This window comes from Chitinophaga sp. YR573 (assembly GCF_900110995.1).
Lineage (GTDB): Bacteria > Bacteroidota > Bacteroidia > Chitinophagales > Chitinophagaceae > Chitinophaga.
Map to the genome: position 1 here is coordinate 692,057 of NZ_FOJF01000003.1, position 57,671 is coordinate 749,727.

At 43.1% G+C, this 57,671-nt stretch carries 49 protein-coding genes and 1 pseudogene (2 of these 50 running past the window's edge); 29 read left to right on the forward strand and 21 right to left on the reverse strand.

The window, feature by feature from the left end; all coding sequences use genetic code 11:
• From BMW86_RS29260 to BMW86_RS29280, 5 genes are all read left to right on the forward strand, one after another.
• Window positions 1–272: the final stretch of a class I SAM-dependent methyltransferase gene (locus tag BMW86_RS29260; protein WP_089786989.1), read on the forward strand. It extends 283 nt beyond the left edge of the window; 272 of the gene's 555 nt are visible here — the last part of the coding sequence; its start codon lies off the left edge, out of view; the stop codon is at window positions 270–272.
• Window positions 273–303: 31 nt separating this feature from the next.
• Window positions 304–645, forward strand: a complete 342-nt coding sequence (locus BMW86_RS29265; protein ID WP_089788238.1) for a DUF5655 domain-containing protein — start codon at window positions 304–306, stop codon at window positions 643–645.
• On the forward strand, window positions 629–1,246 hold the full coding sequence (locus BMW86_RS29270; RefSeq protein WP_089786992.1) for an HD domain-containing protein: 618 nt from the start codon (window positions 629–631) through the stop codon (window positions 1,244–1,246). Before BMW86_RS29265 ends, BMW86_RS29270 begins: the two co-directional genes overlap by 17 nt.
• A gap of 168 nt (window positions 1,247–1,414) precedes the next feature.
• Window positions 1,415–4,513: an Ig-like domain-containing protein gene (locus BMW86_RS29275; RefSeq protein ID WP_089786995.1), complete on the forward strand. Its 3,099-nt coding sequence runs from the start codon at window positions 1,415–1,417 to the stop codon at window positions 4,511–4,513.
• Window positions 4,514–4,727: 214 nt separating this feature from the next.
• Window positions 4,728–7,844, forward strand: coding sequence for a PQQ-dependent sugar dehydrogenase (locus BMW86_RS29280; RefSeq protein ID WP_089786997.1), 3,117 nt, complete (start codon window positions 4,728–4,730; stop codon window positions 7,842–7,844).
• Window positions 7,845–7,914: 70 nt separating this feature from the next.
• Here the strand turns inward: BMW86_RS29280 and BMW86_RS29285 are convergent, their stop codons facing one another.
• The 11 genes and pseudogenes from BMW86_RS29285 to BMW86_RS33095 form a co-directional block, all read right to left on the reverse strand.
• Window positions 7,915–10,365, reverse strand: a complete 2,451-nt coding sequence (locus BMW86_RS29285; RefSeq protein ID WP_089787000.1) for a glycoside hydrolase family protein — start codon at window positions 10,363–10,365, stop codon at window positions 7,915–7,917.
• Window positions 10,366–10,427: 62 nt separating this feature from the next.
• Window positions 10,428–12,038: a M15 family metallopeptidase gene (locus tag BMW86_RS29290; RefSeq protein ID WP_177189433.1), complete on the reverse strand. Its 1,611-nt coding sequence runs from the start codon at window positions 12,036–12,038 to the stop codon at window positions 10,428–10,430.
• 12 nt (window positions 12,039–12,050) lie between these two features.
• Window positions 12,051–12,788 carry a hypothetical protein gene (locus BMW86_RS29295; protein WP_089787004.1) on the reverse strand — a complete coding sequence of 246 codons (738 nt, stop codon included), beginning with the start codon at window positions 12,786–12,788 and terminating at the stop codon, window positions 12,051–12,053.
• Window positions 12,778–13,056 (reverse strand): hypothetical protein, encoded by a 279-nt coding sequence (locus BMW86_RS29300; protein WP_089787006.1) that lies wholly within the window; start codon window positions 13,054–13,056, stop codon window positions 12,778–12,780. The genes BMW86_RS29295 and BMW86_RS29300 overlap by 11 nt, the downstream gene beginning before the upstream one ends.
• Window positions 13,057–13,169: 113 nt before the next feature.
• Complete coding sequence (locus BMW86_RS29305) at window positions 13,170–15,260, reverse strand: hypothetical protein (RefSeq protein WP_089787007.1); 2,091 nt, start codon at window positions 15,258–15,260, stop codon at window positions 13,170–13,172.
• Window positions 15,261–15,272: 12 nt separating this feature from the next.
• Window positions 15,273–16,301 (reverse strand): hypothetical protein, encoded by a 1,029-nt coding sequence (locus BMW86_RS29310; RefSeq protein ID WP_089787009.1) that lies wholly within the window; start codon window positions 16,299–16,301, stop codon window positions 15,273–15,275.
• A gap of 36 nt (window positions 16,302–16,337) precedes the next feature.
• Window positions 16,338–18,257 (reverse strand): hypothetical protein, encoded by a 1,920-nt coding sequence (locus tag BMW86_RS29315; RefSeq protein ID WP_089787011.1) that lies wholly within the window; start codon window positions 18,255–18,257, stop codon window positions 16,338–16,340.
• A 20-nt stretch (window positions 18,258–18,277) separates the two neighbouring features.
• On the reverse strand, window positions 18,278–19,582 hold the full coding sequence (locus BMW86_RS29320) for a S8 family peptidase (RefSeq protein ID WP_089787013.1): 1,305 nt from the start codon (window positions 19,580–19,582) through the stop codon (window positions 18,278–18,280).
• 378 nt (window positions 19,583–19,960) lie between these two features.
• Window positions 19,961–20,356 carry a hypothetical protein gene (locus BMW86_RS29325; RefSeq protein WP_089787016.1) on the reverse strand — a complete coding sequence of 132 codons (396 nt, stop codon included), beginning with the start codon at window positions 20,354–20,356 and terminating at the stop codon, window positions 19,961–19,963.
• 81 nt (window positions 20,357–20,437) lie between these two features.
• A complete protein-coding gene (locus BMW86_RS33090) occupies window positions 20,438–21,070 on the reverse strand; it encodes a PDDEXK nuclease domain-containing protein (protein WP_218149254.1) in 633 nt (210 codons plus the stop codon).
• Window positions 21,059–21,574, reverse strand: a pseudogene (locus BMW86_RS33095) (DUF1016 N-terminal domain-containing protein); the annotation flags it as partial. The gene BMW86_RS33090 and the pseudogene BMW86_RS33095, both read right to left, overlap by 12 nt.
• Before the next feature lie 268 nt (window positions 21,575–21,842).
• On the opposite strand from BMW86_RS33095, the gene BMW86_RS29335 reads away from it, so the two are divergent.
• The 10 genes from BMW86_RS29335 to BMW86_RS29380 all read left to right on the forward strand — a co-directional run bounded on the left by BMW86_RS29335 (window position 21,843) and on the right by BMW86_RS29380 (window position 32,426).
• Complete coding sequence (locus BMW86_RS29335; protein WP_089787018.1) at window positions 21,843–22,418, forward strand: RNA polymerase sigma factor; 576 nt, start codon at window positions 21,843–21,845, stop codon at window positions 22,416–22,418.
• A 65-nt stretch (window positions 22,419–22,483) separates the two neighbouring features.
• Window positions 22,484–23,410, forward strand: a complete 927-nt coding sequence (locus BMW86_RS29340; RefSeq protein WP_089787021.1) for a FecR family protein — start codon at window positions 22,484–22,486, stop codon at window positions 23,408–23,410.
• Window positions 23,411–23,493: 83 nt separating this feature from the next.
• Window positions 23,494–26,838 carry a SusC/RagA family TonB-linked outer membrane protein gene (locus BMW86_RS29345; RefSeq protein ID WP_089787024.1) on the forward strand — a complete coding sequence of 1,115 codons (3,345 nt, stop codon included), beginning with the start codon at window positions 23,494–23,496 and terminating at the stop codon, window positions 26,836–26,838.
• Window positions 26,839–26,850: 12 nt separating this feature from the next.
• Complete coding sequence (locus tag BMW86_RS29350; protein WP_089787026.1) at window positions 26,851–28,431, forward strand: RagB/SusD family nutrient uptake outer membrane protein; 1,581 nt, start codon at window positions 26,851–26,853, stop codon at window positions 28,429–28,431.
• Window positions 28,432–28,625: 194 nt separating this feature from the next.
• The gene (locus BMW86_RS29355) at window positions 28,626–28,874 is read left to right on the forward strand and encodes an Ada metal-binding domain-containing protein (RefSeq protein WP_089787028.1); all 249 of its coding nucleotides are present in this window, start codon (window positions 28,626–28,628) and stop codon (window positions 28,872–28,874) included.
• Window positions 28,855–29,433, forward strand: coding sequence for an alpha-ketoglutarate-dependent dioxygenase AlkB family protein (locus BMW86_RS29360; protein ID WP_089787030.1), 579 nt, complete (start codon window positions 28,855–28,857; stop codon window positions 29,431–29,433). The genes BMW86_RS29355 and BMW86_RS29360 overlap by 20 nt, the downstream gene beginning before the upstream one ends.
• Window positions 29,434–29,485: 52 nt before the next feature.
• The gene (locus BMW86_RS29365) at window positions 29,486–30,034 is read left to right on the forward strand and encodes a methylated-DNA--[protein]-cysteine S-methyltransferase (RefSeq protein ID WP_089787032.1); all 549 of its coding nucleotides are present in this window, start codon (window positions 29,486–29,488) and stop codon (window positions 30,032–30,034) included.
• Window positions 30,009–30,692 (forward strand): 2OG-Fe(II) oxygenase, encoded by a 684-nt coding sequence (locus tag BMW86_RS29370; protein WP_089787034.1) that lies wholly within the window; start codon window positions 30,009–30,011, stop codon window positions 30,690–30,692. The genes BMW86_RS29365 and BMW86_RS29370 overlap by 26 nt, the downstream gene beginning before the upstream one ends.
• A gap of 15 nt (window positions 30,693–30,707) precedes the next feature.
• On the forward strand, window positions 30,708–31,553 hold the full coding sequence (locus BMW86_RS29375; RefSeq protein ID WP_089787036.1) for a methylated-DNA--[protein]-cysteine S-methyltransferase: 846 nt from the start codon (window positions 30,708–30,710) through the stop codon (window positions 31,551–31,553).
• A gap of 3 nt (window positions 31,554–31,556) precedes the next feature.
• Complete coding sequence (locus BMW86_RS29380) at window positions 31,557–32,426, forward strand: DNA-3-methyladenine glycosylase family protein (RefSeq protein ID WP_089787039.1); 870 nt, start codon at window positions 31,557–31,559, stop codon at window positions 32,424–32,426.
• On the opposite strand, the gene BMW86_RS29385 is transcribed toward BMW86_RS29380, so the two are convergent.
• Window positions 32,423–33,505 (reverse strand): MBL fold metallo-hydrolase, encoded by a 1,083-nt coding sequence (locus BMW86_RS29385; RefSeq protein WP_255373038.1) that lies wholly within the window; start codon window positions 33,503–33,505, stop codon window positions 32,423–32,425. The genes BMW86_RS29380 and BMW86_RS29385 overlap by 4 nt on opposite strands.
• Before the next feature lie 51 nt (window positions 33,506–33,556).
• Here BMW86_RS29385 and BMW86_RS29390 point away from each other — a divergent pair, with 51 nt between their 5' ends.
• The gene (locus BMW86_RS29390) at window positions 33,557–34,513 is read left to right on the forward strand and encodes a YeiH family protein (RefSeq protein WP_089787041.1); all 957 of its coding nucleotides are present in this window, start codon (window positions 33,557–33,559) and stop codon (window positions 34,511–34,513) included.
• A gap of 54 nt (window positions 34,514–34,567) precedes the next feature.
• Here the strand turns inward: BMW86_RS29390 and BMW86_RS29395 are convergent, their stop codons facing one another.
• The 3 genes from BMW86_RS29395 to BMW86_RS29405 form a co-directional block, all read right to left on the reverse strand.
• On the reverse strand, window positions 34,568–35,011 hold the full coding sequence (locus BMW86_RS29395; RefSeq protein ID WP_089787043.1) for a glycine zipper domain-containing protein: 444 nt from the start codon (window positions 35,009–35,011) through the stop codon (window positions 34,568–34,570).
• 145 nt (window positions 35,012–35,156) lie between these two features.
• Window positions 35,157–36,770 carry a Na+/H+ antiporter gene (locus tag BMW86_RS29400; RefSeq protein ID WP_089787045.1) on the reverse strand — a complete coding sequence of 538 codons (1,614 nt, stop codon included), beginning with the start codon at window positions 36,768–36,770 and terminating at the stop codon, window positions 35,157–35,159.
• Window positions 36,771–36,827: 57 nt separating this feature from the next.
• Window positions 36,828–37,766: a ring-cleaving dioxygenase gene (locus tag BMW86_RS29405; protein ID WP_089788242.1), complete on the reverse strand. Its 939-nt coding sequence runs from the start codon at window positions 37,764–37,766 to the stop codon at window positions 36,828–36,830.
• 196 nt (window positions 37,767–37,962) lie between these two features.
• On the opposite strand from BMW86_RS29405, the gene BMW86_RS29410 reads away from it, so the two are divergent.
• The 5 genes from BMW86_RS29410 to BMW86_RS29430 all read left to right on the forward strand — a co-directional run bounded on the left by BMW86_RS29410 (window position 37,963) and on the right by BMW86_RS29430 (window position 46,592).
• Window positions 37,963–38,511, forward strand: coding sequence for a DcrB-related protein (locus BMW86_RS29410; RefSeq protein WP_177189434.1), 549 nt, complete (start codon window positions 37,963–37,965; stop codon window positions 38,509–38,511).
• 78 nt (window positions 38,512–38,589) lie between these two features.
• Window positions 38,590–40,002 (forward strand): arylsulfatase, encoded by a 1,413-nt coding sequence (locus BMW86_RS29415; protein WP_089787050.1) that lies wholly within the window; start codon window positions 38,590–38,592, stop codon window positions 40,000–40,002.
• 15 nt (window positions 40,003–40,017) lie between these two features.
• Window positions 40,018–42,759: a glycosyl hydrolase gene (locus BMW86_RS29420; RefSeq protein WP_089787052.1), complete on the forward strand. Its 2,742-nt coding sequence runs from the start codon at window positions 40,018–40,020 to the stop codon at window positions 42,757–42,759.
• 331 nt (window positions 42,760–43,090) lie between these two features.
• Window positions 43,091–44,848: an ABC transporter ATP-binding protein gene (locus BMW86_RS29425; protein WP_089787054.1), complete on the forward strand. Its 1,758-nt coding sequence runs from the start codon at window positions 43,091–43,093 to the stop codon at window positions 44,846–44,848.
• A complete protein-coding gene (locus BMW86_RS29430; RefSeq protein WP_089787056.1) occupies window positions 44,829–46,592 on the forward strand; it encodes an ABC transporter ATP-binding protein in 1,764 nt (587 codons plus the stop codon). The genes BMW86_RS29425 and BMW86_RS29430 overlap by 20 nt, the downstream gene beginning before the upstream one ends.
• Before the next feature lie 5 nt (window positions 46,593–46,597).
• Here the strand turns inward: BMW86_RS29430 and BMW86_RS29435 are convergent, their stop codons facing one another.
• The 5 genes from BMW86_RS29435 to BMW86_RS29455 form a co-directional block, all read right to left on the reverse strand.
• Window positions 46,598–46,996, reverse strand: a complete 399-nt coding sequence (locus BMW86_RS29435) for a DUF1634 domain-containing protein (protein WP_089787058.1) — start codon at window positions 46,994–46,996, stop codon at window positions 46,598–46,600.
• The gene (locus BMW86_RS29440; RefSeq protein WP_089787060.1) at window positions 46,993–47,829 is read right to left on the reverse strand and encodes a sulfite exporter TauE/SafE family protein; all 837 of its coding nucleotides are present in this window, start codon (window positions 47,827–47,829) and stop codon (window positions 46,993–46,995) included. The genes BMW86_RS29435 and BMW86_RS29440 overlap by 4 nt, the downstream gene beginning before the upstream one ends.
• Before the next feature lie 10 nt (window positions 47,830–47,839).
• Entirely contained in the window at window positions 47,840–48,493 is a 654-nt protein-coding gene (locus tag BMW86_RS29445; protein WP_089787062.1) for a FadR/GntR family transcriptional regulator, read from the reverse strand.
• Window positions 48,494–48,616: 123 nt separating this feature from the next.
• Window positions 48,617–49,540: an acyl-CoA desaturase gene (locus BMW86_RS29450; RefSeq protein WP_255373039.1), complete on the reverse strand. Its 924-nt coding sequence runs from the start codon at window positions 49,538–49,540 to the stop codon at window positions 48,617–48,619.
• 41 nt (window positions 49,541–49,581) lie between these two features.
• Window positions 49,582–51,078, reverse strand: coding sequence for a TPM domain-containing protein (locus tag BMW86_RS29455; protein WP_089787065.1), 1,497 nt, complete (start codon window positions 51,076–51,078; stop codon window positions 49,582–49,584).
• A 152-nt stretch (window positions 51,079–51,230) separates the two neighbouring features.
• On the opposite strand from BMW86_RS29455, the gene BMW86_RS29460 reads away from it, so the two are divergent.
• The 6 genes from BMW86_RS29460 (at window position 51,231) to BMW86_RS29485 (ending at window position 55,583) form a co-directional block, all read left to right on the forward strand.
• Window positions 51,231–52,004 carry an MlaE family ABC transporter permease gene (locus BMW86_RS29460; RefSeq protein WP_089787067.1) on the forward strand — a complete coding sequence of 258 codons (774 nt, stop codon included), beginning with the start codon at window positions 51,231–51,233 and terminating at the stop codon, window positions 52,002–52,004.
• A 2-nt stretch (window positions 52,005–52,006) separates the two neighbouring features.
• Window positions 52,007–52,783 carry an ABC transporter ATP-binding protein gene (locus tag BMW86_RS29465; RefSeq protein WP_089787069.1) on the forward strand — a complete coding sequence of 259 codons (777 nt, stop codon included), beginning with the start codon at window positions 52,007–52,009 and terminating at the stop codon, window positions 52,781–52,783.
• A gap of 7 nt (window positions 52,784–52,790) precedes the next feature.
• On the forward strand, window positions 52,791–53,600 hold the full coding sequence (locus BMW86_RS29470) for an MlaD family protein (protein WP_089788246.1): 810 nt from the start codon (window positions 52,791–52,793) through the stop codon (window positions 53,598–53,600).
• 75 nt (window positions 53,601–53,675) lie between these two features.
• Window positions 53,676–54,692, forward strand: a complete 1,017-nt coding sequence (locus BMW86_RS29475) for a zinc-binding alcohol dehydrogenase family protein (protein WP_089787071.1) — start codon at window positions 53,676–53,678, stop codon at window positions 54,690–54,692.
• Between the two features lie 25 nt (window positions 54,693–54,717).
• The gene (locus BMW86_RS29480) at window positions 54,718–55,260 is read left to right on the forward strand and encodes a hypothetical protein (protein ID WP_089787073.1); all 543 of its coding nucleotides are present in this window, start codon (window positions 54,718–54,720) and stop codon (window positions 55,258–55,260) included.
• A 59-nt stretch (window positions 55,261–55,319) separates the two neighbouring features.
• Window positions 55,320–55,583 (forward strand): hypothetical protein, encoded by a 264-nt coding sequence (locus BMW86_RS29485; protein ID WP_089787074.1) that lies wholly within the window; start codon window positions 55,320–55,322, stop codon window positions 55,581–55,583.
• Here BMW86_RS29485 and BMW86_RS29490 read toward each other — a convergent pair.
• Entirely contained in the window at window positions 55,578–56,912 is a 1,335-nt protein-coding gene (locus BMW86_RS29490; RefSeq protein ID WP_089787076.1) for a sensor histidine kinase, read from the reverse strand. The genes BMW86_RS29485 and BMW86_RS29490 overlap by 6 nt on opposite strands.
• A gap of 217 nt (window positions 56,913–57,129) precedes the next feature.
• On the opposite strand from BMW86_RS29490, the gene BMW86_RS29495 reads away from it, so the two are divergent.
• Together BMW86_RS29495 and BMW86_RS33100 are read left to right on the forward strand one after the other, a co-directional pair.
• Window positions 57,130–57,393 carry a hypothetical protein gene (locus BMW86_RS29495; protein ID WP_089787078.1) on the forward strand — a complete coding sequence of 88 codons (264 nt, stop codon included), beginning with the start codon at window positions 57,130–57,132 and terminating at the stop codon, window positions 57,391–57,393.
• Window positions 57,394–57,425: 32 nt separating this feature from the next.
• Window positions 57,426–57,671, forward strand: the 5' portion of a protein-coding gene (locus BMW86_RS33100; RefSeq protein ID WP_218149256.1) for an acyl-CoA dehydrogenase family protein. The gene runs 564 nt beyond the window's last position; 246 of the gene's 810 nt are visible here — the first part of the coding sequence; its start codon is at window positions 57,426–57,428; its stop codon lies beyond the right edge, outside the window.

Below are 57,671 nucleotides of genomic sequence, written 5' to 3' on the forward strand. Positions count from 1 at the left end.
TTGAAGACTATGATCTGCCCGCTGAATCATTTGATCTGATCATTTTGTATTATCACTTCGACAGGGCCCTCTTCGCTAAAATATTCAATGCACTTAAACCCGGAGGATTGTTCATCTGTAAACAGGCTTTTAGTAATATCCCCAAAGAAAACGCTCCGCTTCAAAAAGAAGAGCTACTTACATTAGTATCGTACTTTGATATGATCAGTCATCATGAAAGACCTGTAAAGGATCGTGGTGTGGTTGAATATCTTGGAAGGAAAAAGCAATAAGATCTGGCTCCGCAAACTTAAAAAAAACAAAATGAATGATTTTCTTCAGGGTAAACCACAACCTGCGATAGAACTGTTCAATCACTTAGTAACATCATTTGATGAGATAGGGCCTGTGAGTTTACATCCGGCTAAAACAATGATAGGTATTGCTGCTGCTAAGAAGTTTGCCTACGTTATCCAGTTTGGTAAGAATTTTATAGATTTGGTGATTCCTTTTAAGCAGCGGTACGATGATAATTTATGCTTTCATAAAATTAAACCTGTACCAGGAAGTGATGACTTTAACCACCATGTAAGGATTTATAGCAAAGATGATATTAATGAGGAAGTGAGAGGATTTCTTAAAATAGCTTATGACAACAATGCTTAAACAAACATTCCTGGAACTGACAGGAAAATATACCAGCAATCACCAGTTACAGGAAGATTTCTGGAAAGAGATTGAAACAAATTATTCAGAAGAGGGCCGTTACTATCATAATCTTCATCACCTTGAATATCTGTTGATAAAATTAACAGCAATAAAGGAACAAGTCAATGACTGGGATACGCTGCTATTCTCTCTCTATTATCATGATATCATCTATAATGCTACCAGCGGGGATAATGAAGAGAAGAGCGCCGAATGTGCTGCAAAAACCCTTCAGCTATTGGGACTTGAAACGGATAAATGCGTAGCTCAGATTCTTGCTACAAAAGGACATACTGTAAGTCCTGATAATGATACCAATTTATTTACGGATGCAGATCTTTCTATATTAGGAGAAAGCTGGGAGTTATACCAGGAATATTTTCAGAAGATCAGAAAAGAGTATGCTATATATCCTGATACGGTTTATAACCCTGGCCGTACAAAAGTGTTACAACACTTTTTAAACATGGAGAGGTTATTTAAAACAACAGCATTTTTTGATAAGTTCGAAAGTAATGCAAAAGACAATCTTTCAAGAGAACTAAAAACACTTGGTTAATTAACCGGAATTATATTACACATCATATATTCATCCCCACGAAATATAAAAATTCCTGTACCTTTAAATTGATAAAAACGACACCCTCAAAGTAACAACTGTCTCCCAGTAAGGGGCTAGGACCGTGTTGCCCAATAATTACCTAGCCACATTCTTTAAACCATACATATGAAAGCACCTCTATTGATTGCACTATTTTTGTTCCCTGTACTGGCCCATGCCCAGCAAAAGCTAGTCTGGGAAGAAAACTTCGAAGGAACAACGTTAAACCCTCTGAACTGGACCTATGAAACCGGCGATGGCTGCGCCAAAAACAATTGCGGCTGGGGAAATGCCGAGTTGGAATACTACACAAACAGCACTAATAACGTAAGAGTAGAAAATGGTCACCTGATAATAGAAGCCAGACGTGAAAATGTTGGCGGACAACCATTTACATCCGGCCGTATCAAAACCAGCGGTCGTGTATCGTTCCGCTACGGTACTCTGGAAGCAAGGATAAAAGTGCCGCAGGTAGGCAATGGCTTATGGCCCGCTTTCTGGATGCTGGGAAGTACCGGTGGCGAATGGCCACACAACGGTGAGGTAGATATGCTGGAAATGGGATTTGCAGGCGCAATAGCGGCCGGAAAAGTAAATCAGACTGCTAGTGCCGCAACGCATTGGTGGACCGAAAATCCGGGCGGATATACGGGTCATGCGAGCTATGCCAGGGATACTGTTACCCAGACTGTCAACCTGAGTGATGATTATCACTTGTACAAGCTCACCTGGGACAAGTCATTCATCACTATTTATCTCGATAACAGCCCTTATTACAAAATTGCTATTGATGGTGGTAACGGTCTGGATGCTTTTCAACAGCCGTTTTACATTTTACTGAACCTGGCCGTTGGTGGTAATTATCCCGGTATCCATTCCGCTGCAGATGTAACAGCACCCTTACCCGGAGATATGCTGGTGGATTATATCCGCCTGTACCAGGATATTACCCAGGGAGATGAGCTGCTGTTGGGTACCGATAATGCACCGGAAGGTAATTACGGTATCTTCACAGATAACACACCTGTCAATGATAAAGTAGTATTTGGACAGGGAGCTAATTTATACTACTGGAATAATATCACAGATGTTGCTTCCCCGGTGCCTTTTGAAGGCAACAGCGTATGGGCATTTCATGCCAATGCTGCTAACTGGTTCGGATTAGGTGTTGCCAATGATGCAAAGAATATGAGCAACTATGCCAGCGGCAGCCTCAAATTCAATATGAAAACAGCGTCTGCTGCTACTTTTAAAGTAGGGATCTCTACAGAATCCGGCGAAGGCTGGGTAATGTTTAACGGCAGCAATGAACATGGTCTTGTAAGAGACGGACAATGGCATGAAGTCACCATCCCAGTAAGTGAATTCGGCGCGGTTGATTTGATGACTGTTAACCAGTTGTTCATGTTCGCCGGTGATGCTCCTGTTGCTGCTGCTGATTTCTATCTGGATAACGTATATTATACCGGTGGGGTATCTGCCAATCCCGCTCCGACAGTGGCTATCATTAATCCGGTGAAGGATACCCTGTTTACTACTCCGGCTGCTATCGCTATTAATACTAACGCAACAGATAGTAATGGATCTATCAGTAAGGTTGATTTCTTTAACGGAGATAATTATCTGGCTACAGTTACTACCGCTCCGTTTAATTATAACTGGCAAACATCTGTACAAGGCGTTGCTACATTGATTGCAAAAGCTACGGACAACCAGCAGAAAACAACCACATCTAAACCGGTGACTGTTTTCATCGCGGCTCCCGGTAATACAGCGCCACAGGTGAGTATCACTTCACCTACGCCTACTACTACTTTGCTGAAACCAGCTAAAGTGATTATCAGTGCCAATGTAACGGATGATGGCTCCATCTATAAAGTAGAGTTCTACAATGGTACTACCTTGCTCGGAACAGTGACAAAAGCGCCTTATACTTTCACATGGAGTAATGTGGATATGGGTACTTATACCATCACTGCCAAGGCATATGATAATGGTAAACTCAGTACGGTATCATCACCTGTTACTTTTACTGTACAGGATAATAAAATACTCTCTGACCTTTATGGTATCTACAGCAACAATGCTGCTATTACCACTAAACTCACCTATGGGCAGGATGCAAACCTGTACGTATGGAATAATCTTACCAGCATTGCCAATGCTGTACCTTATGAAGGCACGGAAGTAATGGCGTTTACAGCTGCTGCGGGTAACTGGTTTGGTCTTGGCGTGGCAAATGATGTACGCGATCTTACACATTTCAGTAGCGGTTATCTGAAATTCTGGTTTAAGACTACTTACCAGGGTTCATTTAAGTTCAGCATCATTGCGTCTAACGGTCAGGTAGATTTCTCTTATGCAGCAGGAGAACAGAAGTTAGGATTAGTAAGAGATGGTGCATGGCATGAAGTTACTTTCCCTGTGAATACATTTACAGGAATAGATCTGGGTGCTATTACACAGGCATTTACTTTCTCCGGTGATGCACCTTCAGCTGCCGCAGATTTCTACATCGATAATGTATATTATACTACAGGTGTTCCTACCGGTACTGGTCCAAACCTGGCATTAAATAAAACAGCTACTGTATCTACTACAGAAAATGCAGGTACTATTGCATCGTATGCTGTTGATGGTGATATCAATACACGTTGGTCCAGTGCATTCGCCGATCCGCAATGGATCAGTGTTGATCTTGGTGCAGATTATAATATCAATGAGGTGAAGATCACCTGGGAAACTGCTGCCGCTGCAGATTACCAGGTACAGGTATCTACAGATCAGAGCACCTGGACTACCCTCAAAACGATCACAGGCAATACGGCATTGGTGAATGATAATACTGGTCTTTCCGGTCATGGCCGTTACCTGCGGATCTATGGTACTGCAAGAGTGACCCCGTATGGTTATTCTATCTTCGAACTGGAAGCCTATGGTTCACTGCATGCCAGCACTTTAGCAGTAACTGGAACTAAAACAGGTAAATGGGTAGCCAGTTTATATCCGAATCCGGTAACCGGCAGTAAAGTGCAGTTATCATCCAGTGAAACATTGAAACAGGTTAAATTGGTGGATCTGAGTGGAAGGGTATGGTCTGATAAGACGGTATATTCATCCGGCGCTTATCCGGTGGATATAAGTTTGATCCCACAGGGGATGTATCTTTTGCAGATAGTAAATACAAAAAATGAAACGTTACTATTGAAGTTTATTAAACAATAATCTTAGTAAACGAGGCCATCCCAATAGGGGTGGCCTCGTTGTTTTAGAATTGCTTTTTATATCTTTCCGTTCATGTAAATCTATCCTCACGTAATATAATTTCCCCTATATTTGTTTACAGAATGCCATATTTAGAGAACCCAGGAAAACCCGACCTAAATAACCATTTACATTAACGGACACCTATATTTATAATTCACAACAATTTCTTAACATGAGGAAAAACCTACTCAAAATTTACCAACTTTTGTGTGCTGTCAGCATCTGCCTGGTCCTCGCTACGAACCCGGCTTATAGCCAGTTGCCGGCAGGATTTATCCAGAAAAAATTAACCGGAGATGTGATCAATGAAGCAACCGCCATGGTGCATGCACCCGATGGCAGAATCTTTATTGCAGAACGTTCCGGGAATGTAAAAGTTTTACAGAATGGCGTAGTGAGTACTGTGCATACAGTATCAACGACCACCGGATCCGAACAGGGATTATTAGGCATTGCCTTACATCCGCAGTTTGCGACTAACGGAAAATGTTACATTTTCTACACCAACGATTCAATGACAGTACATTACCTGGACATGATCGTGATCAGCACTGCTAACACCGTGACTTCCAGCACCAGGATCATGCAGTTTGATCCCATCATTAACGGATTCCACAATGGTGGCGCTATCCTGTTTAAAGATGGTTTACTGTACGTGGCTATCGGGGAAAGTAACTCCTCTGCAGAAGCTGTTAAACTGGATACTTACCGTGGTAAAATCCTGCGTTTAACAGAAGATGGTCAGCCAGCGCCAGGTAATCCTTACTACAATGTAGCCGGTGCTACCCGTCAGAAGAGGAGCATCTGGGCAATAGGCATGAGGAATCCATGGAAGATGAGCTTAGACCCCATATCTCAGAAGATTTTTGTAGTGAACGTTGGAGGTAATTACGAAGAGATTGATGACGTTACCGCTCCTGATGCTTCAAAGAACTATAATTATGGCTGGGACCAGAATGGTAAGTCAGGCCCTGAACAGGATGCAAATACTATCCTGCCTGTTTTTGCGTATCCGCACACTGATTGGGGTTGTGCCATCACTTCAGGTGTATTCTTTAATCCTGCTGCTACTAATTATCCGGCACAGTACCTGAACAGATTTTATTTCTCTGACTGGTGTTCTGCCTGGTACAGAAGTGTAGATGCAACAAACCCCGGTACGGGTGGTTACCAGGAATTATCTGCTACTGGTTTTGGTTCTATTTTGGGTACCAGTGTAGGCATAGACGGTAACATCTATTATATTAAGTATAATACTACCGGTAGTGTATGGAGAATAGAATATGATAACAACCAGGCACCTGCTATTGTTAATCAGCCGGTGAGCCAGACTGTAGTAGCGCAGGACCCTGTAACCTTCTCTGTTACTGCTTCAGGTGCAATACCGTTCACTTACCAGTGGCAGAAAGACACGGTGAATATAACCGGTGCTACTGCCAGCACATATACTATTGCAAAAACATCTGCCGCAGATTCAGGCAGCTACCGCGTAATTGTTTCTAATGGTGTCGGTAAGGTCACCAGCGCAGCAGCTACGCTGAAGGTGACGCCGTTTAATGCCAGACCAGTACCTCATATCATTACTCCGGTGGGTACACTTAAATGGAATGTGCTGGATACAGTACGTTTCTCCGGTAGTGCAACAGACCTGGAAGATGGAACTTTACCTGCTTCTGCGTATCATTGGGAAGTACGTTTCTTCCATAAAGACAATGCAGCCAGTGAACACTGGCATCCTGGTCCGGTAATTCCAACAGGTATTACATCCGGTACGTTTATCGCTGATAATGGTGGTGAATCTTCTCCTAATATCTGGTTCCGTATCCTGTTAACAGCTACTGATTCACAGGGACGTACAGGAACGGATTCTGTAGATATTCAGCCTAATAAAGTAATTCTTACAGCAGATGCTACTCCGGCGGGTCTTAAACTGATTCTTGGTACACAGGAAACTACACCATTCAGTAAGACGTTCGTAGTGAATTCTGCTTTTGTATTACAGGCAGTTAGTCCACAGGTATTAGGCGATTCTTCTTATGCGTTCGCATCATGGGCTCATGGTGGAGATGCATTACAATCACTTCGTGTACCTGCGGTGAATACCACTTATAAAGCTACTTATAAAGTAAGTGCAGCATTACAGAATCCTTATCTGGGTGTACCGGCTACTATTCCAGGTAAAATAGAAATAGAGAATTTTGATTTAGGTGGAGAAGGGTATGCGTATCATGATGCTTCTACCGGTAATGCTGGTAATCAATACCGTACTACGGAAGATGTGGATCTGGAAAACTGTTCAGAAGGTGGATATAACATTGGTTATGTAGCAGCGGGAGAGTGGCTGGAATATACAGTGAATGTGACTACACCCGGCGTATATACGTTATCGGCAAGAGTTGCTAATCCTGGTGCTGCCAAAACATTCCATGCAGAACTGGATGGTGTGAACATCTCCGGAAATATCCCTGTTCCGACAACAGGTGGATTCCAGGCATGGCAGACGGTTTCAGTAACTACTCCGGCTTTAACAGCTGGTGTGAAAGTATTACGCATAGCATTGGACGCGACTGACTTTAATGTCAATTATGTAACCTTTAGTAATGGTAGTGGAGACACAACTGTACCAGGTGGTGGAGGTACTAACCTGGCGCTGAATAAACCAACTACTGTTTCTTCTGTTGAAAATGGTGGATTAGGTGGTAGTAATGCTGTTGATGGCAATCAGACTTCCCGTTGGTCAAGTGCATTCGCAGATCCTCAGTATATCTTTGTAGATCTTGGTGCTGTTTACAATATCAATGAAATAAAGATTTATTGGGAGAATGCCTATGGTAAGAATTTCGAAGTACAGGTATCCAATGATTCTACTAACTGGTCTGCGGTAAAAACGATCACCAATAATGCGACCGTGTTGAATGATTATACAGGATTAACGGCTACAGGCAGATATGTACGTATCTATGGTACCGTAAGGAATACACAGTACGGTTATTCTATCAATGAGCTGGAAGTATATGGTACCTTAAGCAGTGCATCCAGCCTGGCTTATGTTCCTGAAACAAAAGCAGATGGATTTAAACTGTATCCTAATCCTGTTTATAGTACACTGACGATTGGAGGTATTAAGAATACACACACCTTCAATATCATTAACCTGTCTACTTCACAGGTAACGAAGATGGAATCAACAAATGGTATTTTGAATGTAGGCAGATTATCTGCCGGTACTTATATTGTTGAATTTAAGGATGGTAATAAGATAGTGAGAAAGAAGTTTGTGAAGTTGTAGATAATCAATCTTAGTTTAATAAAAAGGAGTCTATCGGCATGCCGATAGACTCCTTTTTTTATGTTGTGGCTTATAGTGCCTGGATATGCAGATGGTCCAGTGCATCGGCAAATAAGTATTTGATAACAGCGCCTCTTCCTGAAGCATTATTAATGGCCGTACGTAATGCCGCACGGGATGTTTCGTTTGTGATATGATTCAGGTCTGTAGCTGTACTGCCGGTAGGGGAGTGTTCATTCCATTTGTTAGGAAGGAAGAAGTTACCGCTTGTAGGCAGGTTCTGGAATTCCGGTAGCAAAGTAGGTGGCTGCGTATTAGCATATACCGTGATATGCTTGTTATAAGTGCTGAAGTCGTGGTCTGCACCGGCACCATCAGCATACGGTGGTCTTGGTAAGCCCAGTGCATAACTGCCCGGAGCCAGGTTGTTAATGGCTGCAATTACGGCATCCAGGCATTGCTGCTGGTTGCGTACATCTATCCTGAGGCCGTCTATATGTGTGAGGTCTACACCGGTACCGTTGGAATGATGAGTAGAAGCAGGACGTACATAACTTAAAATACCAAAGGCCGTAGGCGCAGTTTTGTTATGGTCCAGTGAGAAGTAAAGCATTTGCGCAATACTTTGCAACAGGCTTTGGGAAGGCGTGAAGGTATTGCCGTTCAGCGTATAGGTACCATTGGCTTTGATGTGTTCCAGCTGCTGTTTGATATTAGCGGGGATAGCTACTCTGCCGGGGTTAGAGAGGATATCTCCTGCAAACTCCTGTACAGTGCTGCTGTTGGCCCCGGAAACAGCTGGTGTGGTGTCAAAGCGGGTAAGATTGTTATGTTCTATGATCTGAATCAGGGTATTAGCGTAACCCGGATCTGTAGCATAACCGGCTTTGGCAATTTCTTTTGCAAACTGTTTGGCATCATCTGTATGATTAAATGCTTCGCGGTAACGTCCGTTGTTTACGAGGAAGTTCCCATGATCATTAAAGCTCTCTACAGCGTTGGCATAGGCTCTGAAATTATCTTTAACTCTCCAGCGGTATTTGGTATTTCCGCTGTTATCGGTGAATTGTTCGATAGATATTATTTCAGGATAAGGATGTTTGCTTCTGTCATTGTCACTGTGGATCTCAGTGGTTGTTAACAGTTGCTTTTCCCCTGTCCAGGCACTGCCCGCCTTGATACCAAAGAAGTTAAATTTCGGAGCGCTTTTACCCCAGCCTGATTCCAGAGCTGCCTGTGCCAGTGTTACGGATGCGGGCACACGTGTTTGCCGCATGCTATCTATTGCGTTCTGGGAATATTGCTGAATGAAGTCTTCCTGTGCGGAGAAATCGGCTGAGAATCTGATCCTGTCGTCGAAGGAGAAAGATTGTGAAGTAGCCGTGTTATTGTACAGTTCTATTTCAGCATTCCTTCTGTTGATGAGTCCCTGGGAATCTACGAGGGCACCGTTCTTCCTTACTTTTACCCATTTCCTCATTTCTGCTGGTACGGCGGTGTAACTGCCTTCATTGAGGACTTTGCGTAAAGTGGATTTACGGAAACTTTCAGATCCTATATTGTATACAAAGCTCACGAGTGCATCAAACTGGTTTTGATTGAGTGCAACAGTGATCTGGTCATTGATGGTGCGCTGGAAATCACTTACACGGGCCATGAGCAGGTCCGTAGCCTGTTTGTCGCTGATGCCACCAGCATAAGGTTGTTCGGAGGCATCTCCGTTGCAGTTGCCTTTGTGCAGCAGGGTACCGTAACCGATGGTGCAGTGTCCTGCCTGGTCGTTGTACTTCTGTGCGCGGAATCCTTCCAGTTTTTTGATGAGGTCTATACCGTTGGAAGAGATGCTGAGGCTATTGGTGGATAATGAGCTGGCGGTAGCGGTGGTGCCAGATGCGAAGTGTACGATTTGTATTCTGCCGTCCCAGTCCTGGCTTACGCGTACTTCTCTTTCGAATTTCACGAGGAAGTCGGAGAATTTTTCCGGGTAAGTATTGCCTAGTGCGGGATCTGTGATGGTGAGGTTGGTACCTTCGGGGGTACCATCTCCGCGGATAGCGCTGATGATACGGGCGTGAATACCGAAGTTGGCGTCGGAGCCTTCAGCGGTAGTGACCCAGATGGGGCCGTAAGTGCGTAACAGGTGTTCCCATCCGCCTATGGTCAGTGACTGAGGGTATTCCGGGGTAAGACCCGCAGCTTTCAGGAAGGGTATCTTTTCTGCGGCGGAGAGGCCTTCGTTCTTTTTTACTTTATTGACATACATAGTGCCAATGCCGGCCATTACAGTTTCTATAGCGGCAGAACGCTGGTTCTTCCAGCCTATCATCATAGTAGCTACCGTAGCCCAGCATACCATGCCGGTAGGCTGCCTGATAGGGTCTACGATGCCGGGCACCTGGTAGCTGACCGCATCGAACGAATTCGCAAATCTTTCTACGATAGAAGAAGAACGGGCATAACCGTTTTGCCTGCGCTTTCCGGCGCCAAGCTGGCTATTTATTTCGAAGAAACGATTTTCCATGTTGAAAGAGATTGATTATGCTTGAAAAATCCGGATGAGTGTGAGGCATCCTATTTTTATGTTTAGACTACTTTTCCTAATTCAAAGTGCATCCCGTCTTTTTTGCCAAAATGTCCTCCCCAGAAAAAGCCCTGCTGATTAGCGATAGCTACAAGCTCTCTTAAGCAGCCTGTTTGCCCCATTTGGGCCGGTTCCTTACCAAAGCCATTCCAGGGTGCATTGATGTCAAAGGCGGTGCCCCAGGCGTGGTTACTGAGTGGTCTTGGAGAGCGCTGCTGTGTACCACGTATATAACGGGCTGCATAGCCACCTTCAAAAGTCTGTATCCTGTCTAATAAACCCGCCGCTTCCCAGGCAGACCATAAGCGTTTGAGCCTGTCTGCACCAGCTTTGTGGAAGTTGATAGTACCGTTCTGGATGACGTGGCTACCGAAACGTTTCCCGTTTAACTGGGGAATACTGACAGCGGTGATATTATCGTGGTACCAGTTATTTGTAACTCTTATGCCGTCACCATCAAAGGTTGAAGGATCTGCTACAAAGGTGAATGTGCCAAATTCAGTCGCCCTTTCCTGAGAAGTGATAGGGCGTAGATTAGTGGGGCGTGGCGGGAAGTCTTCGGACATCTGTACAGAATTATCCGGAGTTACTGTCGCCACTGTATTTGACCTTTGCTGTTTGTGCATATCTTCCAGGTCATTTAAAAACTCAGAAGGATCAAAGGATTCTTCTTTGCTTACCGGAGATGGTTTATTTACAGGTGCAGTAGCTTTAGGTGCTGCTGGTTTTTTAGGTGCTGGTGTTTCCTCAAACTGATTAAACCGGTTATTCAGTTCTTCTGAATCTATCTGAATAGTTCCTAAATTATATGCATTGGCAAATTGCATATTCTGTGCAATGCGGTCGAATATAGCATGTTCGTTTTTTGTAGGTTCATTATTGGCATGAGCAGGTTGTGGAGAAGGGATAGATTGCTGTTTACCTAAATCCTCCCTGTTAACTGTCTTTTTAGCTACAGGGTCATAGACCTTTTTACCAGATAGAATAGCCTGTAAATCATTTACAATATCGTCTTCTTTGGAAGTACCGGCAGGTGGTGCGTCTGATCCTCTTATCTTCATAAGATCATCCATCAGCTCTGCTGATTCATGCGCATCAGCATCGGGCATATTGTGATCAGAGATATTAGGAGTGTGAGAAGGTGTAGAAGGAATGTAAGATGATTTATCAGGAGATGTATAAGCTGGTCTATCAGCAGGCATATTATTCGGACTATATACATCCGATTTACTATTGGAGAAAGGAGATAATACATCCGTATATAAATCCTGATTCTGACTGACAGGAGAATAAGCGTTCTGACTTGCTGAATAAGATACAGGAGAATAGGATGCTGTATCATCGTACGAAGCTTCATACACTACATACTCCTCATTGCTATCATTAGTAACAGAAGCCTGCACTACATATTCCTCAAAAACATCTCCGTCTTTATCTACAGAAGCGGATACTACATATTCCTGGAAAGGCTCAGTGTCCTTGCCCGGAATTACTTCACCATTATCAAAGCTCTGCGTCATACCTTTTTGTTTCTTCCTGCGCGGTTTATGATGGCCATAATATTCACACAGCAAATCATCGTAAGAAGCGTAAGGCGTATGTTTCTTCCTCATATGAAGTAGCATTTAAAGTCTGATATTCATTTTTACAAGTGTGTAAGGATCGAAAGTCATAATCAGTTCTGATTCGGTTTGCGTAATATGATCTTTCGATAACAGGATCTTCAGCTCATTCGCATTAAATTCCAGTACTTCCGCCAGGTTATTATTAATCACTGTCACGGGCGGGTACTTAGGATTTAATGAGAAGTTCTCTCCCCGTACATGCAGGAAAGGACGATTCTGCTCGTCTATAGAAAGGCTCACTGCACTTACCTTTGGTGGGGTCTGACCCCTTCTCGATTTCTGAATTTCGTTTGCCAGTGTTTTATAATCTATTTCATTATCTGAGGCGCGTTGAATATCTACATGTTTCTTTTCTATCTGTTGTAAATCATCAACAGAATTCACGCCCATCTTCCTTAATTTATTTCTTGTTTTCGGATCTACTCCAATCTCTTCTATTTTGGTATCATTTCTTAACCCACTCATTTTAGTCGTGGCCCTTACCTGCTGATCAGTGATAGAACCTAACTGGATATTCACCTTGGAAGCGCCTTCCTGCCCAGGTTGAGCCGTCGTAAAACGGATCTGGTCCCCATCGAAAGTAGGGAAGATGTTGAGGTCAATAGCAAGGTCCTTCACCGTATAGGTGAGCGGTTTGTTGATGGCTTTGATGGCCAGTGTTTCGCGGGTTTTATCCAGCTCCACTACCAGCGAGTCTACAAAGTCTTCCAGATTCCATGATATGTTATCATTCGCCATGTTCCGGAGGGGTGTATTTTTCAGCTTTTATTGTAATGCTGTGATAAGAAGGTCGGAAGCTGCTGTTCACCCTGTAAAGAGGGGGAACACTGCCTATCCTTACTTTCCCATTTTCATCCACGCTGATATCCAATTCTACGGGGGTGCCGATCTCTATTTCGTATATGTAGGACTGGATACCATGTACATCATCTGTAATTGTAGCCCCGGGGATATCCAGTATTTTGTCTACCAGATCTCCGAAAGGCAGAAAGGCTTCATCTATCATGGCTTTCCGGGTTTAGTAATGGGGTTTAATACCACTTTTACATTCACCTCGATGTCGTATCCATCGAAGGTGTATTCGGTTTCTGTAGTATCTTCTGTATCCTTTTCCATAATTTATTGTTTGTTGGATTTAATACCAAGAATTCTTACACTCACCGGTAATGGGAATTTAACTTTGGTACTGCTTACCTGGTTTACATATCCTTCGGGAGTAAGGGATTCCACTTTGCCGAGGGTGATCTCAAACAGTTTGAATACCGGTACTACCCATATCATTCCCTGCTCGTATGATCTTCCTTTTAATTCGATATTGTAAATCGTTTCTGCGGTATTGGAAGCTGCAAAGTCTGCATTGCGGATAGCGCCAAGTTTTTCTTCATCCAGTGGTACGGAGCCATCCCAGCCATCCAGTAGTTTATTGATCTCTGTGATGCTGAGTTCTATACCAGCTTTTAATTTACCGGAAGTAATATCTTTTATGCTTTCAGGATCTTTTTCATCCATCGATAATTTCGTACCGGTAACACCGTTAGCGGTGTGATCAGCAGATAAGGATACTGTATAACGGGCATCTACTTTCAGTTCCCATAAAGACCTGGATTTACCCAGAGAAGGGGACTGCCATATCTTGTTCCAGAAAGAACGGTAGACTTTCATGTCTGACAGTTCTTTTTCTCCTGATACTGCTTCTCCCTCCTGGTTTTGTACAAAGTAGTTCTGTACGAATACGACAGGTGTATTGCCAATAGCTTTGTATTCTTTTTCACTGGCGGTACGCCAGCGCATTTCTGCAAATACTTCTATGTTTTTATGAAGTGGCATGTTGGATAACTCGCTCTTCATAAATTCAAATTCTATGATGGTGTTTGCCTGTATATCTTTCTTCTTGAAAGTCTTTTCAAACAGTAATTGTTTGGTAGCGGGATCTTTAAAGTAGAAAGTATAGATAGCTTTCGGGAGAGGATTTTTAGGCGCCTGATTTACATTCAGTTTTATTTTAAATAACATCCTGTCGGACAGCTGCAACAGCAATACATCTTTTCCATTACTGGAAGATAGTTTCAGTGATTCGAACGTGAGTATCAACCCATTACTGAGTGTATACGCATGCTGATTCACAGAAAGGGAATACGTCTTCGCAACAGCAACAGCAGGAGTTGTGGGGGCCGGAGCAGCCGGTGGAGCAGCTTGTAACTGTGCAATCAGTTGTGCCAGCACCGCAGGATCTATAGCAGGAGCAGCGTTGGCAGGTTGATTTTGCAGCAGTTGCTGTAGCATGAGCCTGCGTTGTACATCACCGGCTAAGGTGGTCATCAGCTGGTTATTGGCCTGTAGTGTTTGTAACTTGTGCTGATTCGCTGCATTGATCAGTTGTGGCAGCAATTCCATGCCCTGTTTGATGATAGGGCCGGCTAATGTAGCCAGCAGTGCATCATCTATACCAAATACAAAAGGTCTTGAAAACTGGTTGTTAACGGCTTGCGGCTTGTGAAAGCGGTTATGCTCTTCCCGGATGGATTGTTGTCCGCTTAAACCGGGGATGTTAGGCGCTACGGCTTTCATCAAAGCACCCAGTAAACTGGTGAGCAGGGAAGAGGTATCTCCTGCAGGAGCAGGTCCTGCCTTACCAGAGGAACCGGAAGCCCCGTTTGAAGATGCATTCCCGCTGGAAGAATTCCCCGCAGCAGGATTAAGCATACCAATAGCCACTGGTAATACAGCCTTCACCAAACTTCCCAGGATATCTTCTATAGAAGACTGATGCGCCAGATACTGCTCATTATGGGAGATATTTCTGACCGGGTTGAAATCTGTATAACTCATAGTGATGCTACTTGCTCTTGTTAATGGATTAAGTCTGCCTGTATTAATACGTTGCAGCCCCATTGGTATCTTGATCACTTTGGAAACTGCCGGAGAAGTGCCTTGTGCATCTTTCGCACTGAATAACTGTATATAACAGTTTTCACTATCAAAATAATTCTTGGGTATCCGCACTTCTTCTTCACTATCTCCTAAAAAAGTCAGTTTCGTTTTCTGACGAAACGGGGTTTCTTTAGAGATCTCATCTACCCATTTTATACCTGCCCTGTCAATAACCGATTTACCAATCTTAAACCGGTAGAATGTATTGGTACCGATATCAATCTTAAACCGGAAGTCATGACTATCGGCCGATTCCCATTGTAAAATAGCTAAGGCCATGGCAAATAGTTATTAATGGGCCGCAGGTGCGGGAGCGGCAATACCTTGCTGGCCGGGAGCAGGCTTTAATGCTGCTGTACCGCCATCTCCATACATGCTGGCAAAATTATCCAGTCTGAAATAGTCTGTTTTGAACTTAAGATTAACATGCCCTTTCAATGAGGCTGTCATATCATCCGTCGCTTTTTTATCAGAAGTATTTATCTGTATATTGGTGTTGGTAATATCTGTACTCATGGAAGGACCTCCAAAGATGGCTCCCAGTATACCTCCATCCGCTTCTGCGTGTACATTCACGGTATTGATGTTCTGGTCATCATGGTGGGCAGTACTGGCACGGCTCGCCTTAATTGTAAATTCCACAGATGCATCGATTTCACCTTTTTCTACTACCAGGCGGGTAACACCCATCACAATAAGTTCTCTCAATGCAGTACGGTGTTCCTGGGCCATCCTGATTTTAGCTTCGAGAATGTGTTTCTTCACCTCTGCATCTTCCAGATCTTGTTTTTCTCCTTCAGGATTTGTTAAAGCTAATTTACTGCTACCATCTGCCTGTTTCTCTGTGATTACATTATATTGTCCACCACGGGATTCCGCCAATGTTGCAAATGCATCATCATCTTTTATTTTTTTGATGAAGTCGGCAGAAGATTTGGTGGCTTCTTTCATCAGTTTGATATAACTGTCTGTCTGTGTTTTCATCACCTTGAGGTTGGCATCAAACACACCTTTCAGCAGATCAGCCACAAATTTTGGAAAATCTACGGCGTCTACCAGTTCTGTAAAAGCCTTTGTATCTCCTGAAAGTCCGGGATCATACCCTTTATATCCCATTTGTTTACCACTATCCGTTTCCATACTTTCCGCGATACCATGTTTCTTATACTGTTTGGAAGCATAATCATCTATCAGGGATAGATAAATACTTTTCTGATCTTCCAGCCCCATATTCTTAAATACATCGCTGCTACCCAATACTTCTCTGGCCTGTGCTCTGGCGAGTTCTCTGATCTGTGTTTTAGATGGTATGATATCCATAGTTTGTCGTTTAGTATTAATCAAACAATATTTTCTTTAAAAATCCCATTCATCCTTTCCAGCAGCCGGAGCAGATGGTTTTTCAGGGGCGCTGTCTTCATCTCTGTCTCTATCGCGGTTTCTCCGGTGATGCTCAGGTTCTTCCTGTGTATCATCATCGTCTGCTTTGGCCTGTAGTTGCGCCTGGCTGATAATGAAAGCATCCACATTACTGATAAAGTTGGAGAACAGTTTATCATCTTCGAAAGTAGCAGGGTTATAATCGGCTACTGAGTTAAGAATTTCATAACCCAGTTTCGCTTTGTTGTAAAGGATGGTAGTTTTTGGACGCTGGTGTTTCATTCCTTCAAACAGCAGTTCTACTACTTTCCACCAGTTACCACCAGCGGGTACCAGTTGTTTTACTATTTCAGGATGATTAAGAATACGTTTGATGACAAAGTATAACTCATCATAGATGATTGGTGAGATCACATTGGCCATGCCGGAACAATGTGTAGAGAGGTTATACTGTAAATCTTCCACTGCCTGCATCACTGTCTGACGGGATACATAACTATCCGGGTTAGGACTGTCCTGTGCCCGCTGTATGTACTTAGCCACTTCCATGATCAGTGTACGCCAGTATTTAGTGAATTCTTTGTTCACTACTACATCTTCTGTTACCGGTGCATTACCATAATTGAATACCTGTTTGTAGAACATCTGTCGTTCAGCAGGACGGGTACGGTCAACGACTTTACCTGTTTTAAGATGGGTGAATTTGTTGGAGAACACGTATAGTTGCAGATCTTCCCTGAGCTGGCTATCGGCTATCTGTATGTTACCACGAACCATGTATTTATGGGTGAAGTAATTCACTATGCCGAAGGTCTCCAGCTCTTCGCCCAGCGTCATGGAATAGAACATCTGAGCAGCACAGCGGATATTGCTGGTAAGCACCTGTACTACAGCGGCATCATCATCTAAGAAAGTAACACTGTAGTCAGAGGTATCATCATCTGTAGTATCTGTGTCTGTGGAATCATCTTCCCATCCTGGTGTATTTTCTATCTCATTGATAAAAATGGGTAGTAGTGTATCTATATTTTGTTTTGTAACCGGCAGCAGCGAAGATTTGATCTGTTTGATCAGCTTCGGGATCATGGCAACCGGAATATCATTGTAGTATTTGGAGAATTTCAGTAGTTCCAGCTCCTTACTGTTGGATACATAATTGTCTACTACCTTCTGAACAAACGTATTAAAAGACAGTGAGGAAAACGATGGATTACCCTTAAGGATATCCTGGATAATAGGAGCGGATTCGGAATTATATTCTACGTCTACTTTTTCGGCGTGGATGTATTCACGGGCAGCGCTGACCTGTCCGTAGGCAATTACACTGCGGTTACCGGAGCGGTTGCCGAAAATGAAGTTTGTTAAACCATTGATCTCAGTATAACCGGAGTTATAACCCAGTGCCAGCAGGTAGTTCACTACGCCTGGATAGTTGAGGATAGCACGGGTATTGAGATCCAGGTTATTCCAGTTATTGGCTAACCTGTCTTTGAAATCATATTTCAGCAGGGATAATTTATCCTCTGCATCTATATATTCTTCCAGGCTGTAGTTAGAGCTGGTGAGAATATTATTAGCAGTGAAACTGTTTGCGTTAATGGCAATGTAGATGTTGTATAACAAGCTACCATCTTCCCATTGCTGTTCGTCCTTGTGTTTGTTGGTGAAGCGCCTTGCCTTGAGAGGAGCGGTGATAAACTCTTCAATAGGAACGCTGTCTGGTCCCATCCAGCTGTCGTCATCTTTTGTGAAGATAGGTTTGCTTAAGAGAACCTCCATGTACGCCAGTTGCTCTTTAACATTAGCGTCAATGTCTGCATTGACACCATTAGTGGTAACATTTGTTCTGCGTATTTTAACGCCATTGGACGTAGGGAAGAAATTGAGCGTTGCCATTGACATTTTGTTTAAAGAGTTTATGATAAAATAGCGTTTAATAGTTTGAATGAATCTGCCAGGTTTAATAAGCCGTAACCGGCCCTTTGGTCCCTTACTTTGCTGGTAAGCCTGTCGGATGTGTTTCTGAGTATATAATTGATTTCCTCGTGTGTCAGTTTTTTGCCCTTTTCATAGGCATACGATTTCAGCAATGCCACGGAGCCACTCACAAAGGGAGAGGCCTGGGAAGTGCCGGAAGACATCGCATAACCATTGTCCAGATAAGAGCTGTAGATGTTGGAACCGGGTGCTACAACGGTGATGCTGGCACCATAGGAAGTGAAGCCGGTTACCTGTCCGCTGTTATCAACGGCGCCTACTGCAAATACGTCATCCAGTGCGCCCGGATAGTACTTTTCATCGGTACCATCATTGCCACTGGCTGCTACTATTGTCACATTTTTGCTGAGTGCGTATTTCACCACATCTTCGTGGGGGAGTCCGCCCCCGGAGTGTTTAATACCCAAACTCATATTGATCACATCTGCGCCGTTATCCACGGCCCATTTGATGCCATTGTTGATATTGTCTATGATGCCTGCGCCTACTATCCGGTTACCGCTTTTCATAGCCGCTAATACTCTTACTACCATGAGGCTGCAGGAAGGGCATACGCCTTCATTCATCTTTATTCCTTTGGCTGCCAGAATACCGGATACGTGAGTACCATGTCCTACCTGGTCTTCCGGCATGGCATTAATGTTCAGTACATCTCCGATGAAAGAGGAAGTATCGAGTCCTTGCAGGTCTACGAAATTCTTCCTCAGTACAATTTTATTTTCCAGTTCGGGGTGATTGAAGTTTGCGCCTGTATCTAAGACGGCTACACGTATATCTTTTACTCCTTTTGTCCATTGCTTTGCATAAGGCAGATAGATCATATCGCCCGGGTCGGTTGAGACCAGGGCCATAGCGCCAGCCACTTCTCCGGGAAATTCTGTAGTGCCTATCAGCAAAGGTCTTAGATCGGTTACAAAGGGGAGTTGTTTTATTTGTTGGGTCATATTCTCCGGCAGCTTTCCATCCTGCTGTAGTATGAGGCGGTAGGTGAGGTGGAAGCCGGCATTCATTTCATCCTGGCTCCATAATGGGCGGGTATAGGGTTTGTATTCCCGGGTAGTCCAGAACTTATAATTATTAGCAGCAAATATCCTGTCGATTTCAGGGTGAAACCGTTCTACGATGTTCGTTTTATCATTGATAAAGTCGAGCCAGTAAGGTACCTGTGCAGGGATTTGATCCTGCACATCAGCCACAACTTTAATGATTAAGTGCTCTTTCATATACACAGTAGTGATCGCATAACGGTGTGTTATACGCCAATAAAAATATGATCGGTATTTCTGCTATGGCAGCAGCTTATGGGGCCATGAAATGACTATAGTACAGCGCCTTGCTAACACTAATGATTGAGAATATTAGGTTGTTTTAAATTAAAATGTTGTGATTAGAAAATTTTGGGCAGATTCCCGAGATAGTTCAGAATAATTAAGACTCGAAAAACACACATGGAAAAATCAATTGGGGTGCGAACTAATATCAGGGTCTGTCATATGAAGCTAGGAATATTTTTGAGATTACCAAAAAAAATAACAAAAGATCATTGGTAGTATAAAATTTTATAATGGAAAATATATTCCTATTATTTATACCACCATCAACTATTCTGCCGGTTCTCCCGGATAAAAAAAGATAGATTGTTCTGCCAGTTTCGCTTCTTCACTTAGCTGCTGTAAGGTCCAGTGATCTGTTTTGGTAGTTTGTATCCACATCTTTCCTGATTTACGCATTACCTGTACACTGAGTCCCAGCTGATGCTTGAAATCATATTCCACTTCTGCAGCAGTACGCTGTTTGCTGATATCTATCCAGCCAAAGGTGTGCATCATACGGATATCATCTATAGGGGTATCCGGGGAGAGTTTATCTTCTGCGCAGCAACGTTCGCCCACTTCATGAGGCTGCCGGTAAAATTCCAGGTTAAGAAAGGGGTAGGCTTTCCTGAAATCACTTTGTATGTTGGAAATGATAGCTTCTTCACTGATATAGATTTCCATAACGAAAGATTTATACAAGATTACAACTTGTATCTACAAGAGAAAATGAGCGTGGATAGTCGTGTGAATGATATTAATCATCTACTTTAGCTTGTACTGTTCTTCTTCGATAATATTTGTCAGTTCATGCTCGCTAGGCAGATTAATAAGATATTTAGACACAAAGACCTGTTGGGGAAGGCCAGCTGTAGCATATCTTACAAGATTCTCACTTTTACTTGCACATAAGATGATACCAATAGGGGGATTATCACCTTCGTTAAGCTCATTTTCCTTATAATAATTTAAGTATACATTCATCTGACCTGCATCTGCATGAGTAAATTCACCGATCTTTAAATCTATAATAACATGGCATTTTAAGATCCTGTGATAGAAAACCAGGTCTATGTGGTAATGGGTATTATCGAATGTGATACGCTTTTGCCGGGCTTCAAAACAAAACCCACGGCCCATTTCCAGTAAAAAGGTTTGTAAATGATTAATAATTGCTTCTTCCAGTTCTGATTCGGTATAGATCGCTTTTTCTTCCAGCCCTAAGAACTCCAGCATGTAAGGATTACGAAATATATCTTCCGGCTTTAACGGTTCTTCTTTTATATGACTTTTTAGTACAGCCTGTTTATCTGTACTCAGTCCGGTACGTTCAAATAACATACTGTTTATAGCTCGTTGCAGATCCCGTACACTCCAGTTATTTTTTATAGCTTCCATTTCATAAAAACTGCGTTTTGAAGGGGAATCAGATTTGAGCAATTCTATAAAATGAGAGAAGCTAAGTTTGTTAAGTAATAGTTCGGGATCTGTCTGAAATGTGGTTGTCTGTGTTTAGGGAGAAGAGGGTTCTAAAGATTTTGCGGACAGTGTCCGCAAAATTGTATTGTATTGATTATCAGATAAATGTAATTTTGCAGACAGTGTCTGCAAAATCTTTGGATAGGTTTTATAGAAGTTTTTACAAAGGTATAAAAGTCGTTCTCCTATAGAGGACAAACCATCCATTTTAAGTTTATTTACAATCTCTTTAAATAATTTTTGCCCATATTCTGCACGATCATTTCCGTATTGTTCATATTCAACAATGTGAAATCCTATTACCCAGTTGCGCACAGTTAAGGCTGTATTTACCTGTTTCTGAGCCTGGTTTAAGAAATAATGGTTTGTTTCCTGAATAGTGGAAACCAGTTTTTCAATATTAATAACTTCTTCTGTACTCATAACTGTATTGAGGATCTCATTCACGATAGGGAATGAATAAAATGGTTAACAAAATGTGGCAATGAGCTGCCAGATTAACAAAACAATCATCAAATATAAGAATTTGAGAATAATATTGAAAAAAAGAATAGGTAAAAAAATATGACTATTTGGTAATTTAGCATTTAATAAAGACGGGAAGCTGTACTACTTTTATAAAACACGTTTCAAAAACAAGTAATTCTCGCATCAGGTGAGGCTGTTTACAGGGGAAACAGAAATAAGGAAGATGCTACACGCCAATAATGAACAACTTTTAACTCAACGCCTTCGCAACAGTGAACATGCGGCTTTTGAAGAACTGTATGCAGCTTATCATCAATTATTGTTAGATGTGGCATATCGTTATCTTAAGAGCAGAACTGCTGCAGAAGATGCCGTGCACGAAACTTTCGTGAAGTTATGGGTCCACCGGGAAGAACTGGACCCGGTGCAGGGTGTTCGCAATTACCTGTTCAAATGCCTGAAATTCCATGTATTAAATATCATACGTAATCATAAACGCAGCCTGGTTAAACAATACGAGATATCATATAATACCGCCAGGAACCACCGCGACCCAGAAGCCAGCGTCATCTTCAACGACTATAAGAAAGCAATAGATACTGCCATAGATAAGCTTTCAGCACAAAAAAAGAATATCTTTAAAATGAGATCAGTAGAAGGTCTCAGTAATGAAGAAGTAGCACAAAGGCTGGGCCTCTCCATCAATACAGTGAAGTTTCAATATTCTCAGGCCAGCAAAATGCTGAAGGGCTTTTTAAAGGTCATCATGAGTCTCATCCTCATTTATCTCCTTTTTTAACTTTTTTTTTATTTCATATAATACTTTCCCATTCTTCGGGTGTAGTACTAATATAATAGGGCAATATGGAGCAATTTGACCGAAATCTGTTGCAGAAATACAGGCAGAATGAATGTTCTCCTGAAGAGTATGCAAAAGTACTGGAGTGGTTTACCTCTGAAGAGGGAAGGGAATACCTGGAAGCAGCCATGTCGCAGGATCTGGAACTGGGGACTTACAGCCCGGTAGAATCAGCAGGATTATATCAACGTATTCTTGATAGTACACAGCCACGGAAAAACAGATTCAGAGCGTTAAAGGTAGCAGCTGTACTCACCGGTACATTATTACTTGGATATGGGGGCTGGAAATTATCCAGTAAGGGGGATACCGTTGTTCATACTGCATACGGAGAAATACGCACGATCGTATTACCCGATCAATCGGTTGTTACTTTAAATGCAAACAGCACCTTACGTTATAAGGACAGGGAAGTATGGATGGAAGGAGAGGCTTATTTCTCTGTAAAACCATCAGCCACCTCCCAACCATTTCTGGTACATACAGCCAGTAAAATCAATGTAGAAGTACTGGGCACCACGTTCAACCTGGTAGACCGTCATGGTAAGATGCAGATCGTTCTGACCAGCGGAAAGGTAAGATTACATAATAATAAAGAAGCCACGATTATGAAACCGGGCGATCTTGTTGAATATAAAAAACAAGTTCGCACCACGTTAAAACAACATACAGATACGCTCAATTATTCTTCCTGGAAAAATAACAGTCTGCACTTTGAAAATGCCAGCTTCGCAGAGTTATCACAATTACTGGAAGATACCTATGGTGTAAAAGTAGAAATACGCGATTCATCATTATTACATCAGCAGTTTACAGGTACTGTACCCGGACAGCGGATAGACGTACTTTTGAATGGATTATCACAGCTTTTCCATTTAAAGGTGACCAACGAGAACAATAGAGTAATTATAGAAAAGGATAACAAGTATTAACCAACGCAGTAACGCTGTATGTAGGGTGTACAACAACATACAGTTATAACAGCACATTTTAATTCATTCAAACCAATTTGAACATGAACAAGTTCATCAGCGCCTGTATGGCCGTTGTGGGCATGGTATGTTATGCAAACATGCCTGCAAATGCCCAGGACCTGGCAGCACTTGGGACGCATGCTGCTCCTTATGAGAACGCGCAGTCAAAATCCCTGAAAAACGTGCTGGACAGGTTAGAAGTTAAGTACAATGTACACTTCATGTACAAAAGTAACCTGGCCAAACTGCCACTTACAAATCTTGAAAAAGCCCCTGCTTCGTCTCTGGAAGAGGAACTGAATAATATTACTGGCAATAATAAATTGCGGTATAAAAAGATGGGAGATGATTTCTATATCATCTTTTCAAAAGACGAAGAACCAACTACTAATGTAGCACCTGAACAAATCACTGTAAAAGGGATTGTTACAGATGACAAAGGACAACCGGTACCCGGTGCAACCGTACTCGTGAAAGGTACCGGCAACGGTACTTCAACCGGTATTGATGGCAGTTGGACATTGCAGGTGCCTGATGCCAACGCAGTACTGGAATTTTCCTTTATCGGTTATGTAAAACAGGAGATAGCAGTTGGCGGACGTACTGTCATCAACGTTATACTGGTGCCTGATGTAACCTCCATGTCGGAAGTAGTGGTAGTTGCCTATGGTACTCAGAAAAAGATCAACCTTACCGGTGCAGTTACTGCTGTAGACGGGAAAGACCTTAACTGGAAACCGGTAGGCCAGGTATCAGCTGCACTACAGGGGATTGCTCCGGGTGTTACAGTGACCACGATTAGCGGTCAGCCCGGATTAGACCAGGGTACCATCCGCATCCGCGGCGTAGGTACACTGAACAGCAGCGATCCGTTAGTACTGATAGATGGTGTGCAGATGAGCATGAACGATATAGATGCCAATGATATCGCTTCCATGTCTGTACTGAAGGATGCAGCTGCTTCTTCCATCTATGGTGTAAGAGCTGCAAATGGGGTGATCCTCATCACCACCAAAAGAGGTAGCAACGGTAAAGCTAAAGTCACCTACTCTAACTATTTTGCCTGGCAACGCCCTGCCCGCCTGGCTAAATATGTAGGTGCACAGGATTTCATGAAGCTGGTGAACCTGACGGCTGCCAATTCCGGTAGCGGTGCTACTTATTCCGATGCGCAGCTGGCGGCTTATAACGACCCAAACCGCGATATGGATCTGTACCCTGATAATTACTGGCTGAAGGATGTGCTTACCGGTAGTGGGTTTCAACAGGAACATAGCTTAGGTATCTCCGGCGGTAAAGAAGATCTGAAATATCATTTCTCTACCAACTATTTTGATCAGAAAGGATTAATCTCCAATATGGATTTTAACCGCCTTACTGTTCGTTTGAATACAGACATCAACGTTACCAAGAAACTTACTTTCAGTGCAGACATTGCTGCCCGTTTGGGCGACAGAACAGAACCTCAGGGTGTGGCTGGTTCTGCCTGGTATCAGTTTGGACAGGCGGCTGTTGTAAATCCGCTTACTCCCAATAAATATAAAGATGGTACCTGGGCATTGGTAAGAGGTGGACAAAACCCCATCCGTTTACAGCAGGAAGGTGGTTTGTACGAATATAAGAGTAACCTCTTCACCGGTAATTTCAAGGGTAATTATACACTGGCAAAAGGATTGACATTAACAGGACTTGCTGCCGTAAATTATCGCTCTGATTACAATAGCACTCACGAGAAAGCACTGGATTATTATACGGACCATCCTACTAATTCCAAAATCCTCACATTAGGACAAAATACCGTCCAGAAAGAATACCAGGGCTATTGGTTCAAGAACTTCCAGGGATTGGCAGAATATGCTAAGAACTTTGGTAACCATTCCTTTAAATTACTGGCAGGTGCTTCTCAGTTATCTGAAACTACAGATGATTTAACCGGTTACCGTTTGAATCTGCCTAACGGAACGATAGAGCAGATTAATGCAGGTGCTTCTACCGGACAAAAGACTACCGGTACTGCTACTGCCTATTCTCTGGTATCATTCTTCGGCAGATTAAACTATTCCTTCAAGGATAAATACCTGCTGGAAGCAAACCTTCGCCGTGATGGATCTTCCCGTTTCTCCGACGGACAAAAATGGGGTATGTTCCCTTCTTTCTCCGCAGGCTGGCGTATCTCATCAGAAAACTTCATGAAAAGTATTTCTTTCCTGAACGATCTGAAACTGCGTGCTTCATGGGGTAAACTGGGTAATGATATCATCCTGGATAAAGATAAAAACACTACCAACTATCCTTATCAATCTGCATACATCTACAACAGTTATCCTTTTGGCGGTGCTTTAAATCCAACTGCGGGTATTCAGACTTACCCCAATTCCGGTCTTACCTGGGAAACTACGAAAATGACGGATATTGGTCTGGATGCAAGTGTGTTGAATCACCTGGATATTAACTTCGACTATTACAAAAAGAATACGGAGAATATCCTGTTATTCCTGCCTATACCAGCTTCTGTAGGTTTAGATGCCTCTGCACAGAACGCAGGTAAAGTACAGAATACCGGTTGGGAACTGGCATTAAATTACCATGGTAAAATTGGAAAGGAATTTAATTTTAATGTAGGTGCAAATCTCTCCGATGTACATAATAAGATCGTAGATCTGAGGAATACTGATGCTGTTACCAAAGACAATAATAACATCTATACCGGTCTGGTTGCTGGTCAGCCCATCAATGGCTTTTATGGCTACCAGGTAGAAGGTATTTATCAAACGGCGGCACAGGTTTCCGGACATGCACAACAGACTGTTGGCACTACCGGCCCTGGTGATCTCATGTACAAAGAACAAACAGGCGATGGTGTTGTAAAACCAGGTGCTGCCAATGCAGGCGGAGACATGGTATATCTGGGTAGCAATATTCCCCGTTACACCTATGGCGTGAACCTAGGTGCTTCCTACAAACATTTCGATTTCTCTGCTTTCTTCCAGGGCGTAGGTAAAGTGTCTATCAATACACTGGTGATTGAAAAAGCTCCTACAGCAAATGATGGTAATTTCAGGGAAGAACATAAAAACAGCTGGACAGTAGATAATACCGGTGCTGCTTTCCCCCGTTTGCTGACTACCACACAAAACTATCAGTCGTCTTCTTTCTGGGTAAAGAGTGGCGCTTATATGCGTCTGAAAAGTCTGCAACTGGGATACTCTCTTCCTGATCATATCCTGAACAGGTCCGGATTCGACAGGTGCAGATTATTTGTAAGCGGACAGAACCTGCTTACATTCTCTTCCCTGCCCAAAGATATAGATCCTGAAGCCCCTAATGATAGCCGCTATTACCCACAGGTGAGAACATTCACCTTCGGATTAAATGTGCAATTCTAAATTAAGCAAGCCATGAAGAAATTATCAATAATAATTATGCTGACAGGCGCTGTGTTTTTTACAGCATGTAAAAAATATCTGGATGAGCAGCCACAGGATTCAGTAAGTCAGCAAACCTACTGGAATACAGAGGCAGATGCTATCAACGCTGTAAATAACTGCTATCGCCGCCTGGGGGATGTAGACAACCGTATCTTTATTTCCTGTGCTACTGACGACAGTTACTCATGGAGCGACTGGCCAAGTGATGTCAGGCTGGTGGGGAACGGTAGCGCTTCTTCCGGAACAGGTGTGTTCTCCAACTTCTGGAGCAACCTCTATAAGATGATCGCGTCCTGTAATGATGTGCTGGATAATATAGACAGGGATAAAGCACTTACCGATAGTATGAATTTACGCCTGAAAGGAGAAGCCCGTTTTATCAGGGCTTACGCTTATCAGCAACTGACAGGTATGTTTGGTGCTGTGCCGCTGATTACACATATCCAACAGGTGAGCGAGTTTAAAGCTGCCCGTACATCTACGGATTCTATTGCTCAGTTCATCGTAGATGAAGTAGATGCTATCTCTCCACATCTGCCTATATCTTATGGCACAACAGATCAGGGCCGTGTTACCCGTGGTGCTGCACTGGCGCTGAAAGCACGTATTTTATTGTATGCTGGTCGTAACAGTGAAGCTGCTACAGCTGCAAAGGCTGTGATGGACCTTGGCTACTATAGTATAGACAAAGATTACGTAAGCCTCTTTAATGGTACGAATAAAACCAGTCTGGAAATCATCTTTTCAGCTGCTTATGTGAAAACTACTTTACCAAGTGCGATGGCAACATGGGTAGGTGGCCCTTCATTAGGTGGATGGTCGCAGGTAGTGCCTTTGCAGTCACTAGTGGATGCTTACGAATGTACTGATGGTAAAACGATAGACAAGTCTGGTGTGTATGATGCCACGCATCCTTATGATAATCGTGATCCTCGTCTTAAAATGACAGTTGTGGTGCCCGGGGTAGTCGTTAACGGAGATACTATCGATGTAACAAATAAGAATGGCCTGGATGCATTGAGTAAGAACAATGCTTCTTTCAGCGGGTTTTATTATAAGAAATATGTGCCTGCAGATATTCAGGGGAATTGGGATAGTAATTCATACAATGATGTAGTGTTGATCAGGTATGCAGAGGTATTGCTGATATATGCTGAAGCTAAGATAGAGATGGGACAGATTGATCAGTCGGTATATGATGCTATTAATCAGGTAAGGCAACGCCCTGGCGTAATGATGCCGGCATTAACAACTGCTACTGTAAGCGGACAATCTGATATGAGAGATGCGATAAGACGTGAAAGACATGTGGAATTTCCTATGGAAGATAACCGCCTGTTTGATATCCGTCGCTGGCAGATAGCTGAAACGGTAATGACGGGTACTGCTTATGGTATACTGAATAATTATGATAACAGTCGGGCTGATTATGGTAAACATGTGGTAGTAGAACAACGAACATTTGTGAAACCACGTGATTATCTGTGGGCAATACCACAGGGAGAAGTAGCATTAAATCCGAATTTGTTACCTAATAATACTGGCTGGTAATACCCTGAAGAGATTCAAAACAGGAATATAACAGGAATAAAACAGGTTCATCCTCCGTTTATCCTCCGTTAATTAACGGAGGATAAACGGAGGATGAACCTGTTTTAAAGCTTATCAATTGCTCTTCTATTCCTCTTTTATTATAGCAAGAAACGGGTTTTACCTTTTATTCGTTAGCCCATACCTTTGCTCTTATGATCGCACATATTGATATAGGTAGCAGTCTGAAGCAAATGGTCCGTTCCGGGCAGATTACCCTGGGAGGATATAGAAATAAAAAGATCTACGGTACCCTGCATTGCAGTTCCGGTAAGCGGATGAAGATAGAAAACAGGGTTTTCTTTAAAGATGAGGAAGAAGCTGTTTTATCCGGTTACAGACCCTGTGCACATTGTATGCCCGAACAATACAAACATTGGAAGAATGCACAATTTACTGCCTAAAGACGGAGAAGTATACTTTTACCCGGAGTTGTTTACAGCTCCTGAAAGTGATTATTTTTTTGATATACTTTCTAAGGAAATAGCCTGGAAACAGGAACCTGTCTTTATTATGGGCAGGAATATCCTGCAACCCCGGTTAACAGCCTGGTACGGTGATCCGGACAAGCCCTACAGCTATTCCGGTATTACTATGCAGCCACATCCCTGGACACCTGCTTTAATGGAGATAAAGTCCAGGATAGAGGCTGTGGCGGGTGTTCGTTTTACCAGCGCTTTATTGAACTTTTACAGGGATGGGCAGGATAGTATGGGATGGCATAGGGATAATGAAAAGGAATTAGGGATAAACCCTGTAATTGGCTCTGTGAGTTTTGGCAGTCCCAGAACATTCGCTTTAAAACATTATACAGATAAAACGCTGACAGAAAAGATCCCTTTAACGCATGGTAGTTTTCTGCTGATGAAAGGCAGTACACAACACCACTGGCTGCATAGTATCCCCAAACAACTAAAAGTAACAGCAGGCCGGATTAACCTCACGTTCAGAATTATATTATAAAGACCGCAAGAACCGGGTTTTCTACGCTTCCCCTACGTGCTAATTTTGTGTTATGAAAACAATTAGCATTATTCCGATAGAGGAAGAAAATCTAACCATCAGTTACAGCTTTGCCAATACCCGGTTTGGAAAGGTATTAATAGCTGCTACTGAAACCGGGATCTGTTACATGGCCTTTGCTGATGAAACAGAAAACGATGCCGTTGCACTTCTTCGCAACCTGTTTCCTGATGCTGTTTATGGCAATATGAAGGATGATATCCAACAGGATGCATTACGCATTCTTGAAGGAGAATCAGTGGACATTACGTTACATGTAAAGTGTACCCCTTTTCAACTGGCCATATGGAAGAAACTGATTCATCTTCCGGAAGGAGAAGTATTGTCTTATGCAGCATTGGCAGGGGATGTAAAGCTGGCCAGAGCAGTAGGGACAGCCGTAGCTGCTAACCCTGTAGCGTATCTCATCCCTTGCCACAGGGTTATAAAATCAAACGGGGAAGTGGGAAACTATCACTGGGGCAGTGAACGTAAAGCTGCCATGATCAAATGGGAAAATAAAAAACAAATTACAAATGAACTGGCAACAAATAACAGCTGATCTGAATGAGAACGGGTTTGCCATTGTGAAAAATGTACTCAATAAATCGCAATGCGATGAATTGATCCATAATTACAATGCGGATAATACCTATCGTAAAAAGATTGTGATGGAGAGATATCGTTTTGGTTTGGGAGAGTATAAATATTTCCAGTACCCTTTGCCTTCACTGATCACGAATATCAGGGAGATGGTGTATGCACAGCTGGCGCCCATAGCTAACAAATGGATGGAATTACTTCGGATAGAGACTACTTACCCGCCTGTTCACCAGGAGCTAAAAGCTATGTGCGAGGCAAAGGGACAGGTGAAACCTACTATCCTGATACTGAAATATGGGAAGGGTGGTTTTAACACCTTACACCAGGATTTATATGGGGATATCTACTTCCCTATGCAGGCCGTGCTGTTCTTAAATCAGCCGGGAGAAGATTATACAGGGGGAGAGTTTGTACTGACGGAGCAAATCCCGCGGGCACAGTCGAAGGCTAATGTTTTGCAACCGGAGCGGGGAGATATGTTAATCTTTACCACTAACTTCCGGCCTGTAAAAGGAAGTAAAGGTTATTACCGGGTAAATATGAAACATGGGGTAAGTCCGTTGCATAGTGGAGAGCGGCATACCCTGGGTATTATTTTTCATGATGCACTCAGCTAATCATAATTTTACAATATGGAAATTCAACAGGAGATCGATTATAAACGCATTGCGGATGCCATTGAATATTTCAGGCTTAACTTTAAATCACAGCCTGGGCTGGAGCAGGTGGCTGAACATGTAAATTTAAGTCCATTTCATTTCCAGCGTATGTTTAAGCAATGGGCAGGAGTAACTCCCAAACAGTTCCTGCAATACCTTAGTGTAGAGCATGCCAAGGCGATTCTCAAAGGTGAAAAAGCCACCTTGTTTGATGCGGCTTTTGAAACGGGATTGTCTGGTACCAGTCGCCTGCACGATCTTTTCATCAAAGTGGAAGGTATGACACCGGGAGAGTACAAGAATGGGGGAGAGCAGTTGAAGATCAATTACAGCTTTGCAGAAACCCCTTTTGGGACGATTTTAGCGGCTTCTACCCATAAAGGGATCTGTTACATAGCTTTTGTGGATAAGGGGCATGAAGAGGCGTTTGCTGAGTTATACAGGCTTTTCCCGAATGCTGCCTATACGCATATTACAGATCAGATCCAGCAGAATGCGTTATTTGTGTTTACACAGGACTGGAATAAGCTAAAGGAGATTAAACTACATTTGAAAGGCACTGCTTTTCAGCTGAAAGTATGGGAAGCCCTGTTAAAGGTCCCTATGGGTGGGCTGACGACCTATTCCGAGGTGGCTGGTGAAATAGATAGTCCGAAGGCAATGCAGGCCGTAGGTACGGCAGTAGGCCATAATCCCGTAGCCTTCCTGATCCCCTGTCACAGGGTGATTAAAGCAACAGGAGAGCTGGGGCAGTATCACTGGGGCAGTGCCAGAAAGAATGCCATCATAGGCTGGGAAGCCAGTAAAATATTTAATTAGCAAATGAATCTTCCTTCATCTTTTAGTTTTAAAGAATGCCTCTGGTTTCTCAACAGGAATTTCGATGACTGTATGCATACAGTAGGGGAAGATTATGTGCGCAAAGCTATCCTGATAGAAAACCAGCCCGTACTATTTGAGATCAGGGAAAACAATCACAAACTCATAATAGAAGTTCTGAAAGGAGAAAACTCTCCGGTTATAGAAAACTTTATTCATGATTGGTTTGATATCAACAGGGATATCAAACCCTTCTATCAACTATTATCAGCTCATAAAGAGCTGGCGTATATGAGTAAGGATTTTGAAGGCTTGCGCCTGATAGGTATTCCTGATCTGTTTGAAGCTATCTGCTGGTGTATTATCGGTCAGCAGATTAATCTAACCTTTGCTTATAAGACTAAACGCAGGCTGGTAGAAAGATACGGGACAAAAATAGTTCATGAGGGAAAGGACTATTTCGCATTCCCATCTCCGGAAGTATTAGCAGATGCTAACCCGGAAGAACTAAAAGCCATGCAGTTCTCTGCACAGAAAATAGCTTATCTGAGAGGTATAGCAAATGTCTTTAAAGAAGGAAAGATGAGTAAAGAAATCTTACTGGATTTACCAGATGTAGCCGCCCGGCAAAAGGCATTAACAGCTATAAAAGGCATCGGTATATGGACGGCTAATTATACGCTGATGAAAACATTGAGAATACCTACCTCAATCCCATACGGAGATGCCGGGCTATTAAACGGATTGATTGCCCACAAGATTATCAGTGATAAAAAAGATGTTGAAGGCATCAATACATTCTTCCGGCATTTCAAAGGATGGGAAAGCTATCTGGTATTTTATCTGTGGAGAAGTCTTTCACCGAAATCTTAAAGATCCCACCATACCTCATTAGGGTAGTGCTTATTAATCACCACCGGTTCTCCAATCCTGGGCGTAGTAACAATAACTCCCTCAGCAGCTTTGGTTATTCTCTGCACCGGCTCATTCCAGGGATGATACGCCAATGTAAATTTCCCCCAATGCACCGGTAATAATGCTTTAGCTTTCAGATCAATACTAGCCTGAACAGTCTGTTCCGGGAACATATGAATATAAGGCCATGCCTCATTATACTGTCCGCATTCCAGGATAGCTATATCAAAAGGGCCATACTTATCTCCAATCGCCTTGAAATGGGAATCATAACCGGAGTCTCCCCCTATATAAATAGTGAAACCGTAAATGTTCAATACAAAAGAAGCCCATAAAGATCCGCCACGCTTGATGCCTCGTCCGGAAAAATGCCTCGCAGGTGCAGCTGCCAGCGTCATAAAAGGTGTCACTTTCTCCGTTTCCCACCAGTCCATTTCCGTAATCAGCAGATCGGTAAAACCAGTCACATACTGACCCACACCCAGCGGAACATATACCGCCTTCGTTTTAGTTTTTAACTTAGCAATAGTTTTCTTATCAAGGTGGTCATAATGATTATGTGTAAGGATGAGGTAATCTATTTCAGGCATATCTTCCACCTGGTAAACATTAGACCCCGGATAAGCCTTCATCATACCTTTAACAGGAGAAGCATGCCCGCTGAAAACAGGATCTACCAAGATATTAACCCCTTTACAGTGAATGAGATAGGAAGAATGTCCGAACCACACAATCACCGGTGTATCTGAAGATAAAGCCTTCAGATCTGTCTTAACAGAAGGTAACGGCTGTGGGGGTACGACAGTCTTAGGCTTATTGAAATAATCCCACAATAATTTCCTGAAAGGAATCCCTTCCGCTATCATCGGCGTATCAGATAAATTATTGAACTGATTGTCTTTATAATTCTTAGAATTGCTAAGATTTCGCCACTGCTTTTTCATTGCCTGCAAAGGTAGCAATTCTCCGGTAGTAAGAAACATAGGATATGATGACTGGTATCCATTAATGGAGTATAACTTTAAGTAATGACCCATAACTAATGGCAATTTCTGAATACCCCCGGTAAGCGTGAGCTTTGCATCATTATGGAAAGAGCGATTGATAAAATACTGGACAAGAGTATCAGCACAAGGGAAGTGATATTTTTACTGGCAGTGGTTTTCTGCCTGTCTCCACTGATCTCTCCACCAGTGGCTTTATTGATGGGATTAGTGATAGCCCAGTTTGTAGGACATCCCTACTTACACCTTAATCATAAAGCAACACATATTTTATTACAGGTATCAGTTGTAGGATTAGGTTTCGGGATGAATGTAGGAAGCGCACTGAAAGCGGGTAAACAGGGTATCCTGTTCACCATCATTTCCATCATCAGTACATTAGTAGGGGGATTCCTGATGGGGAAGATCTTTAAAATAGAAAAGAAAACGTCTTACCTGATATCAGCAGGTACTGCGATCTGCGGAGGTAGCGCTATCGCTGCTATTGCACCTGTTATCAAAGCAGAGGAAAAACAGATTTCCGTAGCATTGGGGACTGTCTTCATACTGAATGCTATTGCACTATTCCTGTTTCCCGTAATCGGGCATGCACTTAATTTATCTCAGACACAGTTTGGTTTATGGTGTGCTATTGCCATACACGATACCAGTTCTGTAGTAGGGGCCGCTGGTAAATATGGAGCAGAAGCGCTGGAAGTAGCCACTACTGTAAAACTGGCCAGGGCATTATGGATTATCCCGGTAGCCTTTTTATCCGCTTTCATCTTTAAACATAAAAGCAGTAAACTGAAAGTGCCTTACTTCATAGGATTATTTATAGGCGCAATGATCATTAACACATATGTTCCGGGAATACAGGTATTCAGTCGTTATGCAGTATATATCGCCAAATCAGGGCTCACACTTACGTTATTCCTGATAGGTTGTGGTTTATCCAGGGATGTATTACAGTCGGTGGGAGTGAAGCCTATGATACAGGGAGTGATTTTATGGGTGGGAATCTCAGCTGCCGCACTTTGGGCAATCGCCACATTTATATAAAAAAATCCCGGTTACACACGTAACCGGGATAATTATGTAGTAAGCAACTAAAAACTACTGATTAGCAGCCGCTGCTTCTTTTTTCTTCTTCTGATGATCAACAATTGCGCCTATCCCTGCACCTGTACCAGCACCTATTACGGTTCCGATGGCAGCACCTTTCAGGTGATCCTTGTTAATGAGCGCACCAGTGATTGCACCTGCTCCTGCACCAACTACCGCACCTTTAGCTGTATGGCTCCATCCCTTTTTCTTTGGAGTAGCCGTTGTTGTGGTTGCAGCAGTGGTTGTACCGCCGCCTCCACCGCCTTCGTTGTTCTGTACAGCGGCTGAGTTATGCTCGTGATGAGCCTTTTTAACTGCGTTCACAGAGTCTACTGCTTTGATAGAATCGAGGACTGCTTGTCTTGCATTCTGTGCCGCTACAGCTGGATCAGGTTTGTTATTGCAGGCGAATAATACTAAAGTTGTTGCTAATGTTAAAATTAACTGTTTCATGGCCTGATTGTTTAAATTTTATGGTTCTTCAATAGATGCCATGCTAAAATTATGCCATTATACTGTATTATCCTTCATTTTATTGAAAAATAGTTAAATGTGGATACTGATTTTTTGTTATTTGTTTGTTTTTCATGTATTTATATCAGTGCTGGATCTGTGTGATTTTGGTTTCATCCAGATCAAGCTGACTTTCATGTTTCCTGATCTCTTCATCACTGTAAATATTCTCTCTGCGCATTTTGTATAATTCATTGCGCTGTATATTATACAGGTGAATCAATACCTTGTTATACACATCTATTTCTTCCTGTTGTGTAGCATCACATTCCATAGATGCCAGCCGCTGATCTACAATAGTGATATCGCTTTCCAGTTTATCTTTCAGAAATCCTACCAGCTCATTTTCCTTCATTTCAACAGCATATTTTTCATTCAGCTCCTTTAACGCAGTATGCATCAGTCGCAGGTGAATAGCAGCATCCTGTTCTTCTTCCGGAGGGAAATCTTCTGTATCCTTCATATTCACCCATTTGATGACTAAAGGCAGTGTAAGGCCCTGAAAAACCAGGGTTACGAGGATAACCACAAAGGTGATAAAGAGAATGAGGTTACGGAGCGGAAAAGCGCTGCCATCGTCCAGTAACAGTGGTATGGACAGGGCTGATGCCAGTGATACCACTCCTCTCATACCCGCCCAGCCTATAATGACAGGGCCCTTCCAGGTGGGATTCACATTGTCCATCCGCACTTTTTGTCCCAGCCATTTTGGTACATAGGCAATGGGTAATACGTATAAAATACGGATGACGATCGTAATAAGACTGATCAGCAAACCATACTTAATAGCTTCCCAGATAGAGTAGTTGCCAAGGTTATCGATGATGCCCGGCAGTGCAAGACCAATGAGAATGAATACTAATCCGTTTAAAACAAATACTACCGTAGCCCAGGTAGATATGGTCTGTAGCCTGGCGGCACTCTGGGTAAATATTTCATTAGAGCGGAAAGAGAGGAACAACCCTCCGCTTACCACTGCCATTACACCGGAAAAGTGAAAGTGTTCTGCTCCTATGTACATGAAGTAAGGCGTCATCAGGGTCAACGCCGCATCGATACCCGGTGTAGTAGGCAGGTAACGATGGACCATGTACACGATATACGCTATGGCAAGGCCAATAACGATCCCCATGCCAGCTACCAGGAAGAACTGGCCAGTTGCATGTCCAAGGGAGAATTTGCCGGTTATAATGGCTAATAATGCAAAACGGAATACGATCAGACTGGAAGCATCGTTAATCAGACTTTCACCTTCCAGGATAGTAGTGACACGTTTGGATATTTTTATGTTTTTAAGTACAGAAGTAGCGGCGACAGCATCAGGCGGAGAAATGATCCCACCCAGGAGGAAGCCTAATGCCAGCGTAAAACCGGGAATAATGGCATCTGAAACAAATGCGATGATGAGAGAAGTGAGAAATACAAGGCCGAATGCCAGCATACCTATTGGCCGTCTCCATTTCCAGAAATCGTTCCAGGATGTGTACCAGGCAGCTTCATATAAGAGGGGAGGGAGGAAGATCAGGAAGATGATCTCCGGCTTTATTTCGATGCGCGGGATGCCCGGAATAAAGCTGATACCTAAACCGGCCAGTACGAGGAAAATAGGATAACATATTCTGAGTTTTTGCCCCAGCATGATGAGTAAAAACACTGCAAAGAGCAGAATGAGTATGAGGAGCAGATTCTCTTGATACATAGAAAAAATTTGGTAGCGGCTATAGCCGCTACCAAAATAGTAAATATTATTTAATCTTTAATCGAGCGGTACCAGATGTGCTTCAATCTGTTTGCGCTGAGATTCGTACTGAGCAGGCAGTTTCAGGTGCTTACCTAATTCTTCCAGTGGTTCATCCACGGTAAAACCAGGATTGTCTGTTGCTATTTCAAACAGTACACCACCGGGTTCCCTGAAATAAAGGGAGTGGAAGTAGTTACGGTCTATCTGCGGAGTGATCTGTAAGCCCATCTCGATGATCTTTTTACGGAAGGCCATCTGTGTTTCATCATCCTTTACCCTGAAAGCTACGTGATGCACGGTACCATTGGCACCCAGTCCACGTTCTTCTGTAGGTAATTCTACGAGGTCAATCACATTGGCAGTACCGATAGCATCGGTCGCATAACGGTAACGGTTACCTTCCTGACCTACTAATGCATAACCAAAGATATTGGTAAGGATTTTAGCGGTCGCCTGTACATTATTCAGGGTAAGGGTCACGTTGTAGAAACCTCTTGTAGCTACATCAGCCTTTACCGCTGCTGTTTCATAAGGTTTCCTGTTATCCGGCGCCTTAGGTATAATCAGTTCTAATTTCAAGCCATCGGGGTCCAGGAAAGTAAGGTACTTTTCTCCGAAGCGTTCAGCTGGTTTGTTATAGATGACGTTGTTTTCTTCAAAGCGTTTGATCCAGAAATCAAAACTACCTTCCGGTACTGAATAACCGATTTCAGTAGCCATTCCGGCACCACGGCGGCCTTGTCTTACGGCTTCGCCCCATGGGAAGAAGGTGAGGATACTACCTGCACTGCCCTGTTCATCTCCAAAGTAGAAATGATAGGTTTGAGGATCATCAAAGTTTACCGTTCTTTTTACAAACCGGAGTCCGAGGACTTTGGTGTAAAAATTAAAGTTACGTTTAGCATCGCCGGCAATGGCTGTGATGTGATGGATGCCTAATATTCTATTTTCCATGATCATTGATTTTCAAGTGTAAAAGTCAGCAATTTTGTATCGCTATTCTTTGTTTGTTGATGTAAAATTCCACTATTTTGTTGCGTTATCCATTAATCTATGACAAGAAAAAGAAATGCCGGTAAGAGCTACATATATCCCAAAACAAGCAACTGAGTATTTTTTGAGTATCTTTATCAGATATCAAATATTTGTCATGAAGAAGTATTTACCGTTATTATTATTGGTACTGGCTGCATGTCAGAATAATCCTAAGACACCTAAAACAGCAGACGAAGTATTAAATGAGGTAGGTAAAGTTCCGGGCATGAATGCTGGTGTGGGTAAGTTTAATATAACTGCGCCTGAAGGCTGGCAAAGGCTGGATACAGCCCTGAATGGTGTAAATGCCACTTTTCTGTTTGCCCCGTCCGTAAAGGATGGGTTCCGTCCAAATATCAATGTTGTCAGTGAATCCATGCATGGTACTTCCCTGGATGAATATTACAAGAAGAATGTGGGCATGATGGCACAGTACATGCAGAATTTTACTGAAGGGGCTACCTCTGAGAAAGAGATCAATGGCACCAAGGTGAAATTCCTGGAATATTCACATAGTCAGAACGGACGGGATATGGATGTTATCATGGCACTGATCCCTAAAAACGGTGTCGCCTATGTGATTACTGTAACAGCTCCTAAAGGTAAGCGTGCAGACTTCAGGAAACAATTCGACGATGTAGTGGGTTCGTTCAGTGTCTCCTGATAAAATACCATACATAAAATATTAGTCTATTAGTTTTGTAGATTTTTATAGCTTCGCCCTGTAAATAAATATTCTGACATGCGTCTGCAAGTTTACAGGGCGATCGCTATTGCTGTTATAAGTACTGTTTTTGCTGCACCGGCAGCATTGGGCCAGCACCGCAAACCCAATATTATCTTCATTGTGGCAGATGACCTGGGATATGGTAATCTCACTTCCTACAACAAGAAAAGCCAGATCCCTACTCCGAATATAGACCGCCTGGGAACAGAAGGCATCCGTTATACCAGCTTTTACGCAGGCAATACTGTTTGTGCGCCATCCAGATGTGCTTTACTAACAGGTAAGCATATGGGGCATGCCTATATAAGAGGCAATACCCGTTTGCCTATTCGTCCGCAGGATAGTACGCTTGCCCAGTTATTGCAGCAAAACGGTTATGCAACAGGTATGTTCGGTAAATGGGGCCTTGGAGAGGCGGGTACTACAGGTTCTCCGGAGATCAAAGGTTTTGATGAGTTTTATGGCTACCTGAATCAGGGCCATGCACATGATTATTATACCAATTACCTGTTTGAGGTAAAGAATGGTAAAATCAGCCAGGTGCCTCATGATACTAATGTATATACGCATGATGCCATTATGGAACATGCGCTTTCCTTTATTAAAAAGAATAAGGATAAACCTTTCTTCCTGTTTTTACCGGTAACACTTCCCCATGCGGAACTGGCCCCTCCGGCAAAGGATATGTTGCCTTTTTTAAATGCAGATGGCAGCAGTAAATTCCCGCCGGAAACCCCGTACTTACAGAATGGTGGTACCTATCGTAGTCAGAAGAACCCGCATGCTGCTTTTGCTGCTATGATCACTAAACTGGATAACAATGTGGGAGAGGTGGAAGCCCTGATTAAAGAACTGGGACTGGATGGAGATACCTACATCTTCTTTACCAGTGATAACGGCCCGCATAAAGAAGGCGGTGCTGATCCTGTATACTTCAACAGTAATGGCCCTTTAAGAGGTATTAAGCGGGATTTATACGAAGGGGGCATCAGGGTGCCCATGCTGGTAAGAGCGCCGGGAAAAGTTCCCGCAGGCCGTGTCAGCGATCAGCAATGGGCTTTCTGGGATATCCTGCCTACTTTTACAGATATCACAGATTCTCATACACTTGCAGGAATAGATGGGGTGTCATTTAAACAATCATTAACCGGAGGTACACAAATCGCCAAACATGATTATTTTTACTGGCAGTTCAATGAAGGTTATCTGCAGGAAGCTGTGTTGAAAGGAGAGTGGAAACTGATCCGGTTTAAGTATAAAGGTCAGCCTGAGAAATTTGAACTTTATAATCTGAGCATTGATATAGGGGAAAAGAAAAACCTTGCGTCTGTTAATCCCGCTAAGGTAAAAGAGTTGAGTGCTTTGATGAAGAAAGCGAAAACACCTGCAGAGAACAAAGAGTTTGACTGGTCTGAGACTGAAAAGTAAAACTAAGAAAACGTTATGAAAACTGTAAAGACGCTGCTGGTAACGGCTTTGTACCTCTTGTTTATTATTACATCTGATGCACAGAAGATCTGGCCGGAGCAGACATTTCAAACAAAGCCCTGGACACGATGGTGGTGGATGGGGAATGCTGTGAATGAAAAGGACTTGTCTGCTTCATTAGCTAAGTATAAACAGGCCGGTTTCGGTGGTGTTGAAATAGCCCCTATTTATGGGGCTATAGGATATGAAAAACAATACATTAATTACCTGTCACCGGCATGGGTAAAGATGTTGGACTATACGGTTGCCACTGCCGGTAAACTGGGTATGGGAGTAGACCTTACTACCGGTACGGGCTGGCCTTTTGGTGGCCCGCAGGTTACAACTCAATATGCCGCGTCAAAAATGATTATCCGGCGTTACCCTTCTTTGAAACCAGGGGATAAAATTAAACTGGCTAATGATGATGAAACATTACAATCATTAACCGGGTATGCAGCAGATGGAAGGATCGTGGACCTGATGGATAAAGTAGATAAAGACGGCTTCCTGCAATGGAGAATAGAGGCTGGCGTCTGGGACGTTTACGCCTTCTTTAATGGTAAAACAAAACAGAAAGTAAAACGTGCAGCGCCAGGCGGAGAAGGATTTTCCCTGGACCATTTTTCTGCTCCTGCTTTAAACGTTTATCTGCATCGTTTTGATACTGCATTTCATCAGCGATCACATGGTGTAAGGGCATACTATAACGATAGTTATGAGGTATATGGAGCTGATTGGACTGCTGATTTCACTGAGCAGTTTTATAAGAGAAAAAGGTATGATCTGCAACCTTATATCCGATCATTTTACAGGAAAGATTCATCGGAAACGATGGCCCGTGTCAAATCAGATTACAGGGAAGTAATGTCCGATCTCATTCTCAATAATTTCACCAGGCCCTGGACCCAATGGGCACATCAGTATAAAGCTATCTCTAAAAATCAGGCACATGGTTCACCGGGTAATCTGTTGGATTTATATGCTGCCGTAGATATCCCTGAATGTGAAACCTATGGCTCTACTTATTTCCCTATCCCCGGTCTTCGCCGCGATAGCGCAGATATCAGGAATGTAGATCCTGACCCGGTAATGTTGAAATTCGCTTCTTCGGCAGCACATGTGAACGGGCATCCGCTGGTATCCAGTGAAACCTTTACCTGGCTGACAGAACACTTTAAAACGTCCTTATCACAGTGTAAACCGGAAGTGGAACAATGTTTCCTGGCAGGGGTAAATCATGTATTCTTTCATGGGGTTACCTATTCTCCTGAAGCCGTAAAATGGCCCGGCTGGTTATTCTATGCGTCAACGAACTTTGTACCATCCAATAGCTTCTGGCCGCATTTACCGGGATTAACGAATTACATCACCCGTGTGCAATCTGTATTACAAACCGGTAAACCGGATAATGAATTACTGATCTACTGGCCTATATATGATATCTGGAATAATCCCAAAGGGAATGAAATTACCTTAAAGGTGCATGATATCGACCAGTGGCTACATCCCAGTGCATTTTACAGTCAGGTGGTGAACCTGCAGAAGGCAGGTTATTCTCTGGATTTTATCTCTGATAATCTATTGGAGAAGGCTGCTGTTAAAGAAGGGTTTATTAGTACCAATGATCCTTCCTCTGCCTATAATCTCTCTTCTCCCTATAAAGTATTAATTGTCCCGGCAAGCACCATGATGCCTTTAGGAACCCTGCAAAAGATTATCGCACTGGCTCAGCAGGGTGCTACTGTAATGATAGAAGCGCTGCCGGAAGATGTTCCTGGTCTGATTGATGTGCAGAAGCGCAGAGAACAACTAAAGAAATTATTGGCATCTATTCCTTTTGCTGATAACGGTGTAGCGAAAATGGGCAAAGGCCAGATCATCTTGGCCCCGGATATGCAACAGGCACTGGAACAGCAGGGTATCAGGAGAGAAGCTTTGACTGATGCAGGGTTGAAATTCATCCGCCGCAAAGCAGGGGATGACACTTATTATTACATCGTAAATCATACGCCTAAAACGGTAGACCAGTATCTGCCTGTAAATGCCAGCTCCGGTACTGTTATCATCATGGACCCGCAAACCGGTGATTATGGAAAGGCGACTACTAATAGTACTGGTGTGAAGATACAGTTACAACCAGGTGAAGCCCTGATCCTGAAAGCAACTTCAATCAAGGATACATTACGAGCCTGGACCTATCTGGATAAAAGTTCAACACCTATCTCATTAGACGGCCCCTGGGCTTTGCAATTCACCCAGGGTGGGCCTTATAAACCAGCTCCTGTAACAATGCCCGCATTGGTGTCATGGACAACATTAACAGATACGGCAACGCATTCGTTCTCGGGAACAGGTGTCTACCAGCAGTCTTTTACGCTGCCTGCTACCAATGCAAAAGAATACGTGCTGGACTTAGGAGAAGTGCATGAGAGCGCCCACGTATGGATCAATGGCCAGGATGCCGGGATCCTTTGGAGCATCCCTTTCAAAACGAGGATAGGTAAGTTTTTAAAACCGGGAAAAAATGAGATCAGGATAGAAGTTGCCAACCTGATGGCCAACCGTATAAAATATATGGATGAGCAGAAGATCCCCTGGCGTCGCTACCACGAGATCAATTTTGTCAATATTAACTATACTGATTTTGATGCGTCCGGTTGGAAATTACAGCCTTCAGGCCTGATAGGCCCCGTAGTAATAACGCCTTACATGTAACACAAAAGTTATCTATTGAAAAATATAAAATGGATAACTTTTTCAGAGAAAATGATTAATTTCATTACTCATCAAAGAAAAGGAGGTATTCATGCAATCTACAGAATATTCATGGAAACCTTCGGTTGGTATCGCCTAACCGGGTTGCTCCATAAAAAAAATCTGTTGACGCTAGGCGTCAATGCCCCGGCTTAGTCCGGGGCTTTTTTTTCTCCCATCCTAAAATATTCTCTTTTTTCATTCGTCTGCACTAGTGCAAATGGCGAAGCCCGCTATTTTTAATGTAATTTTAACCCCTGCTAAACCAGCAGGTCTATATATTGTTGTCAATATGAACAAAGTGAAACGTCCCTCTTCTGCACCAGGGCCGGCAAAGCCAAGTATTATGTCTGTTCTGCAACCCTACCGGGGTATGGTGGCCTTACTGATACTCCTGGCCTTGCTGAGTAACGGGCTCAACCTGGTGTTACCCCACATGATAGCGAAAGCCATCGATGCTTATACCGGCGGTACGCTGGAGATGAACACCCTGATTATCGAGTTTTCCATCGCCGCTGTATTGATCTTTGTGTTTACTTATCTGCAAAGTATCATACAAACCTATTCCTCGGAAAAGGTAGCTAGAGAACTTCGTACTGATCTCTCTGCCAAAATCTCCAGACAAACTTTTGCTTATATCCAGAAATCAGATCCCAGCAGGTTACTCACTAACTTAACTTCCGATATTGATTCTATCAAGCTGTTCGTTTCCCAGGCTGTCGTATCTATTGCTTCTTCTCTGTTTATTATTATCGGAGCAAGTGTGTTGTTGTTGTCGATCGACTGGAAACTGGGACTGGTAGTTATCACCATCATTCCTGTGATAGGATTTACTTTCTACACCGTCCTCAGAAAAGTAAGGGTGTTGTTCAAACAGGGCAGGGAAGTGGTAGACTGGCTGAATAAAATCATCAATGAGAGTGTGCTGGGAGCCGCCCTTATCAGGGTACTGAATGCACAGCAACCGGAATACGACCGCTTTATTGTGGCTAATGGTAAATCCAGGGACCTGGGTACTGCTATCATCCGTCTGTTTGCTGGTCTGATTCCTGTAATCAGCTTCATGTCTAACATGGCTTTACTTTCTGTATTATTGTTGGGTGGTCATTTTGTGATTACAGGAGAAATGTCTCTGGGTAATCTGGCAGCCTTCAACAGTTATATCGCCATCCTCATATTTCCTATTATCGTCATCGGCTTCATGAGTAATATCATAGCGCAGGCAACCACCTCTTATGGTCGTATTTATGAAGTGCTCAATGCACCTGACACTGTAGAACCAGGTACGGTTACTGATACGCTGAAAGGTGCTATGGAAATAGAGAATATTTCCTTGTCATTAGGAGGCAAACCGGTGCTGAAAGAGATCTCCTTCTCTGTGAAACCTTCCAGTCGTACCGCAATTATAGGCCCGACAGCGGCAGGCAAGACGCAATTGCTGAATGTGATGATAGGGCTGCTTACAGCTGATACCGGTGAAGTCGTATACGATCATACACATATCAGTGATTATGATAAAGACGTACTGCTGCAACAGGTAGGACTGGTATTCCAGGACAGCATCATCTTTAACATGAGTGTACGTGAAAACATCGCATTCAATGAGAAGGTAAGCGAAGCGCTGATGGAAAAGGCCATCGCTACGGCAGAACTGAAAGAGTTCATTGCAGGACTTCCTGAAGGATTGGAGACCATTGTTTCTGAGAGAGGTTCCAGTCTTTCCGGCGGACAAAAACAGCGTATCATGCTGGCTAGGGCATTAGCTATTAATCCGCGTATTCTGCTGCTGGATGATTTTACGGCCAGGGTGGATACCAATACAGAACAACGTATCCTGGAAAATGTACAGCAGAACTATCCTGATCTCACACTGATATCTGTTACACAGAAAATAGCTTCCGCTGCAAATTATGATCAGATCATATTGCTGATGGAAGGAGAAGTAGTGGCGATAGGCACTCATCCGGAATTGATGCAGTCCTGTCCTGAGTACATACAGATTTACAATTCTCAACGCAGCACCAGTAACTATGAATTACAACCTGAATAAAATAGCGGCCGAGCCGCAACAAAAAAATACCACCGGCCGCGCCCTGAGAAAGCTGTTATCTTTCCTGGGCCCTGAAAAGCGCCGGCTGATCAACGCGTTTTTTACGATTATGATCAGCTCAGGTATTAACCTTACCATACCTTTCCTGATAGGTCATACTATCGATAAATATGTACAGACGAAACAGTATGATGGTATCCTGTTATACTCAGGTATCCTGTTCGTGATGTTTCTCATTTCGCTGACAACAAGTTATGTACAGACGCGCCTGATGGGCGGGGTAGGACAACGTATGTTGTACACGCTGCGTAATGCGGTTTTTACTAAACTACAGGAACTGCCTATCGCATTCTTTAACCAGAATAAAACAGGTGATCTTATCTCCCGTATCAACAACGATACAGATAAAGTGAACCAGTTCTTTTCACAATCATTAATGCAGTTTATAGGTGGTATTGTGACGATGGTGGGAGCGGGTATTTTCCTGTTATGTATTAATATCAGACTGGGACTCGCAACACTGGCCCCTGGTTTGTTTCTGCTGTTGTTTACCCGTTTGATCTCTCCCTGGGTAAAGCGCAGGAATGCAGCCAATATGAAAAGTACCGGCAGTATGAGTTCAGAGATCCAGGAAAGCCTCAGCAATTTTAAAGTGATCATCGCTTTTAACCGTCGCGATTACTTCCGTAAACGTTTTGCTACTGCCAATAAGGAGCAATATAAAACGGCTGTAAGCGCCGGTCTGGTAAATAACATCTTCATGCCTGTATTCAGCTTATGCGCTAACCTGGCGCAATTGTCTGTACTGGCTTATGGGATCTATCTCATTTCTTCCGGTCAGTTTACTGTGGGTTTACTGATCAGCTATCTGTCTTATGCTACCTACTTTTACAACCCTATCCGTCAGCTGGCAGCACTGTGGACTAACTTCCAGGTAGCAATGGCCGGATGGGACAGGATTTCACAGATACTGAACCTGGAATCCAACCTGACAGTAGTGCCTTCAGATGAGAAAGAAGAAGATGCGGCGCTTATCACCTTTAAGAATGTAAACTTCAGTTATCCTGATGGAAAGGATATCCTGCATAATATCAATTTCCGCCTTGAAAAAGGAAAGACCTATGCACTGGTAGGGCCTACCGGTGGAGGTAAAACGACCACTGCTTCACTGATTGCACGTTTATATGATGCAACAGATGGAGAGGTTCTATTACAGGGGAAAGATATCCGCTCTTATTCTCAGGAAGAACGTACCCAAAAGATCGGGTTCATTTTGCAGGAGCCATTTCTTTTTACAGGCACCATAAGAGAGAACATCATTTACGGTAATAAAACCTATGCAGATTATACCAGTGAACAACTGATGGATGTGATGGAAAAGGCGAACCTGCATACCTTACTGGAACGATTCGACGAAGGGCTGGATACAAAAGTAGTATCCAGCGGAGATAGTGTGAGTCTTGGTCAAAAACAGCTGATCGCCTTTATGCGGGCAGTGCTGAGAGATCCTGAGTTATTGGTGTTGGATGAAGCAACGGCAAATATTGATACGGTAACAGAGCAATTGCTGGAAGATATTCTGAAGAGATTACCGGAACATACTACCCGTGTTATCATTGCACACCGTTTGAATACTATTGAGAATGCAGACGAGATCTTCTTTGTAAATGAAGGAGAGATTATCCGTGCCGGTTCTTTTAATCATGCCATGAACATGCTGTTACAGCATGAACGCAGCACCTGATCCTATTATCCGCCAAATCCACTGAAGATACTGAAGATGATGACGCTTAGTACGATCAGTGTGATAATCACATACAGTATATCTTTCTCCATGGCGAATGCCAGTACGGAGAAGGCTATACGGGTGATAGGTGTTGCCAGTAGTACTACTACTCCCAGTTGAATAACAGCCATACCATCCAGCTGGAATACGCCATGCAGGATACCAGGCAGATGTCTTACATATAATGGCGCACCGGTGAATTCAGTATAAGCAGGTGTGCCTTTACCATGAGTGTACAGGTAAATAATACCACCGATAAAAGCAATAATACTGGCGGATATTACTCCCCAGCGAAGCTGCTGGCCTATAAACATTTCTACATCCCTTTCCTGCCAGAACGTTTTTGAAAATAACTTTTTCATAAATTTCTCATTAAGCCGTTGTAAATCATTTCAATTGCCAGCGCTGAAATAACAACACTGAATATCAGCCGTAGCCATTTGGTATTAATTCTCACAAGTAGTTTTGAACCAACAAAAGCACCACCCAATACACCTAATACTACCGGCATGGCGATTCCCGGATCAATATATCCGCGTTGCAGGTATACTACCGCGCTTGCGGCAGCTGTTACACCTATCATGAAATTACTGGTAGTGGTAGATACTTTAAATGGAATGCGCATTACATTATCCATAGCCAATACTTTCAATGCCCCTGAACCTATGCCCAGTAAACCGGATACTACACCTGCCAATGTCATCAGCAGGTAACCACCGGGTACTCCTTTTACTTTATACTCAATGATTTCTCCTTTTACCGGGTAAGAGCTGTTTAAGCGCATCAGTTTAGCCAGCTTGTTATCGCTTTGTGTATCTGCGTGTTCGTTTTTCTTTCTGATAGTCATGGCGGCAGAAAAGAGCAGTACTACGCCAAAGATGATGGCTACCAGGTGAGTGGGGGTATATACTGCCAGTACAGCACCTGCAATAGCACCTGTAGTAGTGGCAATTTCCAGGAACATCCCGATTCTTACATTGGTGATCCCTTCTTTGATATAGGCTGCCGCAGCCCCGGAAGAATTGGCAATAGAGGCTACCAGTGATGCGCCGATAGCGTAGCGGATATCTACATGAAATATGAGTGTAAGCAGTGGTATCAATACTACGCCTCCACCAAGCCCGGTCAGTGATCCAAGCAGTCCGGCAGCAAAGGCTCCCAGCAATAAAATGAGTGTGAATACTAAAATAGACATGACAATATATTTAGAAATTATTCTCCAGAATTAGCCTGACTGTTTTTGCTGCTTTAACAGGCTGTTGCTGCGCTATCGCTTTTAACAACTGAGCATGCAGCTCGTGTGTCTGTTTAAAGACCTGTACATCCATCTGACGCAGTTGGAAGGATTCCCTGATGATGTTGGTGAATGTCTGGTAGAGGTCGGCCAGTACGCTATTATGAGATGCCAGGGCCACTGCTTTGTGAAAGCGGATATCAGCATCTGCGCAGTCGTTGTAGGAGTTATTGCTGATGGCCTGCCACCTGTCTTCCAGGGCGGCCCGCATAGCGGAAAGGTCATTCTCTTCCCGGTGTTGTGCCGCCAGCTGTACGATCTCTACTTCCAGGAGGCTCCGCACGTCGTTGACTTCCTTTTGGGCGGCCCTGCGTAACCGCTGGTCCAGTGGTTCTGCCGCAGCAGGCGGGGCGCATACGAATGTACCTGCTCCCTGCTGCACTCTCAATACCCCTGAATTAGAGAGTGTTTTAATCGCTTCCCTGATAGTGGAGCGACCTACACCGAACTGTTCCATCAGTACCGGCTCCGGTGGGATGAGTTCCCCCGTTTTGTATTTGCCCAGGGAAATCTCCCTTTGCAACTCAAAAATGACCTTGTCGGCCAGCTTGATTGAATGTGCCATAAGAGTAAACATCTGATGTTTGTAAAGGTAAGTACTTTGTATCAAACATCAGATGTTTAATTTAAAAACAATAAAAAAGCCGGCTTCCTACAGGAAGCCGGCCAATATCTAATTAGTTATAAATTATTGAACCAGAGTTGTTTGTTTAGTTTCTACTACAGCATCCAGCCTGTTAGCAGCTTTTACTTTTTCAGGAACACCACGGATATCCCATACGATCCCAAAGAAACCAAGTGTACGGATAACGTAATAAGTGATGTCTATTTCCCACCAGAAGAATCCCTGTTGAGTAGCACTTTGATAGTAGTGGTGGTTATTATGCCATCCTTCTCCCAGCGTTACCAAAGCAAGTAACAGGCTGTTTTTGGACAGATCTCCTGTTTTGTAACGTGGTTTACCCCACATGTGCATTAAAGAGTTGATAGTGAATGTACCATGATATAACAGGGTAGTACTCAGGAAGAAACCTATCAGCAAAGTAGATAAACCGGCATGCCATTCAAATAAGCCATGACCGTTTACCAGGTTACCTGCAAAATATACTGCAATCATCAGCACAACACCTGGTACCCAATGGTATTTGTTTAACCAGAAGAGCTCACGCTGTTTAAAGTCTTTGATAAGCTCATAACGTGTAGGCTTGAATTCAGGTCCCATGATCCAACCCATGTGGGAATACCAGAAACCGTAAATATTAGCTGAATGCGGATCATCCGGTGTATCACTGTGTTTGTGATGCGCGCGGTGATTAGCTCCCCACCATAACACACCTTTCTGCAGGCTGCTTTGTGCGCCACCCGCTAATATAAACTGGAAAAAACGCGATGTTTTATATGTACGATGCGAGAAATAGCGATGATAACCAGCGGTCACGAAGAACATACGGATTACGTACAGTGCAGCACATAAAATCCAGTCGAACAGTGTCACATGTGTGAAGAATGCCAGTAGTGGTAGTAATTGTATACCTATGAAGTCGAACTGTCTTAGCCAGTTGACACCTCCTCTCAGTTGTTTTTCAGAATTCATACCACAAAAGTATTTCATAATTATAGAATAAACAATGACCAAGATCAGCAGTCGGTAATTTACCAACTGCTACCGGATCCTCCACCGCCTGAATCCCCGCCACCCCAGCTATCAGACGATGATGAGCTGGATGAGTCTGAGGAAGAACCCGAGGAACCAGAGGAACTGTCGGAAGAAGATAACATTCCAATAACAAACGCCTCCTTTTCTGTATAGCCACAGAATTTACACTCATAATACTGTAAACCCTGCCCTTTGGTACGGGAAGTAGGGCGTTTAACGGTCTCTTTTTTAGTGGCTTGCAAGGTTTTGTTACTACATTTCGGGCATTTGGCAATATTGCTATAAATACTATCATACCCCAGAACTTTCCTCGTATCACATGTTTTACAGCTCCAGACATCATATATCACAGATCCCTGCTTTTCTTCCATCAGCTGCCCCTTACTCATATAATTTTTCTTATTCTTATTACCGAGTAATTCCATAGGGTTTTTACACTGGTCACAGGAATAAACAGTGCTTCGCAAACGGTCCAGTCTTGCTTTGTGCCATTTGTAATAGAAGAAGAACGGAATAGGAAAGACGATGGCGGCTATACCCAGGTCTTTATGTGCCAGGCTAAATCCTGTATAACGTTGCACCCGATTATTATCATTTAATAACCTGTTGGCATTGATATGCACTAGAATAGTCCGGTATAGCAGGTAAGTCAACCAGTTGAGATACATAATAAGCGGCACTGACCACCAATGGAATGAATAGTTTGTAAACAGGAATACTGCCACTATTTCCAGGGCCGGAAATACATAAATCCATAATCCTGAGAATATTCCCGGATTATAAAGTATAGGAGGATCATTAAATGGTCTTTTATCTTTTTTACTGATAAAAAAGCCTGCGCATATCCTGCTGATAATAACATAAAATACATAAAGAAATATAATGCCATCACCAGGCAATTCCCTGGAAGGAGCGTCAGGTACTGCCTCAAAATTCTCCGGCGTTTCATCTGCCGGAGATTCAGGTTCATTTGCGGTTACAGTCGCACTATCCGCATGATTCAGCACATCTGCCACTGCATTCATGCCTTGCCACATCCCCTCATCATAATCATTCTTCTTAAAAAAAGGCAACATCTTCTGCTGCTGGATCCTGAAACAGATCACATCCGGCAAATCACCTTCCAGCCCATAACCGGTTTCAAATTCTATACGGTGCTGGTCTTCAACCAGTAACACTACCAGTCCATTGTTTTTCTCTTTCTGCCCCGGTTTCCAGGTCCTGAATATCTCATGTGCTATATCCTTAGGTACTTTATCACCTATAGTCTTTAACAGCACTACAGCAACCTGGGCGGTACCCTTCGCAGAAAGATCAGACATTAACGCATTCAGACTGGCTTCAGCTGAAGTACTAACGATATGGTCAGGATTACTCACATAACCACCATGTAACATAGGGTCCGGGATCTTATCTACAGAGAATCCGTTCTTCTTGTCCCCACAGGAAAGGGCAAGGAATGAGATTAAAAAACATACAACAATCACACGCATAGTTGCCCAAAATAATAAATAGATGTTATTGATACGCCAGGTTGTGTAAAATAATACCCAATAAAGGGGTTATTCCCTGTTAAAACGCTTATCTGTCAACGTATTCGGTGCTGGCATGAAATTCCATCTATAAGGGTATATCTATACTTACTATGGCAAGTGCAATCATTTCTTCCTTTTCCAGATACATGGAGATAGCCGGTGATCAGGTATTGTTTACCGGCCGTTTTGCCCGCAATATATTCAGAGGCGGCTTTGAATGGGGAGAGTTCCTGCGTCAGTGTTATATAGTAGGATACAAATCCATTGGCCTGGTAGGCATTACAGGTTTCATCATCGGTTTTGTACTGACACTGCAAACGCAGCCTACACTTAAAACATTCGGCGCACAAAGCTTCGTTCCCAGTATGGTAGCCATCTCCATTATCCGCGAGATAGGCCCTGTGATCATCGCCCTGATCTGTGCTGGTAAAATAGCTTCCAGTATAGGTGCAGAACTGGGTAGTATGAAAGTAACCGAACAGATAGATGCGATGGAAGTATCCAGCGCGAATCCTGTTCAATACTTAGTAGTGACCCGTATTCTGGCTTGTACTATCATGGTGCCGTTGCTGACCATCATGGCAGATGCACTGGCGCTGCTGGGCGGTTATGTAGGCGTGAATATACAAGACCATGTCAGCTTTTCTTTATTCTTCAGAAAATCTTTTTCTGCACTGGAATTCAGTGATGTAATGCCGGCATTGATAAAAACTTTCTTCTTCGGATATGCAATAGGTTTTGTAGGATGTTATAAAGGTTACCATTCAAAACGTGGTACCGAAAGCGTTGGACTGGCCGCTAACTCTGCCGTGGTAAGCGCTTCGCTGTGGATTATCCTGCTGGATGCTATTGCGGTACAGATCACTAACATGATAGTATATTAATTATGAACGATACAAAAACACAGGAACAGGAAGTGGCTGTGCAGGACACAGATTATGTGGTGGTGCGTATACAACATCTGAAGAAATCCTTTGGTGATAATGAGGTATTGAAAGATATCAACCTGGAATTACATAAAGGGGAAAACATTGTGGTACTGGGACGTTCCGGTCAGGGTAAATCCGTTACCATCCAATGTATTGCCGGATTGATGTTACAGGATGAAGGCGGTCTGGAAGTATTGGGTAAGGAAGTGAAAGAAATGACGCGGGATGAATTAAGGGCCATGAGAATCAAAGTAGGATTTCTTTTCCAGAGTGGTGCCCTTTATGATTCAATGACTGTCAAAGAAAATCTTTCTTTCCCTTTAACGAGAGTATTAAAATTAAATGATAAACAGGAGATAGAAAAACGGATACATGAATCATTGGAAAGTGTAGGGCTGGAAGATGCTATTGATAAATACCCTTCGGATCTTTCCGGTGGGATGCGTAAAAGGGTAGGACTAGCCAGAACATTGATCCTTCGTCCGGAAATTATGTTGTATGATGAACCCACTACAGGGCTTGATCCTATTACATCCAGAGAAATAAGTGAACTGATTGTAGCGCTTCAGGAAAAATATGATACTTCATCTATTATCATTACCCATGATATGCTCTGTGCAAGAATTACTGCAGATAGAATAGTTGTGATGAATGAAGGTAAATATATAGCAACAGGCACTTACGATGAACTGGTTAAATCACCAGATGAACTTGTACATAATTTTTTTAAATAAACCGGGTATGCAGAATAAAACTTCACAAAAAATAAAAGTCGGCATTTTTACTACTGCTACGATCTTACTGTTACTGACAGGCATTTTTTTAATCGGCCGGAATAAGAGTATGTTCCGCAGCACTATCATATTATACGGCACATTTAAAAACGTTGGAGGATTGCTGGAAGGGAATAATATCCGTTTTGTAGGTATTAACGTTGGTACTGTGGAAAGCATTGATATTTTATCCGATTCTACTGCCCGTGTAGGATTACGGGTACAGAAGAAAGTACAGCCTTTTATTAAACAGGGTGCTATTGCGAGTATCAGTTCTGATGGTTTGATGGGGGATAAGCTGGTGGCTATTAGTTCTGGTACAAATACTACCAAGCCTGTGAATGATGGAGATGCTATTAATACTGTAGAACCTATGCAACTGGATAAGGTAATGGGCCGTATCTCCGGTGTGGCAGAGAACGCAGAAGTGATTACCGGTCAGCTGGCGGGGATTGTTACACAGGTGAATCAGGGAAAGGGAAGTGTAGGAAGATTGTTGTATAGTGATAGCCTGGCGAAGAGTCTGGAAGGGACTATTAGTGAAGCGAAGGGAACGATGAGGTCTGCTCATAAAGGGGCGGAAGGGTTTAGTGAGAATATGGAGGCGTTAAAGCATAATTTCCTGTTACGTGGTTATTTCAGGAAAAAAGAGAAAGCCCGGGTGAAAGCGGAGCAGGAAGAAAAGAACGATGATAAGGCGGATGAGAAACCGAAGCTAAAGCTAAAGAAGGCAAAGAGTAAAGACTCAACTACTGTGAAGATAGAGAAAGAACAATAGATTTTTGATAGATCATGAACGCATTTTATCTTAGATAAGTTGCGTTCATTTTTTTGTCTATTTTTATCCTCACGTATGAAAACTTTAATCTGCACCACTCCCGGTCAATTTGATTATGGCGAAAGAGAAATGCCAACGGCGGCACCTGATCACGCCATTATAAGAATAAAACGCATAGGTATCTGTGGTACAGATCTCCATGCTTTTGAAGGTACCCAGCCCTTTTTTGCCTATCCCCGTATCCTGGGGCATGAGCTGGCTGGAGAACTGGTCTCTTTTGACAATGCCCCCGGCTTTACTGCCGGTGAGGCCGTTACCTTCATCCCGTATTTCAATTGTGGTACCTGTATTGCCTGTCGCAGTGGCAAGCCTAACTGCTGTACTAATATTCGTGTATGTGGGGTGCATATTGATGGGGGCATGGCGGAATACCTGTCTGTGCCTTCTTATGCACTGGTACACGGACAAGGGTTAAGTATGGATGCACTGGCATTGGTAGAACCATTGGCCATAGGGGCGCATGGCGTTCGCAGGGCAGCAGTGGAACCCGGAGAATTTGTGCTGGTAATAGGAGCAGGGCCGATCGGTTTGGGCATTATGGAATTTGCCCGTATTGCCGGTGCGAATGTCATTGCGATGGATATCAATGAAGGCCGTCTCAACTTCTGTAAGGATAAACTGAAAGTAGCCCATACCATCAATGCAAAAACCGCAGATATAACAGAAGAACTGAAGAGAATCACCAACAATGATATGCCTACAGTTGTTATAGATGCAACGGGTAGTCAGCAGGCTATTAACAATGGATTTCAGTATATGGCACATGGCGCCAGGTATGTGCTGGTAGGCTTGCAGAAGGGCGAACTGGTAGTCAGCCACCCGGAATTTCACAAAAGGGAGGCTACCCTGATGAGCAGCAGGAATGCTACCCGCCAGGACTTTGAACATGTGATAGCTGCTATGAAAAGCGGACAGGTAGATCCTACCACTTATATCACACACCGGGTGGATTTTGGGCAGGTAAAAGATGAATTCGGGAGCTGGTTAAATCCTGCCAATGGTGTAATTAAAGCAATGGTTAGTATAGGTTAAAAAGAACTTTTATTATATTTATCTGATGGAAGAATTAACAGCAGGCAAAGGTTCCCGGGTACAACATGCCCGGTATGGCCCGGGGGTGATCATTGGGGTTAAGTACGCGCAGTTTGTGGTGACATTTATGGATCAGGGTATTATAGAAGTAGATAAAACAGATCCTTTATTTGAGATATTACATGCAGAGAATAAAACGATAGAAGTGGAAACGGTATCAGCTGTAGAAACTTCTTTACTCAAGATATTACGGTTATGGGGAGATGCTTCTGAAATCGTACCATTGGGTGATCGCTGGGAGGGGGGCACTATGCTGCTGCAGCCTAAAGATCCTTCCCTGAAACCCAAAGAAATACCCGTAGAAGCATTTTTTCATAAGATAGTAATGGTACGCGACCGTCTCCGGGTACTGGAACAGCAGATAAACAGTCACAAACTGCTGAGTGATGAAGATAAAGTGAACCTGCAGCAATACATTACCCGGGTTTATGGATCATTGACTACATTCAATGTACTGTTTAAGCAGAAAGAACATTGGTTTGTAGGAGGAAAAGGCAGCGAAGACTAACGGCACGGCCCTAAATTTGTTGTATAGCATAACATTGTTCCATTTAAATACGATGCCATATGAAAGATTTCACATTGGATTTTGACCTGAAAGGTAGCAACTATGTAGTAGTAGTGCAATCGCTCGAATCGAGGGGCATAGAGCATTACAAGGCTGTACTGGACGAAGAACATTCCATCGATTATTTAGTACAGAGTACCGGTATTCTGCAACCAAATCCCGATTATGCTGCCGATCCACAGTTGGTAAGCGCTATTGCTACCCGTATCCTGGAAGTGGTACATGAGGACGATCGTGGAAAAGATGCCACATCCACACTATAGTACTGAGTAGGGCAAATCTATATTAAACGTAGTCCCCTTGTTTACCTTAGAGCTTACGTAGATATTTCCTCCATGCTGTTGCACCAGCTGTCTGCAGATATGCAGTCCCAGCCCGGTAGAGCGTTCATGATTCAATCCTTCTCTTCCTGAAGACGTAAAACGGTCAAAGAGCGCAGGCAATAGTTCGTTGGGTATACCAATTCCCGTATCCGCAACAGAGATCCGGACACCGCCTCTGTGTGGACGCATGCCCAGCGTAATAGCACCATCTTCCGGTGTGAATTTAACAGCATTATGCAAGAGGTTTTCTACCACACGCTGCATTTTACCGGTATGAATATGAGCCTTGATTTCTCTGGGATGAAGTTCCAGCAGTACTCTCCTGTTGTTTTTTGATTGCTGTTCCCAGTTATCACGTACGTTTTCTATCCACTGGTTCAGAGAAATGTAGTTGGTCTGTAATTTAGTGCCGTCACTTTTCTGAGCAGCCAGTAATAACTCTTCAATGATCTGGTCAGACGTTTTACAGGCGTCCATGATCCATTCCATATATTTATTTTCCTGCTCTGGTGTATAGGGATATTCCTGCATCAGGTGTACGACAGAACGAATCCCGGAGATAGGGTTGCGGAGATCGTGTGCTACGATGGCCAGGATTTCCGTTTTCAACCGGTTAGCCTGTGCTATCTCCTCATTCTTTCTCTCAATGGTTTTTATCTTAATAAAATAATTAACATGGTAGGAGTATAACAGGCGGGAGGTAACAAAAAAGCAGAGCATGATTTCCCAGAATACAATATGATTCATCACTCTTGTTACCGGATCTACCTGGAAAAGATGAATGAACAGGCTAAAGATGATGCCCGAAATACCTATCAGCAGTAATAATTCCCATATCAGGAATACAAATACTATTGCTACACACACCACACCTATCAGCAGCATGGTCATGGTGTTTTTAGGGTTATGCTGTGCCGTAAAAGTAACAGACATAGAGGTGCCAATAAACACTAATGAATATAAAAGACTCAGGAAGTGATATTGATTTTGTTTGTTAACCGGAAGGTATCTTCTGACCATGAATATAGTACCTGCTACAAGCGTGGAGCCAGTGATCATGCACAGATTTGTAACGCTTAATTCATGAAACTGCTGAGGGGGAAGAGCATGCGTCTGAGGCAGGAGATTTGCTATAATTCGTACTACAAATGCGGCAATAGCCGTTATGAAAGAAACCAGCCCTGCAATTTTAAGGTTCTGTTTTCTAATTATATAGTAAAATTCCTCCCTGAATGTTTTGTCAACAGGAGTGAACAAGTATAATTTCATGTGTGTCTAAGGCTAGGTGGATTAGTCCGCAATTGCTATTTATCAGCAAGTTAATTATATTTTAATGTCTGTATAAATATTATTGTTCGTAAATTGTCGCGTCGGATTACCTCCGGCTGTTTTTATCCCCTCATACCCCATGAATAACTTTAGAGTGTTTAGAGTTGGTACTATTTGAAAAACTGGCTTCTATGTAAAGCCGCAGCTTTTAACCATAATGCAACAAAACACGACGCCTTTAGAGCATCCGGCAGATATTGCCCGCTATCTTACCAATATTTTGGGTAAGAACAAGGTAAAGGAAATTAAATTCGGTTACAGGCTTGATAAGGACGAACCGGCCGTAAAGTTTAAGATCATATTACGTTTTCCGTATAACCTCTTTGGCCGTAAAAGGATGGAAGAACAAATAGATGCGGAAATAGCACGTGCTCCTCTGTCAGACCAACTGACTACAAAACTGCTCTTTCAGATAGAATAAATAGCTATATTTATGTAACTAAAGATCAGGTTATGGCCGTTAAATTATCTACCATCAGACAGGCTTTCCATTTGCTCAGGAACATCGATTTTGACCAGTTGGGCCGTTTATCATCAAAAATTGATCTGCCTCAGGTAATGGCTACCGTTGGCAAAATGAATGACCAGCAACTGTCTGGTTTAATGAAAATGCTGCAAAGCAGCGGGGGACATAAAAAGGAAGTACCGCCTGTGAATGGCGACTTTTATGACCTGGGAGGGATGCTTTCCCCGGAAGAC

What these genes read in the sequence shown, in the direction of transcription:
- BMW86_RS29475 (WP_089787071.1), top strand. Translation starts at nt 53,676, where the DNA reads ATGAAAACTTTAATCTGCACCACTCCCGGTCAATTTGATTATGGCGAA.
- BMW86_RS29320 (WP_089787013.1), bottom strand. Translation starts at nt 19,582, where the DNA reads ATGAAAGAGCACTTAATCATTAAAGTTGTGGCTGATGTGCAGGATCAA.
- BMW86_RS29470 (WP_089788246.1), top strand. Translation starts at nt 52,791, where the DNA reads ATGCAGAATAAAACTTCACAAAAAATAAAAGTCGGCATTTTTACTACT.
- BMW86_RS29460 (WP_089787067.1), top strand. Translation starts at nt 51,231, where the DNA reads ATGGCAAGTGCAATCATTTCTTCCTTTTCCAGATACATGGAGATAGCC.
- BMW86_RS29290 (WP_177189433.1), bottom strand. Translation starts at nt 12,038, where the DNA reads ATGAGGAAGAAACATACGCCTTACGCTTCTTACGATGATTTGCTGTGT.
- BMW86_RS29490 (WP_089787076.1), bottom strand. Translation starts at nt 56,912, where the DNA reads ATGAAATTATACTTGTTCACTCCTGTTGACAAAACATTCAGGGAGGAA.
- BMW86_RS29410 (WP_177189434.1), top strand. Translation starts at nt 37,963, where the DNA reads ATGAAGAAGTATTTACCGTTATTATTATTGGTACTGGCTGCATGTCAG.
- BMW86_RS29325 (WP_089787016.1), bottom strand. Translation starts at nt 20,356, where the DNA reads ATGGAAATCTATATCAGTGAAGAAGCTATCATTTCCAACATACAAAGT.
- BMW86_RS29345 (WP_089787024.1), top strand. Translation starts at nt 23,494, where the DNA reads ATGAACAAGTTCATCAGCGCCTGTATGGCCGTTGTGGGCATGGTATGT.
- BMW86_RS29480 (WP_089787073.1), top strand. Translation starts at nt 54,718, where the DNA reads ATGGAAGAATTAACAGCAGGCAAAGGTTCCCGGGTACAACATGCCCGG.
- BMW86_RS29425 (WP_089787054.1), top strand. Translation starts at nt 43,091, where the DNA reads ATGAACAAAGTGAAACGTCCCTCTTCTGCACCAGGGCCGGCAAAGCCA.
- BMW86_RS29335 (WP_089787018.1), top strand. Translation starts at nt 21,843, where the DNA reads ATGCTACACGCCAATAATGAACAACTTTTAACTCAACGCCTTCGCAAC.
- BMW86_RS29455 (WP_089787065.1), bottom strand. Translation starts at nt 51,078, where the DNA reads ATGCGTGTGATTGTTGTATGTTTTTTAATCTCATTCCTTGCCCTTTCC.
- BMW86_RS29430 (WP_089787056.1), top strand. Translation starts at nt 44,829, where the DNA reads ATGAATTACAACCTGAATAAAATAGCGGCCGAGCCGCAACAAAAAAAT.
- BMW86_RS29485 (WP_089787074.1), top strand. Translation starts at nt 55,320, where the DNA reads ATGAAAGATTTCACATTGGATTTTGACCTGAAAGGTAGCAACTATGTA.
- BMW86_RS29270 (WP_089786992.1), top strand. Translation starts at nt 629, where the DNA reads ATGACAACAATGCTTAAACAAACATTCCTGGAACTGACAGGAAAATAT.
- BMW86_RS29355 (WP_089787028.1), top strand. Translation starts at nt 28,626, where the DNA reads ATGATCGCACATATTGATATAGGTAGCAGTCTGAAGCAAATGGTCCGT.
- BMW86_RS29445 (WP_089787062.1), bottom strand. Translation starts at nt 48,493, where the DNA reads ATGGCACATTCAATCAAGCTGGCCGACAAGGTCATTTTTGAGTTGCAA.
- BMW86_RS29305 (WP_089787007.1), bottom strand. Translation starts at nt 15,260, where the DNA reads ATGGCCTTAGCTATTTTACAATGGGAATCGGCCGATAGTCATGACTTC.
- BMW86_RS29315 (WP_089787011.1), bottom strand. Translation starts at nt 18,257, where the DNA reads ATGGCAACGCTCAATTTCTTCCCTACGTCCAATGGCGTTAAAATACGC.
- BMW86_RS29310 (WP_089787009.1), bottom strand. Translation starts at nt 16,301, where the DNA reads ATGGATATCATACCATCTAAAACACAGATCAGAGAACTCGCCAGAGCA.
- BMW86_RS29405 (WP_089788242.1), bottom strand. Translation starts at nt 37,766, where the DNA reads ATGGAAAATAGAATATTAGGCATCCATCACATCACAGCCATTGCCGGC.
- BMW86_RS33090 (WP_218149254.1), bottom strand. Translation starts at nt 21,070, where the DNA reads ATGGAAGCTATAAAAAATAACTGGAGTGTACGGGATCTGCAACGAGCT.
- BMW86_RS29295 (WP_089787004.1), bottom strand. Translation starts at nt 12,788, where the DNA reads ATGGCGAATGATAACATATCATGGAATCTGGAAGACTTTGTAGACTCG.
- BMW86_RS29450 (WP_255373039.1), bottom strand. Translation starts at nt 49,540, where the DNA reads ATGAAATACTTTTGTGGTATGAATTCTGAAAAACAACTGAGAGGAGGT.
- BMW86_RS29440 (WP_089787060.1), bottom strand. Translation starts at nt 47,829, where the DNA reads ATGTCTATTTTAGTATTCACACTCATTTTATTGCTGGGAGCCTTTGCT.
- BMW86_RS29435 (WP_089787058.1), bottom strand. Translation starts at nt 46,996, where the DNA reads ATGAAAAAGTTATTTTCAAAAACGTTCTGGCAGGAAAGGGATGTAGAA.
- BMW86_RS29420 (WP_089787052.1), top strand. Translation starts at nt 40,018, where the DNA reads ATGAAAACTGTAAAGACGCTGCTGGTAACGGCTTTGTACCTCTTGTTT.
- BMW86_RS29365 (WP_089787032.1), top strand. Translation starts at nt 29,486, where the DNA reads ATGAAAACAATTAGCATTATTCCGATAGAGGAAGAAAATCTAACCATC.
- BMW86_RS29285 (WP_089787000.1), bottom strand. Translation starts at nt 10,365, where the DNA reads ATGGAAAATCGTTTCTTCGAAATAAATAGCCAGCTTGGCGCCGGAAAG.
- BMW86_RS29265 (WP_089788238.1), top strand. Translation starts at nt 304, where the DNA reads ATGAATGATTTTCTTCAGGGTAAACCACAACCTGCGATAGAACTGTTC.
- BMW86_RS29465 (WP_089787069.1), top strand. Translation starts at nt 52,007, where the DNA reads ATGAACGATACAAAAACACAGGAACAGGAAGTGGCTGTGCAGGACACA.
- BMW86_RS29415 (WP_089787050.1), top strand. Translation starts at nt 38,590, where the DNA reads ATGCGTCTGCAAGTTTACAGGGCGATCGCTATTGCTGTTATAAGTACT.
- BMW86_RS29340 (WP_089787021.1), top strand. Translation starts at nt 22,484, where the DNA reads ATGGAGCAATTTGACCGAAATCTGTTGCAGAAATACAGGCAGAATGAA.
- BMW86_RS29375 (WP_089787036.1), top strand. Translation starts at nt 30,708, where the DNA reads ATGGAAATTCAACAGGAGATCGATTATAAACGCATTGCGGATGCCATT.
- BMW86_RS29275 (WP_089786995.1), top strand. Translation starts at nt 1,415, where the DNA reads ATGAAAGCACCTCTATTGATTGCACTATTTTTGTTCCCTGTACTGGCC.
- BMW86_RS29390 (WP_089787041.1), top strand. Translation starts at nt 33,557, where the DNA reads ATGGAAAGAGCGATTGATAAAATACTGGACAAGAGTATCAGCACAAGG.
- BMW86_RS29385 (WP_255373038.1), bottom strand. Translation starts at nt 33,505, where the DNA reads ATGGGTCATTACTTAAAGTTATACTCCATTAATGGATACCAGTCATCA.
- BMW86_RS29350 (WP_089787026.1), top strand. Translation starts at nt 26,851, where the DNA reads ATGAAGAAATTATCAATAATAATTATGCTGACAGGCGCTGTGTTTTTT.
- BMW86_RS29395 (WP_089787043.1), bottom strand. Translation starts at nt 35,011, where the DNA reads ATGAAACAGTTAATTTTAACATTAGCAACAACTTTAGTATTATTCGCC.
- BMW86_RS29495 (WP_089787078.1), top strand. Translation starts at nt 57,130, where the DNA reads ATGCAACAAAACACGACGCCTTTAGAGCATCCGGCAGATATTGCCCGC.
- BMW86_RS29300 (WP_089787006.1), bottom strand. Translation starts at nt 13,056, where the DNA reads ATGATAGATGAAGCCTTTCTGCCTTTCGGAGATCTGGTAGACAAAATA.
- BMW86_RS29380 (WP_089787039.1), top strand. Translation starts at nt 31,557, where the DNA reads ATGAATCTTCCTTCATCTTTTAGTTTTAAAGAATGCCTCTGGTTTCTC.
- BMW86_RS29370 (WP_089787034.1), top strand. Translation starts at nt 30,009, where the DNA reads ATGAACTGGCAACAAATAACAGCTGATCTGAATGAGAACGGGTTTGCC.
- BMW86_RS29280 (WP_089786997.1), top strand. Translation starts at nt 4,728, where the DNA reads ATGAGGAAAAACCTACTCAAAATTTACCAACTTTTGTGTGCTGTCAGC.
- BMW86_RS29400 (WP_089787045.1), bottom strand. Translation starts at nt 36,770, where the DNA reads ATGTATCAAGAGAATCTGCTCCTCATACTCATTCTGCTCTTTGCAGTG.
- BMW86_RS29360 (WP_089787030.1), top strand. Translation starts at nt 28,855, where the DNA reads ATGCACAATTTACTGCCTAAAGACGGAGAAGTATACTTTTACCCGGAG.